A 57,115-nucleotide genomic window follows, 5' to 3' on the forward strand; every position below is an offset into this window, starting at 1 on the left:
AAACGGCGGTGCTGCATTTATCGCAGGTAAAGGTTTGAAAGCAGAAGGCCAACAAGCTGCAATTTTAGGCGCTATTTCAGGTGCTTATCATGTGCATCAAATGGCTGAGCACTATGGCGTGCCAGTTATTCTGCATACTGACCACTGTGCGAAAAAATTACTGCCATGGATTGATGGTCTGTTAGACGCAGGTGAAAAACACTACGCGAAAACGGGCAAACCACTGTTCTCTTCTCACATGATTGACCTGTCAGAAGAATCACTGGAAGAAAACATCGAAATCTGTGCTAAATATTTAGCGCGTATGGCTAAAATCGATATGACGCTGGAAATCGAATTAGGCTGTACTGGTGGTGAAGAAGACGGTGTTGATAACACAGGTATGGACAGCTCTGAGCTGTACACTCAACCAGAAGACGTTGCATACGCATACGAAAAACTGAATGCAGTGAGCCCACGTTTCACCATCGCTGCTTCTTTTGGTAACGTTCACGGTGTTTATAAACCAGGTAACGTTCAATTAACGCCAAAAATTCTGCGTAACTCACAAGACTACGTTTCAGAAAAATATAACCTGCCACACAACAGCTTAGACTTCGTATTCCACGGTGGTTCTGGCTCAAGTGCTGCTGAAATCAAAGAAGCCGTCGGCTACGGTGTTATCAAAATGAACATCGACACGGATACTCAGTGGGCAACTTGGGATGGTATTTTACAGTACTACAAAAAGAACGAAGGCTATCTGCAAGGTCAGTTAGGTAACCCGGAAGGTGCGGATAAACCTAACAAAAAATACTACGACCCACGTGTATGGCTGCGTAAAGCACAAGATTCAATGGTTGTTCGTTTAGAACAAGCTTTCAAAGAATTGAACTGTGTTGATGTTCTGTAATTAATACAGACTAAGTTTTACATTGTAATCCCTCTGTGAGGCAGCTTGCAGGGGGATTTTTTTATGGGGTTTCATTAGCCTGTGAAGGCAGTTTTAAAAATAGGGGAATTAGTAACTTCAACGAGAGCATGACGAGTGTTAATGTCTTTGTTAATTATCTGCTGGCGTTCCCTGATGAAACCTTAATTGCCAATGATTTGCTGAATTCTTTAACCAAATAGACGAGCGATTAGTCTGCCTTGTTTTTTCTCCTTGATGTAATTCAAAACTCATATATGTCATCAATACCGTACTCTCACTCAATAATGTGCAGTGATAGCCATCTGAATAAATCGTTTTGGGTGTTTCATCAATCAACGAGGCCAAGGTATCAGGTTTATCCGTTGTACCACCTGAACGGCCAAACTCAAAAAAATCAGGGTGTAGGATATCTTGAAGAAAATCGATATTTTGCCGATTAGCGGAAAAATGCAGCTTTTTTCTAACTCAATCAAGGTATTAAATAACGTTTCCACGATTAGCGTTGCTCCAGTTGTTGTGCCAGTTTTTTAGCGAGTTCCGTGAGGGTATCTGAGGCATTGCTATGAAAGTGCATGGCTATTTCCATTTCTTGTGCAGCAGGGAAACCGTCGTCTTCCGTCAAAATACGGTGCTGTGGCAATTTAGCACGCAATGGAAGCAAACTTATCCCTAGGCCATCGGTAATGGCGCTTTGAATGCCCGCAAGGCTTGAGCAAGTATAGGTGATGTGCCATGGGCGTTGATCGTTATCTAATAACTTAAACATATCATTGCGGTATAACCCATTCTCTGGGAAAACAATGAGCGGAACAGAATCGCTATTGTGTAATTGGCGCTGATTGCTGGTTAGCCAACACAGTGGCTCCGGCCAACAGTAGTCACTCTTAAACTCCCCTTTTTTCTGCTTCACGATAATTAAATCCAGTTCCCCATGTTGATAGCGTTGATGGAGCTGGCGGCTTAAACCGCTGGTGACTTCTAATCGTACATTTGGATTCGCCTGCATAAATGCGGCGAGGGTGGGGGTGACTTGCCCTGATGCTAAATCTTCGGGAAAACCAAGGCGTAGAGTGTGGATCACGGCACTGCCAGTGATCTTCATAAAAAAGGTATCGTTCAAGGCTAAGATGTTTTTTGCGTAACTTAGCAGGATTTCACCTGTTTCCGTTAAGGTTAAAATACGGTGACCTCGAACAAATAGTGGTTGCCCCACCAAGGTTTCTAACCGCTGAATTTGCTGGCTCAAAGTTGATTGCGTTGAATTTAAATGTTGCGAAGCCACTGTGAAATTCCCGGTTTCGGCAACGGCAACAAAGGTGTTCAATAGCACTAAATTGAGCAACGGATTCATTTATTTAATACCTACCATTTGGTTATTTAATTTCTAAATAGCATACTTTTTGAGTAGATTAAAGAGATGAGAAGGAGATAAATCATGAAAACAACAGTGTTAGGTGTTAAGTGGTTGGTTTATTTACTGGGTATTCTTTCAATTTCATTGATATTTATGGTGAAAGGCATGGCAAAATCACAATCTGATATGCTAGTTAGTGCGGCTGAGCAAGGGGATCTACGCCAAGTCCAAACGTTAATCGAGCAAGGGGCTAACATCGAACAACGGGATTTGCGGCAACGTACTCCATTAATGGCAGCCACCCATGAAAACCGTGTCGCTGTGGCACGCTATTTAATTGAGCACGGCGCAGATGTGAATGCGAAGGACAATATGCAAGACTCACCGTATCTCTATGCAGGGGCGCGTGGGCTACAAGATATTTTGCTGTTAACCCTGAAAAATGGGGCTGATTTAACAAGCACTAACCGTTATGGCGGTACTGCGCTGATCCCCGCGTCAGAACGTGGCCATATCGATACCGTCAAAACCTTGATTGGTGCGGGCGTAGATGTAAACCATATTAATCGCCTAGGGTGGACGGCATTGATTGAAGCGATTATTTTGGGGGATGGTAGCGACAAATACGCGCAGATTGTCACGCTGTTGATTGATGGCGGGGCTGATGTGAATTTAGCGGATGGCTCAGGAATTTCGCCTTTAACGTTAGCAAAAAGCAAAGGCTACCGTAACTTAATTGAAATCCTTGAAAAGGCGGGGGCGAAATAATGTCTGATAAACAATTTTTACAGCAAGCCGTTTCCCTCGCTGAAGAGAATGTTCAGACGGGAGGTCGCCCATTTGGTGCTGTTGTGGTTAGCCAAGGTAAAGTGGTGGCGACAGGGGTAAATCAAATGCTTGAGTTACACGACCCCACCGCACATGCGGAGTTAATGGCATTACGCCAAGCAGGGAAGGCGTTGAACCGCGTTAAACTGGAAGATTGCGTTGTCTATGCTAGCGGGCAACCTTGCCCAATGTGCTTAGCAGCAATGCGCATGGCGGGGATTACTCGAGTGGTATATGGCTATTCAAACCAAGATGCAGAGCCGTTTGGTCTATCGACAGCAGAGATTGCTAAAGCACTGCGTGTGGCACCTGAGCAGCAGTTGGGTTTTAAATTTGAGCAGTTAAGGCCAAATGATGCACCGCGCTCGGCGTTGTATCAAATGTGGTGGGAACAGCAAGGATAATGAGTAAAACAGCGTCGAACTCCCTCGCATTAGTGGTCACAATTGTATTAGTTGGGCTGAATTTACGGCCTTTTATGACGGGCCCCGGCCCTGTCATCGATAGTATTATTCACACTACAGGGATGAGCTACCAAAGCATTTCGCTCCTCACGTTATTGCCGATGTTATTGATGGGGATTGGTGCATTGGTTGTGCCCGCACTAAACCAACGAATAGGCGAGCGAAGCGGAATTGCTTTGGCGATGCTATTGCTATTTTTGGGTTCTTTTTCCCGTTATTTTGCCGATAATGGTCACATATTGCTGTTTACCGCATTTTTGTGTGGCGCGGGAGCCGCTTATATTCAAGCGGTTTTCCCCGGTTTTATTAAAGGGCATTTTCCACAAAAAATGGCCATGATGACGGGGCTTTATTCTGCGACGTTAATGGCGGGCGGTGCGATAGGCGCACAGCTAACGCCAATTTTAGACAGTGTAACAGGCCATTGGCAAAGTGCGTTGGCATGGCTTGCCTTACCTGCACTGATCGCGTTAATTGCTATCCTGCTAAATATTCGCACTATGAATAAAACGAGTGTTAGTCACGTTTCGGTATTGGCATTTTTTAAAAAACCACGGGCATGGCTATTGATAGCAGGGTTTGGGTTAATCAATGCGGGTTATGGAACAGTGGTAACATGGCTAGCACCTTTTTTCCAAGAACAGGGAATGAGTACTGCTCAAAGCGGCTCTTTTGTTGCCATGCTGACCGTGTTTCAAGCCTTGTCAGCTCTGATGATCCCTGTACTCGCCTCCCATAATATCGACCGTCGTTTCTGGCTTATTGCGACGTTAAGTTGCCAAGCTATTGGTTTTTTCGGGTTAATGTTGTTTGCTCGCGAAATGCCTTTTTTATGGGTAGCGTTATTAGGTGTTGGGTTAGGTGGCTGCTTTGCACTGAGTATTATTACGGCACTGGACCATATTCCCCACCCTGTTAGTGCGGGGGCATTAACCGCATTAATGCAAGCGGGCGGGTTTATTATCGCGGCATTTGGCCCATTGTTAGCGGCGTGGTTGCACCAATTAAGCCAAAGTTTTATCTGGGTGTGGGGGATGCACGTTATCTTTGTTGTAGTGACATTGCTGCTTTATTTGCGTTTAAACCCGAAAGGATATAGCCAAATCTTCGCAATAAAATAAAAAATCTCTTTTATTTTATTGCGAATGATAATTATTGTTATTTTGATGTTTTTTTGCCAAGATAGCTGCATATTTGTTCACTTCACAAGAGTTACTATGTCGCAGCATATCGAGAAAGCATTCACTCAAGCCCACTCAACACATGAAGAACACTGTGTTGGGGAGTTTATTCGTGTTCGCCGAGGGGAGTTTTTCATTAACCGCGACTTAGGGATTGAGGAAGAACAAAGTGCAGGACTAAAGATTGTGGCTATCCATCAAGGTATGATGGCATGCCACAGCAGTGCAGGGCAGCGGGTGGATGTGAACTCTCCATCGCTGATTTTATCCAGTAGTGCAAACAGCTACCAGCTGAATAACCAGTTTTATAGTCAGCAGCCTATGAAATACACCATGATTGATATTTCCCCTCAATGGTTAGAGCTGCAACAACTCAAATTGCCAACATCTTGTTATCACCCTCATAAACCCAAATTAGTGCGCTTGGCGATACCGCCCAATGTGTTAGCAATGACACACCAACTGTTTAGCCAGCCGATCCATGCGGCTGTCCGTCAGCTCTATTTAGGCGCAAAAGTCGCCGAAATTACAGCATTGTGCCTACATCATTCATTATCTCACCAAGAAAGTCACTCGTTGACCACATTGCGACAAAGAGATATTGATAATTTGCATATGGCAAAAGAAATACTGATTCAGGAAATGGAGTCTCCCCCTAGTTTAGATGAATTAGCCAAGCGATTGGGGCTGAATACCCGCAAATTGACGCAAGGGTTTCGCCAGTTATTTGGTAATAGTATCTACGGCTGGTTGCAGGAGTATCGGTTGGAAACCGCATTTCAATTACTGAGTTTAAATGACGCCAACATTTCAACCGTCGCCTATCAAGTGGGTTATACCCCCGCACATTTCTCGGTCGCATTTCGCAAGCGTTTTGGCATGTCTCCTAATCAACTTAAAAAATAGTAAATACCTCGCCGGAAAACCATAGACAAATTCCGGCGGTCGAAAGTATCCCCTGCCATTAATTGCTAAATTGATAACAATTATCATTTAACTTTTTAAGGGTAGGAAATGCTGTCCGTGTCTAACATCAAAATATTTGGGATCTCCCGTCTAACGCCTTGTGCGCTACTGTGTGCCACTGCAAGTTGGTCTTTGATGGCATATGCTGAGCCCGCAGTGCAACCTAAGCACGACGCTATTCAAGTGACGGCATCTTCGGCTTCAGATGATGACTATATCGAGCCTGGCGTTACGACCTTAGGCAAAATGGCACTGAAGCCAAGAGAAGTCGCGCAGTCGGTGAGTGTGATAGACCGAGAGCAAATCGAGAAACAGAATCTCCAAACCCTTGATGATGTTATGCAACGTGCAACAGGGGTGACCAGTGCACCTTATGTGAAACTGACCACCGCTTATTATGTGCGGGGTTTCCAAATCGATTCATTCGAAATTGATGGTGTGCCTGCCCTTTTAGGGAATATGGCAAGCTCACCTCAAGATATGGCGGTGTATGAGCGAGTTGAAATTTTGCGTGGCTCAAATGGTTTATTGCATGGCATGGGAAACCCTGCGGCAACGGTCAATATGGTGCGTAAACACGCTCCGAAAGAGAATATGGCAAAACTGAGCCTTAGCGCAGGCAGTTGGGATCGCTACCGTGGTGAAGTGGATGTGGGCGGCTTGCTCAATGACTCTGGTTCAGTGCGCGGGCGCTTTGTCATGGCGTGGGAAGATAAAGATTATTTCTATGATGTGTCTGACCAACAAACTCGCTTGATGTATGGCACGGTCGATATCGATATCACCCCAGACACATTATTACGTATGGGCGCTCAGTTCCAAACCATTGATTCAGTGACCAATATGGCGGGTGTACCGATGGGGAAAGATGGCAGTGATTTGCATCTTCCACGCAAAACCTATCTGGATGTGGATTGGGATCGCTTCAAATGGGACACCTCACGCAGCTTTGCGGGTATTGAGCACCAAATCAATGATGATTGGCAATATAAATTAAACGCTGAATATCAACATGTTAACGCACGTCTCTTGTACGCAGGGGCATGGGGTAACATTGACCCAGTCACTGGTGATGGTGCGATGTTGATGGGCGGGGCCTATAAATTCCGTAATGAGCAAACCAGTTTAGACACCAGCGTGAATGGCAAAGTGGATGGTTGGGGCTTAAAGCATGATGTTATTGTGGGCGCGAGCTATTCTCATGCCAGTGAAAAACAATACAGTGCCAATCTTGATCCCGCATTGAATGTGCCTGTGAACGTGTATCGTTGGGATCCGCACAGTGTGCCGAAACCGAAAATTGGTGCCTATAGCTCAGCGGGTGCCACCAAAACCACCCAAAAAGGTGTATACGGTATGAGCCGCATTAAAGTGGTGGAGCCTGTCACGGTGATTGTTGGTGCGCGTGATAGCTGGTGGGATGTTAAAACACCGACCTCGAATTTCACAGAAAATGGCCGCATTACCCCTTATGGTGGGGTGATTTGGGACTTTGCACCGCAATGGTCTTGGTACAACAGCTACTCCACCGTGTACCAACCTCAAACAGGGAAAACATGGAGCGGTAAAATGCTCAAGCCTGTTGAAGGTCAAACTTTAGAAACGGGGATTAAAGGTTCTTTATTAAATGGCAGCTTGAATTTATCGGGCGCTGTTTACCAAATCGATATCAAAAATAACCCACAAATCGACCCTGAGCACCCAACGGGGGGCTTTAATAACTATTTCATTAGTGGCGGGAAAGTACGTAGCCAAGGTTTTGAACTTGAAGGTATTGGGTATATCACGCCATTCTGGGACTTATCCGTGGGCTATACCTATACCGACACGAAATACCGTGATGATAGCCAGCGCAAAGGGGATTCTTACAACACCTTGACGCCTCGCCATATGTTGCGTGTCTGGTCGAACTATGACCTCCCTTGGGATGAACGTAAGTGGAGCTTAGGTGGCGGGATGCAGGCGCAAAGTGCGTATAGCACCAGTAATGGAAACGTAACATTACGCCAAGGTGGCTACGCGATTTTCAATACGCGTCTAGGCTATCAAATTGATGAAACATGGTCAGCCGCGGTGAACGTAAATAACTTATTTGACCGTCGTTACTATTCTGGGCTGTTCTCTCCACAATGGAATAACCGTTATGGCGACCCACGGAATGTGATGTTCACCTTAAAGGCTGATTTTTAATGAAATTAGCGAGTGCCTTGTCCGTTATTGGGACAATCATGGGCGGTGCCGTGCTATCGATGTTGATAGCACGCTTTTACCCATCATTAGACCCACTTAACCGACTATATGCTGCTGTTTTTATTAGCAGTTTTGTCACGATGGGGCTATTAGTGTACAACCTAACAGCGCCGTCTTGGCAGCGTGCGTTATTACGCAGCTATAGCTGGTGGCCGTTACCGCTGGTATTTATGTTAGGGGGCGTATTATGAGCCTTCGCCAAACTCTATCTTTAGCTCACCGTTTAGATGCGTTGCACCGCAGTGCAGGGGCATTTTTCGGCATTTTTTTATTTGTTATCTTATTTAGTGGTTGCTGGAGTTTGGGTAGTGATGCACTGCGCTTATGGTGGAATGGCGTACCATTATCAGGACAAATATTACCGATGGATAGGCTAGTTGCTTTGCAGCCTGATGCAAAAATGATCCAATTGCCCCAAGGGAATAACCCTGTTATTACCTTTTGCCAAGGCATGGGGCAGTGCGACTCCAGCTTTAGCGCCATTAACGGTGAGCCAATCGAACAAAATACCCCCGCGATGTGGTTGGTCACACTGCATAAAAACCTCTTTCTTGATTTTCCTGGGCGTATTTTTCTCAGTTTATTTGGTTTTGCGCTGGCTGTTTTGCTGATCACGGGGTGGTTCATTCAACGCAAGCGTATCGCTACGATGCTGCGTTTGCCGAGGCGAACAAGTTTACGGTTATTTTTTCATGATTTGCACAGCTGGCTGGGGCTTTGGTGCTACCCGTGGCTGATTCTCTTTGCGTTGACTGGGGCACTTTCTGGATTAGGTGCCTTGGGCACGGTTTCATTGGCACAAAGGGCGGCACCTGAATCCCCTCAAATGATAATGAAAAACCTGATGGGCGGGTTTGATGCAATAGAAATCCCGACGGCTGTAGCTGAAAGCACGGTGGCATCCGTTATTGCGACGTTAGGGGAAATCGCGCCGTCTTTTATTCCCCAAACGGTAGGGTTTCAAGGTGAAAAGTGGATTATTGGCGGGGTACGAGTAGGGCAGCTTTCCACTGCGAACTTTGAACAATACCAGTTTGATAGCACCACAAAACAGCTTGTCGGTATACGTGATTCTGCCCAGCAAAGTGGCTGGACAAGGGCCTTTATTGCCGTCCAGCCTATGCATTATGGGCAATACCAATGGTGGCCTCAAGGTGAAAGCCTTGCCAGCACATTGCATTTTATGGCGGGCATCGGTGCCTTGATATTAGTCTCGGTAGGGTTGGCAATGTGGTGTTGGCGGCGAATGGAGACGCTATCAGCACGCTTCATTGTGGGGAGTTGTGGCGGGTTGCTATTGGCAAGTAGCCTTTTACTTGCACTGGCTCCGTGGCCTTTGCTGTTGTCATCCTCTTCTTTTTTCCTGTGTTGGGCTGCCTGCTTGCTACTGTGTTTGCTATATAAAAATGTACGCGCCAGTTTAGCCATGATTTGCTTGTTATCGGTCAGCCTATTATTTGCCGCACTTATTACCTCTTGGGTTTCCCATTCAACCCCATTTTCACGTATTGACCTCACTGTGCTGTGTAGCGCAGTGGGGCTGCTTATCGGTTTTTTCGGTTGTCAGACATTGTCATGCACAGCAAAACGTGCACGGAGTTAATATGAAAGATCTTTTACAAAATAAACAGTTAGTGTTGACGCTTGGCCTGCTTTACCTTGCTCAAGGGATCCCAATGGGGATTGCAATGGACGCATTGCCGACCTTCTTGCGCCATGATGGCGGGGAATTGAAAGTATTGGCGTTTTTACCGCTGGTGGGCTTGCCATGGGTGGTGAAATTTTTGTGGGCATCATTCGTGGACAACCATTGGGGGAAAAAGCTTGGTCGCCGAAAAAGCTGGATCATTCCCATGCAAATTATTGTCACGCTGGCGATGTTTGCGCTGAGTACATTAGGTTTATCCGTTGAAAATGCACTCCCTTGTGTGGTGTTACTATTTGTTGCTTCACTGGCAAGTGCAACACAGGACATTGCAACAGACGGAATGGCTGCGGAACAAGTCAGTGGCACGATGTTGTCAAAAATTAATGCAGTGCAGATTGCGGGTGTGATGGCAGGTTTCTTTATTGGCGGAGCTGGTTTAATGATCATGAGCGAAAGCTTAGGTCAGCATATGGCATTGGGGATATTAGCCTGCGTGCCGTTACTCAGCTTATTGTTCATCTCATTATGTCCCTTAAAAAATACAGTGGTAACCACAAATTCGGACGAAAAAGCGAGCTTATTCAACACGTTTAAGCGCCGTGGGGCAACGCGTTTATTACTGTTGACCTTATTGTCTGCGGTGACGGCAGTGTCAGGGTTTGGTTTGGCAAAATTGTTTTTAAACGATGCTGGGTGGTCGTTGGCACAAATCGGCAAGATGGGGATGGCTGGAGGGATGGTCACTTTAGTGTTGGGCTGCGGCGGAGGGGCATGGTTAATTGGCAAAATTGGCGTTTGGCGTGCCTTTTCATTTGGCTTATTGTTTGCGCTGATTTCCTCTTTATTGTGGATGTTGCAATCGTTTAATGGGGTATCTATTAGCATGGTTGCACTGTGTATCACTTTTGGCTCGTTATCTGCGGGAGTCACATCGGTGGCGATAATGACCGCTGGGATGCAATTTGCATCGCAATATCACCAAGCAGGAACGGATATGACGGCAGTACAGAGTACACGGGATATTGGTGAGCTAGTCAGTTCAATGATGTTAGTGGGGCTGACGGCTGCGGTTGGCTATTCAGGTGGTTTTATTTTAGGGGCTTCAATCGCCTTAGTGGCACTTTTTGTGACCTTTTCACATTACCGTTATGTGCAACGTTTGGAAACAGAGCAAGCTTAAGCCTGTAAAATAATTGGGCAGAGCAAGAGAGTCTTGCTCTGTTTTTGTGCCTTATTTGCCCTTAGATTTTTTCTGTTTATTTTTGATTTCATTGTTAGCTTTATCTATGGCTTTATTAAAGTAGCTATCTAAATAATTTTGGTTGGTTAAGAAAAACAGTAAACAACTGCCAACAATCACTAGCCAGATTAGCTGGAATTTAATGGTTTCTTCAAGGCCAAACATTAACATTAATGGGATCATGACGATCATGCTGATAAAAACAGAACAAAACAAAGAACCTGCCACATAGCCTGACAGTTTTTTTAGTCCCAATACATTGAGAATAATTAAGCTGACAATAGACGCAAACAGAGTGCCAAATGTGGCAAACATGATAATAATTCCCGCCTCTTGATCTAATAACCAATCGGTAAAACCCAGCCAAGAAAAAGGGATGCTAATCATGATGTAGGCTCCTGTTGACCATACAGCAAAGGGATATCCTTAAAGCGAAATAACACAGCAAAAATCAGGTTTGGAAACACATGAATATCCGTATTGTAGAGCGTGACGGTTTGGTTAAAAAACTCACGGCGGTCAGCTATTTGGTCTTCAACGAGTTTCGCTTGTTTTTGCAATTCTAATAGTGCCGATTTACTGATGAGCTGCGGGTACTTTTCCGCGATAGCAATTAATGGTTTTATTTTAGGGGCAATGTGATTTGCTGTATCGACTTTGCTTTCTATTTTTTTACTGTCTAAATAGCGCTGTCGGCTCTGAATCAATTCACTAAATAGCTGTTTTTCGTGCGCCATGGCTTGGTCTGCAACTTGGGTCAGCACAGGCAATAATTCCACCTGTTTTTTTAATAACACATCAATATTGGCAAACGCTTTATAGCAGTTATTTCTTAAGAATATAATGTTGTTATAGATGTTCACCAAATAACGTAAAAAAATAAAACCGACGATTCCGATGATGAGAAAGAAAATAATTTTTTCCATATTAGTCATCACCTAGCCATGAAATTTGGTCGAAATGCATCCGTAATTGACCATTTTGGTAATCCATTGGCGTGATAATAATCGTTCCAATCAGTAAAAGTGCAGCAATAACGGTGAGCGCTAAATTACGGCGCAAAGGCCGTGCTTTGTTCCAACTGACCACAAAATCTGAGGGCGACACACCCAGCAATAAATGCGGAGCTTTGCGAATAATAATGGGTTTACCATTTTCATCCGAATCAGCGGTACCGATTAATAAATAATTAGTTTTGGGCTCTAAAATATATTCAGTATAACGGCGATTGCCACTTTCCATATCTGCATGAGGTGATAAACCTGGATAGACAAAATAATCAGGATCACATTCAACGTTGATTGAGCCAGTATCATCAGTCAACGTAAAGTGATGCATACGTTTTTTACTGTTTTGCAGCGTATAACTTTTTTTGCCATCTTTATCTTTGGAAACGGAATATTCAAAATAAAATGAGCCATAGCAGCTTTTATTGCCCAATTCACTTTTGATTTCTGTACCGGAGGTGATCTTCCCTTCAACTTCCACTAACCCCATGGCAACGGAACGTATTTTTGAGGTGGCTAAGTTCTTTTGGAATTTTAAAAAACGTTTGGTGGGGGTGTTTTCAATAAATTTAAAAACAAAGGTGAGGACAAACGCGAGGAAAAAGATGCGCATGTCGATAAAAAAGCCTGCCATTAAACAGGTGGCTAATAATGTTCCCACCACAACTTTAACGAACGCAGCAAATTTCGATGAGCCTTCATTTTGCATCCGTTGGTAGGCTTGAATACCCGATTCCGTGATCCTAACCAAATGGCGGGAAACAAAAAAAGTAATCACCATTACAACAACGTAATACAGGATGCTCGGGTAATCCCCCTGAGTCGGGGAGATTGAGACCCACATACCAAAGGCCATACTAAAAAAGGGAATGATGCCCCAAGTGATCTTTTTATTTATCGAAAATTGCTTATCAAGAAATAAAATTAACGCACCGACTGCGGCACCTAGTAAAAAATACATTTTTGTTCACCCAGTGAAGGCTATTTGAATTGAACGCCATGGTATTGTTTTTCATCCTCGGCAATTTCCAATAGGGGTAATTGCGTAAAACGAAATGCATTGGCAATAATGCTGTCAGGGAACATTTGGATTGCCGTATTGTATTCGGTTGTTGCGTCATTAAAGCCTTCTCGGCGTTGAGCTATTTTATTTTCCACATCACTTAAGGCGATTTGTAATTGGGTAAATTGTTCGCCTGAAATTAGCGTTGGGTAATTTTCTGCGATAGCGATAATACTGCGCAGAGCGCTGCTCATTTCATTCGATGCAGCAATTTTTTCATTTAACCCTTTGGCATTAAAGTAGCTTTGGCGCGCATCACTTAATGACGTAAATAATGTTTTTTCATGCTCCATCGCTTTTTCAGAGATGGTGACAAGTTGAGGGATCTGGTCTGCTCGCTGCTTTAAAATGACATCGATATTCGCAAATTGGTTGCTGACTTGGTTACGTGTACTGACTAGGCGGTTATAGATAGAAATTCCCCAGCCCACTAAAAGTAATAGCGCAATAAATACCACGATAAGGGTGATTGTCATATTCGAGCCTTTTAACCAGAAAATGGTGCGAGTTTAGGATTTGAGCTTAAACGTATAAGAGGGCGATAAATTATGCAATCAGAAAAGGGATAAATTACTAACGTTGAGAGGTGATATGCGGGCTAACACCTAAACTCGAGTGGTGCTAGCCCGCATATTTAAAAAACGTTAAAAGAACTTATCTACAGTGACGTCTATTTCGGTATAGCTTTGTTCAAGGAAATAGTTTAAATCGCATTGTAGAATATTGGCGAATATACAAAGTCGGCGGATCGTGAAGTTTTGTACGCCTCGCTCGTAACGGGATATTTGCTGTTGGCTTAACCCCGATTGTCTACCTAAATTGTCGCCAGTTAAGCCCATTTGCAAACGACGCTTGCGCATTTTCTGCCCAATATAAGAATTTGAGATGTCTGTATGATATTTTGTCATAATATAACTCTAATCAAGTAATAATGAATCAAATCCGCGAGAGATAGCAGGTGTGTATTTAATTAACTCTCATGGTTTGTTAATTCGATATCATTATTGGAATAAATATTATTATCTCCATTAAATAAAGCTATCCCTACAATAAATACACTAAGCCCAATAATTGATATCATAACGCTAAATAATTTTGATAAATTTTTGTTAATATAAAATAATGATTGTTCTTTTAATGAAAATGCTGAGTCTGAAAAAGATAAAAATAATATAATAGTTCCCCAGTGTAATACCGATAAAAGAAACGGATATTCAACATTGCTATGGATTACAATGGGTAATATGGCAATTATCATGGCTAATGAGTATCCATTACCATTTTTTTTATATTTAATAAAAGACTGGAAAATAATGTAAATACTCCCCGTGATCAGTAGTGCCATAAAAAGTAAATTAATATTGCTACCTTTCATAATCCAAAGAAAAATTTCATTATGTGAATGTGGAACAATATATTGTTCTGAACTTAAAAATGGGAGCGCTGTTCTGCCATAGCCATTTTTAGGGATTAACGAAGGATCCCATATATCATCAGGTTGCTCTAAAAAGAGGGTAACCGAAAACCGTAACATTTGTTTTAAATGAAACTGGTTAATCACTTCAGTACTGATAAACTGTGGGCAGAGTTTGATAAGATAAATACCAATAAACATTGCCACAGCCATTATAAAGTAACTTGCAATTACCCTTAATTGATTTTTTTTGTAGAAAAGGCAAACAAATATAAAAATTGCCACAATAAAACTTAACCATGTTGTTACGGATTGCAAGGTTACAAGTGTTAAAGTAAATAAAAATATTGCACAGCCTAACGCAATCGCCCTTATATTCTCATACTTGGAATTTACTAAGGTAAATTGCGATAAAATAAGTGTCATCATCGCAAGCAAGCATGATGCAGCTACGCTTACTGACAATATATTAATTTGTTGCGACAAACCATTTGACCGCATATCCGTTGCGAAATAAAAAATATCAGGCTGAGTGAAAAATTGGTAACCCGTCAAACAGGCTTGAATAGCTGAAAATACAATATTGCAATAAATACAAAACGACTGTACCCGCCACCTGTCTTTTATTTGTAGTCCAGTAATATAAAATAATACGCCAATGGTAATGCCAGACCAATACCAAAAAATCAATTCACTGTTTATATCGCTTGAATAAGCAAGTCCAATTGCTAAAAAAATTAACGCAATAAAAAAGCAAATTGCAGGTACGGTAATAACAATTTTATTTTTTCGATAAAATACCGTAAATGAAATAGTCGAAATCAACATGGCAATAGCAAGCCAACTAATGATATTTTGTGGAAGTGATTGGCGTAAACTTCCTAAGCTATCAATATAAATTAGGCTGGCTAAATGCCAAATAACAAATACGCCAATAAATAATGAGCGAGATATCATAATCATAGTGCATTACCGCTGCATTAAATAAAGGTAGCAATTAACCAAGCATTACCCTTGTAGTCCCCTGGTTCTGCATCTGAACCTGAAAGTTTGCTTTCAATACGAATGTTTTTGACTTTATCTATTGTTGTTTCAATGGTTTTACCACTTTGATTAGTTTGCTCATCAAACAACGTGACATCAGAGTAAATCGTATTATTGCCTGATTTTAGTGGAACGCGTTTTTCTGGGTCAGTGTCAGTGGCATAATCTAATTTTAATTTTACTTTAACGGGCTGAACACGTTCACAAGTGTAAGTAACAGTACGTGTTTCCTTACTATTAAATTCATAGGCATCCAGTGTTTTATGGTCAATATTGAGATTATCAATACTAGAACGGCAATTTGAGGGGTAATTAACCACCGATGTCGTGAGATCTAATTTTACACTGGCCTTATCCGCAGGGACGTTAAGAGTTGGTGTTCCTGTGTTTTGGAATAAACGGGTATAACCTGCAATCATTGCATTAGGAATAACAATTTTTCCATCAATAGGAATTTCTTTAACATAAACCCTCACTTCAAACGGAAATTGAACAGTAAAGAAAGAGGTATCTAATGGCCCCATTTCCTCATCTGAACATCCGCGCCCTGAAATATTTCGCCACCCATTAGTGATACCATTATCAGAATAAAGGGTGAAAAAAGTATTTGCGTTAATTTTATAGGCTTTTAATCCTTTCAATGAAAACCCGGCTTCTGGCATATAAGCAAATACACGGTGATAAGCATAATTCGAAGGGAGCCCTGCACTGTAATTTCCTTCGAGGAAGTTAACTGTGCATTTAACTTGCCCAAAAGGTTGTGAGCTGGTGTCATCGATAACAATTCCTGTTTTATTGGGTGGGGCAATTAGAAAATATTCATTATTATCTGTGCCAATTATTGGAGTACTTGCAACAACAGAATTGCTTGAAACTAAATTCATTTTATAACCACCGCCAGCGGCTGCGTAGCGGGTTGCCTGCGCATGTAGGCTGCTTAAACACAGCGGTAATAATAAAAGTAATTGCGAATAAATTCTTAACATTTTCATACGGTTTCCCACTATTACAGGTAATCAACCATCACAGATAAGGCCGCGCTAAATGGCCCTGCGTTCAGGTTTTCTAAGGCTTGGTTAGTCACAAGTTGCGACTGAATAACGATTTTCCCTGTATCTCCACTAATAGTGGGGGCGATCCTTTCCCATTTGTTCAAGTTCAGCGCCGTGCTTTTATTTTCTTCTGAGAAACGAATACCCAACCCATTAATTGAGGTCGCCAGTACCGTTTCATTATTGACGATCAGGGTATTGCCTTCTTTTGGTGAAAGATAAACTTGCAAATTTTTACGTAGCTCACATTGCTTAATTAAAATTCCAAATGATTGTTTTTCTTCGGATAATCTATCTAATGCGACTTCTCGAAAGTTAATAAATAACTCTTTTTCGCCATTTTCGGCGGTTAACACGCACGGTGGACGCACCAACTTGGCAGACAGCGACAGTAATATATCGGCTTGCGTACCAAAGGAAATTAATAGCCCCACGAAAGGAAATACAAAACGTGTCAGTTTCATTTTCATTCTCCTTATTGATAATCAAGGTTGAACGTCACGGTCGAGGCAAACCCACCGGTTTTTAAACGTGCATTAAAGGGTTTTTGTGCATACACGCCAAATGACAGGGTGTTAATTGACCCCTTTCCTGATTCAGTGACCTTACTGACATCTATTTTTGTATTCAGGTCGAGCTCTTTGCCATTGCTGTCGGTCAGCGCCAATAACACATTGGACTCACCCGTTGTTTTTAGGTAATTAATGCCATTGTGTACTTCGGTATTTTGGGTATTTAAGGTGATTTTGATGGTTTTATTTAACGCCATCGTTGAACAGTCCACGATATCAAGTTTAAAAGGCTGTATTTCAGAGCGCCCCAAGGTTTCTAGGGATGAAAAACGTAGCCCAGAAAGGTAAATTTTCTTCTGTGCGTCATCATCGCTGAGGCGACAACCCAAAGGCACTAATACCCCTTCAAAATACACCGTGAGGCTGTTGGCAGAACTGTTATTCGCTGTTAGGAATAAAAGGCTAAATAAAAAGATTGCGTATCTAGTCATAATTTATTTCCAAACGTTGAGCTGCCTTATTGGCCGGAAGCGATAACATAAAGGTGTTATTGCGCAGGGGTTGTGAGAGCGCATACTTTTGCGTGCCTAGCTTTAAGGTTAAAGGCGCCCAAGCGCGCTGTTGTGTCGCTTGGCGACAATGGGAAAAATTTATTTCCAATTGATAAGTTTGTGCAAGCAACGTCTTTTCATTCAATTTCAATGAAATAACAGGTAGACAAGGAGCAGTGACAATACGCGCATTGACATAGACGGTACCCGTAGTGACAGGCGCAGTGGATTTTGCAAACGAGGGAATTGCAAAGAGCCATAGCGCTAAGTAACCTAATCTCATTGTTCTGCTCCTCTTTATTTTTGACATATTATTCCGTGACACTGCACTGTGATGCTTGGCACTTGAATGCCAGTGTTGGTTTCCCACCATAATCATTAATATAGGTCAGGTAAGGGGTTGAAAATTTAGCTGATTTAATGACTTGGTTTGATTTTGGCGGCACCATAGTGGCTTCAAAATCACTCTCTTCCGATTGCTTTTGGCTGTTTCCGATACCAATCACCGTGATATAAAACGGTGTGGGGTTATTTAATGTGTAGCCCGTTGCCGAAGGTGTGAGAGTGATGTGTTTTGGCCAATCTGTTTTACTTTGTGCCACAATACTTTCTGGGCGATAAAACAGTTTGACGCGACTTTGTAATGCAATTTGCAACACACCAGCTTCAGATGATTTCGGTGGAATTTCACGCAGGTTGTAATAAAACAGGGACTCTCTGTCTTGGGGTAATTTCGCCACATCAGGTGCGGTACTTAAACGCACTAAACTGGTGGATTTGGGCTCCATACGTTGAATAGGCGGTGTGGCAATAATCGGGCCCGTTTCGAGTTTTTGCTCTGACGCATTTTCTAACCATGACTGTGCCAAATAAGGTAATTCTGGGTTGTCATTGCGGATGGTAATGTTGATAGAGGACTGATTACCATCAAAAATAATACGAGTACGATCAAGCGTGACGGCAGCTTGAGCTGTACTCAAGACGCTTACTGCGAGCGTAAATGCTGTAGTCAACTGTAAAAAAGGGCGATTCAATTTCATCTTAGTTCTCTTCTTAACGGCAAATGATTGTGGGGTAAACTTCCTGAGGGTTAATGACGTCAGGAACGTGTGCACTGCACTGAAGTTTATTTCCCCAATAGATATTTAATAATTCTTTGGCTCGAATGCCGACAATCCATGTAATACCTTGCTCGCCGACAATGCCGAGCTCAATATTGCTGCTATTACGCACGCTGGCACCAAACGGTGGGTAGCTGTTATCGGCGAGTTTTAAGCGCGCAAAGGTTTTTTCACCTTGAATAACATTCAGGCTGCGATAGCCAATGGCTCCGCGAGTTAATGTGGCATCCGCGACGGTCTCTAACGCTTCCACATCCTTTGGTAACTTACTGGTATTAATCGATGCGCTGGTTTTTCGGTAACTGCTCACATTAGGTAATACGGCAAGGCCAAAGTGGTTTGTTTGATACACGCCACCACTGAGTGGCACATTCGATGCCCCCGGCGTTTCGACGACGAGGCGCGTGCCCCCATAGGCCGCTTGGTGCATGGCAATGCCTTCTTTAATTAAAGTGAACCCGCCATTAATTGAGCCACCCACACTGTGGTATTCATTTGGCACATAGCTGGCATTCCCTGAAATCGAGGCATACGGCAGGTTTTGGCTTAAATAGCCGCTGAAGCTGGTTTGGTCATCTTGGTTGCTCCCTGTTTGGTAGCCCACATTCAAGTTATAGCTGCGCTGATCGCTATACCCGCTGTATCCCACATTGTGAGTTGAGCTATGGTTGCCATTTTGATCCCGTGTGTAACCTTCCGAAAAGCTAAAACTACTGCCTTGGGATAATGGAATAGTAAAATATAAGCTGACAGCATCATCTTGGTAGCCGGCTCTTTTTGAACGAGTTGCCGATGCGGTGAGGTTAATATTTTTCAGTCCTACAGCCGCCCAATTCAACAGGGTGCTCAGGTATAAGCTGTACTGTTCTTCGGTTTCGCTATTCCAATAAGTGTTGTATTGGTAGTTGCCCCCCAACGAGAAATCATCAAAGTATTTGTTGATATTCACTTGGTAGCTTTCTTTTTGTGCTTGGGCTTCATTGCCTGTGCGGCGCTCATCCAACGTTTGCTGCAAGGAGCGGTAGGTTTCATCCGAGAAACGATACCCTGCGAACGTAATGTCGGTTCTGGCTTCGTCAAACGATTTGGAATAACTGAGGCGGTAGCTTCGCCCAGTTAATGTTTTATCGATTAACTGCGCATGTGACTGGGTGGCATCAAAGGACAGACTACCGAAGGTAAATAAGTCACGGCCAAAACCTGCTGAAAAGGCTTGGTAGTTTTTCGATAAAACCGAACCGCCATAAATAGACCACAGGTTATTTAACCCATAGGATAACTCGCCTGACGCAGTTAAATCCCCTTCAAGCTCTCGACCGTTAAAACGTGGTTTCCCTGCTGCAAATTTATAGCGGATTTGTCCCGGTCGCGTTAAATAAGGTAACGCAGCCGTGGTAATACTAAACTGTTGCTCTTCACCGTTTTCTTCACGCACCGTGACATCTAGCGTCCCACGAATGGAGCTATCGAGTGTTTGGATACGAAACGGCCCCGCAGGCACGGTAGTTTCTAACACAACACGATTATGACTTTTGACTATCACCGTCGCATTGGTTTGAGCAATACCAATAATTTCAGGAGCATACCCCGTTAATTTTGGGGGCATCATATTTTCATCGGTTTCAAGGGAAATACCGGTGTACTGCCAAGAGTCAAAAATAGCGGAGTAAAAATAGTTTTCACCCAACGTTAAAATTGACGCGATGGATTTAATTGAGCGATACGCAAATACTCGACTAAAGGCGACATCGCTGTATTGGTTTTCAAAGCTCCCAGTGGATTTGCGGTAGTTAGCTTGGTAATCGCCCCGGAAGCGCCATGCACCGATATTCAGCCCCGTGGTTCCGTTGGCTGAAAGATACGACTCACGTGAGCCTGAATTTCTGCGCGTTAAAGAACCCGTTAGGTTGTAATCCAATAAAAAGCCATTAACCCCTTCTTCCCAACGGGAAGGGGGAACCCAACTTGGGTCGGTGTATTCTAAATAGCTTTGTGGAATTAAAATGGAAAGCGTTAAGGTGGATAAGTCCACATTTAAGGATGCACCTTCGAGCGCGGATAAATCCAAGCATTTTCCATCATCACGGTATTGGACTAATTTGATGGCGTCTGATGTTAGTCCTAAACGATCCAGAATATTGAAAGGAATACAAACCGTGCTGAATAAGTGACTTTCTTGGGATTGCGGTGCAATCACTGTAATATCTTGCGCACTGCCCACACTTTCATTATTTACTTTGACGGTTAAATGGTAAGTGCCAGGCATAATAAATCCGGCCTGAGAAAACTGGCTAAAATCAATATTCTGTGTATCTTCGGTATCTAACATATCCGTATTAAATTCGACCGCATAAGCGATTGACGAAATAGACGATAAAAAAGACGTCACAATAATGTAGGAATAAATATTAAGTTTAACCATGTTTTTTTCATCAAATTAATTATGAGTGTGTTTATTAATCGTAAGTAACGTTGAATTTAATAGTGGTAAAGTAATCCCCAGGTGTAATTTCATTATTACTTGTGCCTAGTTCTGTTTCATATTTCAAATAACTTTCTTTGCTTTTATGATCGAAATAAATATAGTTATCGGATATGGAATAGAGTTTGTTTGGCATTAATAAGTTGTCATTGCTATCGTAAATATATAAAACAACACCGGGTTTAGGGCCTGAAAGTTTTATGGCATTGCTATATATGTCTTGAGGTGCAAAGAAGCGAATTTTAATGCCTTTGTGGTTATTATTATCATACTCGCTGATACAGTTATTTAATTTTATATAAAAGGGTTTGCGTGCTATTTTTCTGTCTTCTATTTTATTAATACTAAAATTAGAAACGTAATCATAGTTGATATATTGATATTGGCTGTCTGTTTCAATAGAGCAAGGCGCTGCAACAATATAACCTTGCATGACTGCCTCACCTCGAAGTCCGTCTTGTACATGCCCCACGTTAGAATTTGTTGCATAGGAATTTAGAGGACTCAGTAATAATGTCGCCCATAAATAAATATATTTTTTCATAATGAACCTTTTTATAGGGAGGAATAACCCTCCCTTTAAAAATATTACTCGTATGTGATTTTAAAATCAGCAATCGAGCTAAATTCACCTTCAGTAACGGCTGTTGCACCATCAACGCGTTTTGCTAATGCGGTAAATTCTAAAACGTTTTCGCCTTGTTTATTACGAATTTGGTTCATGACAGATTTTGCTTCATCAAATTTAAAGTCTTTAATTTGAACACCAATATTTTTTGCAGAACCTGTTGTTCCTAAGAACTCTTTGTCAGTACCAACATAGTTTTTACCACCGAAAGTAATTTTGATGTCTTTAACTGCGACCCATTTACCTTCAGTATCTTTGCTGAACTCATCGAAATTACAGTCTTTGATTTTAATCGCGATATCTTTTTCAGCGGCATTACCTGCTTCTAAAGAGGCACGAGAAAGTTGACCAAAAGGAACTTCTTGTTTAGTACTTTCAGATTCGATATTACATGGTGCATTAACCACTTGGCCGCTGAAATGTAATTCACCCGAGTTACCACTTGCTAATACAGCGCTAGACAGTGTTGACGCAGCAAATAAAACAGCAACAGATAATTTATTTAATTTCATACTAAAATCCTTAAGAGAAAAATTAACAACTTCTATAATGAGGTCCCTAAATTAAGGGGCATTATAGGAATTCATTTACTTACCCATCATTGGGATATAACTATTTGTATATAAAAGAAAATTGGGCCTTTTATAAACTTGTTTCCATTCGTACTTTCATATCAGGTCATATCAGGAAATGATATTTGAAACGTAGTCTATTCGACGGAGTAAAGATTACCCCTAGTAGGTGTATATTGAAATAAAATTCTTATATTTTAAGTCAATATGAACATTAACTCTGCTCTTTAATGTTTTTTAATGTTCTTTAATATTTTTATGCTTTATTAATATTGAAGTAAATAATTAATTTTTGTGTCTTTAAGGTGTTTTAATGTGCCTTTTTTTAAATGCAAAAAAAAATGCATCAAATTTAGAATATTTGATGCATTTTTATGATTTTATTTGATGGTTACTTGTGGTGATTAAATCGTACAAATAAACATTGGCGAGTAGTTTTCTTCAAAAATATAATTTTTATCGTTTAAACGCTTTACTCTAGTGAAGTAAATTTGGTTAAGCTGTGGGAGGCCTCGGATATAAATATCATCGCCAGCTTGGTCATTAGGGTCAATGTAGATATTTTTTACACGAGAAAAAAAATGGCTGCCTTGTTGTTTATACTCAATAAGCAGCTTACGAGAGATAATGTATTTTTTATGATTAAAATTAATTTCACCCGTCATGATAAAAGAATGCTGATTATTATTCTCTGCATTTGGAATGACACTCAATAAATAATAGCCACTTAAACTAGAACGATCGTCTGAAATGTCAATTTTCAAGGTTGCGCGGCAGTCAGGCACAACATGGGTATTAATTTTAATGTAAGAATATAAACTAATAAAAACTAAAGCGATGGCAGTGAGAAGTAAAAAAACAAGGCGTATAGGTTTGTTATTTGACATAAAAATTCTCACAGCTTATCGTGGCGCCATCTTTTGCCGTTTTAGGGCAGTAAGATAAAAAGAGATAGTCATCGTTGAAATTTTTATTTTTAGTGATAATTCCCACATTGTAGTAAAAAACAGTGGCAGGTTTTTTACAGTTAATGCCTAAGTTTTCAAGCCTTTCTTTTAATACTGCGAAGCTCATAGTCCGAGTATCTGCTTTATGGTAACTATTTATATAACGAATTGAGCATTGATCAATTTGCCCAACCTCTGGGTACTCTGTACGGCTAGCAAAAAAGTAGCTTTTAAACAGATAAAGCAAACAAAAGATAATAACGACAACCAATGTTATTTCGAGGTAGCGATTATTTAAAATATAGGGCTTTTTGGCAGCGACTTCAGTTTTTATTTCATCTTTTTCAGCGCTTTCTAAAGGTGACTCAAAAGAAGTAGAAAGTGATGGCGCAGTTTCTAAAATTGTTTCTTCTAATTGTTCTTCTAATTGTTCTTCGGATTGCTCTTCAGGTTGTTCTTCGGGGGTGATAAACGTTAAATCAGCAGAAAACTTTATTCCTACCTTGGGAATAGTTGAAATAACTTCTTCATCGAAAAAAGAAGCTAAATGGCGGCGTAAAACAGAGACGCTGCTATTTAAATTATTATCAGAAACAACTTGGTTATGTTCTTCCCAAACTCGGCGCAATAAAGTTTCTCTATCTAAAACTTCCCCGTTATTTTGTGCTAATACTAAAAGTAAACGATTTAACGTTGTTGTCAGCTTAATTGCATCGTCAACGTCACTCGTATACAACAGCCCCTGATAACTGTCATAGGTAACATGCTGATTAATTAAATATTTCATTTTAGGATGGGTTTTTATTTATGGTGGAATACAACTGTATGGTGTCAGTTTATACCCGTAATTCGGGATATGTCAATTAAACTGAATTAGAGTAAATCATTATATTATTTAAAGTGGAAAATGCAGAATAAATAGCTAGGGAAAATAAATTAAATTTAATTGGGTTAATTGCAATTATTATGTTTAGTTAAATAAAAAAGCCCCGGTTAGGGGGCTCTGATGAATTAGATTATCTGTTAAGCCGTAGGCTCAAGAATTTGATGCACAACTGGGTGGAATTTACGTTTAAAGTAAACTAACCCATGACCAGTATCATTCACAATAATTTGTTTCATTTCAACCATGTAAACAGAGTGCGTACCAATATCTTGCACTTGGGTAATTTCGCCTTCGAGGTTAGCAAGGGCATTTTTCAGTAAAGGTTGCTGTAAAATACCGTTGTCCCACACGTTCCAGCTAAAACGCTCTTCCATTGTGGAGCCTTTCATTCCCGCAAAATGGCACGCTAATTCTTCTTGAGAGTGGCTCAGCACGTTCACACACAGGCGGCCATTCTTTTGAAACACCGCATTCATTGCACTGTTGCGGTTGACACATACCATCAAAGTCGGTGGCGTGTCTGTAACTGAACAGACTGCGGTTGCTGTAATTCCACAGCGACCTTCAGTGCCATCCGTGGTGACTATGTTCACTGCTGCACCGAGACTTGCCATCGCATCTCTGAAACGCAGGCGATGTTCATTTTCTAAAGACATATTGACCTCCTGCTACTGATTACTTCAGCAGCGAATCTAACTGATTAATATCATTGTTGTTATACAGGTGTGGACGTTTCCATCCATGTTGATCGTAATCTGATAAGCAGCGATCAACCATATCTGTCATGGCTTTCATGTTGCCAGAACCTTGTGCATGACGCAGACATTGCAGACGAATTTCATCTTGGCTACCTGCATAGTTAATTTCATACAGTTCATGGCGACCACCAAACTCACTTCCAATTGCATCCCACATGAGTTTGAGGATCTTAATCCGTTCGACGTGATCCATTCCGTTTGAACCGCGCACATATTTTGCTAAGTACTTATCAATTTCTGGGTTGTTCATATCACGAACGCTGGATGGTAAGTAAATCAGCCCACTCGTTACGTTACTTTCAATGATATTTTTAATTTTGGTGTAGGCCATTGGTGCCATTACACGGTAAGTCTGGATAGCTTGAGTATCAGGTAAGAATGCGCCGCCTTCCCATGCTTTTGCTTCTGAAGTCATTGCATCAGTCAATGACCAGAACAGATTACGCCACGCAACCACTTCACCCAGATCAGCCTGTACACCACGGAAATCAATAACACCTGTACATTCTAAACTTTTTTGTAACAATCCGGTAATGAAGTCTAATTTAACCGCTAAGCGGACACAAGCTTGTAATGGGAATAAACGTGCAAATCCACCTTGTACTGCCCAGTTACGTGCGCGGTCAAAGTCACGGTAAATCAGGACGTTTTCCCATGGAATTAACACATGATCCATCACCAAGATGGCATCATTTTCATCGAAACGGCTGGAAAGTGGGTAATCAAATGGTGCGCCAGTTGCGCCTGCCACTAATTCATAAGATGCGCGAGAAATTAATTTCACACCGTCGGCATCCATTGGTGCAACAAACATCAGGGCAAAGTCAGGGTTATCGCCCATCACTTGTGCAGAACCAAAACCGATAAAGTTATAGTGTGTTAGCGCTGAGTTGGTCGCAACTACTTTTGCGCCACTGACGATAATACCTGCATCAGTTTCTTTTTCGAGTTTGATATAAACGTCTTTCACTTCATCAGCAGGCTTATGGCGATCAATTGGTGGGTTAACAATCGCATGGTTAAAATACAAGCCGCTTTCTTGAATGCGTTTGTACCAATTGCGCGCGTTATCTGCGAACTGGCCATAATATTCAGGGTTGGCACCTAAACAGCTGGCGAATGCCGCCTTATAGTCTGGAGTGCGTCCCATCCATCCGTAGCTTTGGCGTGACCAATCTGCGATGGCATCACGTTGTTGGCGCAGTTCATCTGCACTTTTCGCGAAACGGAAGAATTTGTGCGTGTATCCACCGTTACCTGTGTCGGTGTTCCAGCAAAGCTGGTCATGAGTCGTTTTATCATGGAGCGCATCATATAACTGTCCTATGGAAGCCGCTGAATTACGAAAAGCAGGGTGAGTGGTGACATCTTTTACGCGTTCGCCATAAATGTAGATTTCACGGCCATCTTGTAGGCTTTTTAAGTATTCTTGGCTATTAAAAGGGCGTTTAGCGTCTGAACGAAAATCTTCTGGTTTCATGTCTACCTCGTTATCTCACAATGAGGGCTTGCATTGATAGGGGACAAAGGTGCAAGCGAAATATGTTAATTTTATGTTTGTTTTGTGTTTCTTAATTGAATCGTTTTCTGTGTTGATTTTAAAGAGACTTTCGAAAGGTTAGCTGGTACTTTTCGTTGGAATTGAATGTTTATAAAAGAAATGTGATCTTATCGATGTTTTAATATTAATGTAATTATTATTTTTAATTGAAATTACTTAAATAACATGATGTTAATGTTTATTTATATATTAATAAAAATAATGATAATTAAACATATGCGGTTGAAATTTGATCTATCATTTCACTTTTTGTCATTCTTGTTATGCGAAATTAAGAAAATTAAAACAAAATGAATAAGAGATAAAAATGTTTTTAATATGTAAAATTAAATGACATTGCCGCTGAGCGATTCAGCGGCAATAAAAATTTTTCGGAGGAAGGAAAAAGTTGAGTCGGTTAATGGATATTTTGTTCACGCCAAGTGCTTGGAGAGGAACCGACTAATCGGTTAAAAAAACGAGCAAAATAAGCAGGGTCTTTAAACCCAAGCTGGTAGGCAATTTCAGAAACAGGGCTGTCTGAGAAAATAAGTAACCGCTTCGCCTCACGTAAAATACGGTCAAAAATAAGCCGTTTAGGCGGGCGATTTGCAAATCGTCGGCACATATCTTTGAGGCGAGATTCTGTGATACCCAGTTTTTTTGCATAGTCAGGCACAGCGAGGTGCTCATGATAATGCAAGTCAATCAACTGGTTAAATCGCTGGAACAAGCGATGTTCGCCCCTAACGCCACTCGTCGGGTGTTCATCTAAGGGGATAGACCTTAACAGAAAGGTAAATAGCGCTTGGGCTAAAGAGGATAAAACCTGATCTTTCCCCACGAAGCTGTTCGCTGATTCACGTGCCATTAATGCCCAATAATGATTGAAAGCATCAATATCATCAGGTTTGTCAGCAACAGATAAGCAAATAGCAGGAATATCCACCAAGTCAGGATGAGCAGGGTAAAGGGATTCAAGCAGCGGCATGATGAGATCTTGACGCACAGTCAGCACATGACCATCCGTGTCTTCTTGGGTAAAAAATGCATGGGCGACAGACGGTGGCGTTAAAATAAACAGCGGTGCTTGGACAGAATAGCGTAACTCATCAAGCTGCAAGGTAATGTGGCCAGTGACCAAATAGTGCAACTGGAAGAAACCATCATGGCGATGTGCCTGCATGTCGCGACCAAAAAAGGCAGCCATGTTGCCGAAGGTTTGGTAGTGGACGTCGTCAGTGCCTTGGGTTTCGTCGTAGTCCTTTCCAATATCTATATTTGTAATCATGCCCTTCATATTTCGACCTGTAGCGTTGTTGGCTACACTCCGCTACTCGGGTCACATACTTATGTATGCTCCCCGAGATATCGTCGTTTGCCGCCTAGCTACAAGCCGAACTATTTTGGGCATCCCCATGTTTCGGCTTGTAGCAGTTTGGATACAAATATATTACTGACACCCTTTAATAATTATTATGCAGCATAAATTATTAAGACATTCAAAACATTCGAATCATTAAAATATTAAGGCGTTGCTCTTGGGCGTGAGTTTTTCATTGGAATAACCATGACTAACAACGCACCGACGACCAGTAAACCTGCGACGAAATATAAGCCAGAGTTGAAGCTACCGGTTTGGTCTTTCAGCCAGCCAATGAGTAATGGGCTGACGGCTGAACCTATATTACCTGTCGCATTGATAACCGCAATACCGATGGCACGAGCACGTAAACTGATTGATTGGTCTGGGGTTGTCCAGAATACCGCCATCGCGGTGAAGGAACCCGTCGATGCCATGATAATACCAATCAATTGAATGATTGGATGACTCGTCATTGCGGCGAGAACCCAACCTGCCGCGGCGAATAAATACGGTAAGGCAGTATGCATCTTCCGTTCTTGCAGCCTATCTGAACGGCGGCTCCAGTAGATCATCCCCAAAATCGTACAAAATTGCGGTATCGCGGTAAGCAGACCAATCATGGCATTACTACTGCCTTGGTTGAAGCTCTGCATGATCTGTGGCGTCCAAATATTGATCGCACTTAACGTATTGGTTAAACAGAAATATGCGACGGTATACATCAAGATAACAGGGGTGAAAATCTCTTTCCATAAACTGGTATTTTGCAGGGCACTGTGGCTTTTTGACCCTTGTGGCTGAACGAGCTCCAGTTGGTCTTTGTCCATCATTTCTTGCAGTGTGTCTTTGTCTTCTTGCGTCAACCATTTGGCTTTTTTCGGTGAATCATCCAGATAGAACCAGACCAAAACACCAAGAATGACGGATGGGAAGCCTTCAAGCAGGAACAACCACTGCCAGCCTTTTAGGTCTAAAATGCCATCCATTCCTAAAATATAGCCAGAAGCCAGTGAACCGAACGCCATGGTGACAGGCATCGCAATCATAAATAGGGCATTAGCACGGGCACGGAAATAGGCAGGGAACCAGTAAGTGAGGTAAACCAAAATCCCCGGAAGGAAGCCGGCTTCAGCGATACCCACTAACATCCGCAGGACATACAAGCTTGTCGGTCCCGTGGCAAACATGGTCGCCGTTGAAGCAATCCCCCAAAGTACCATGATGGTGGCTATCCAGCGACGTGCACCAACAATCCCCAACATAATATTGCTTGGGATACCAAAAATAACGTAAGTGGCATAGAACAAGGTGGCGGCTAAACCGAACATGGTTGAGGTTAGACCGATGTCTTTCCCCATGGTGAGACCTGCAAAGCCGATATTGATCCTATCTAAGAAAGAGAAGACAAACAGCACGAATAAAAAGACGATCAGCCGTTTGAATAATTTATTAATTACCCGCTGCTGAGGCTCGGTTAAATTTTTATGTTGATCAGCAGGGTTAGTGCTTGCAAGTTGTTGATTACTCATTGTAGGGCCCTCAATTCTTTCTTCTGAAAATTATTATAGGTACAAGGGACGATGAGGCAGTCATGGTGGTGTCTGCCCTTTATTGCGATTTTAATATTTCACTCGTTTAGATAAACCGTTTGTCTGTAGGGTAAAAAGTTATCTAAATGAGCAGGCTTAGTTAGTAAACACTCGGCGTACTGGATGTCACTTCCGAGAGCGTTTTGCCAAATTTTGCGGCAAGGGCTTCGGCAGTACGCGCTAACAGCGTGGTATCTACCCCGACAGCAACAAACAATGCGCCGAGTTTCAGATAATGTTCAGCGACCTCTGGGGCTGCCATTAAGATGCCAGGGGCAAGGCCAGCGGCACGAATTTGTACAATCGCTTTTTCGATTGCGGCTTTGACTTCGGGATGGTTAGGATTACCTGAAAAACCCATGTCAGCACTGAGATCCGCAGGGCCGATAAATACACCATCAACCCCTTCAACTTTTAAGATCTCAGGTAGATTATTCATTGCTTCACGGGTTTCAACCTGCACGATCACGCACATTTCATTGTTGGCACGAGTGAGGTAATCAGGGACGCGATTCCAGCGAGAAGCGCGCGCCAGTGCGCTGCCAACACCGCGGATCCCAGCTGGTGGGTAGCGTGTTGCGCGTACCGCTTGCTTCGCTTGTTCGGCGTTTTGCACCATTGGCAGCAACAGGGTTTGCGCACCAATATCCAACAGTTGTTTGATGATCACCGGATCATTCCACGGTGGACGAACAACGGGTTGTGATGGGTAAGGGGCGATCGCTTGCAATTGCGATAATGTGGTTTGCACATTATTCGGCGCATGTTCGCCATCGATCAACAACCAGTCAAAGCCTGCGCCTGCTAATAATTCGGCACTGTATGGGCTGCATAAACCCAGCCATAAACCAATTTGAGGTTGGCCGTTTTTTAACGCTTTTTTAAATTTATTTTCTAAGATGTCCATCGTGATTTCCTTATACAAAACGGCAGCTTATAGAGCCCATATTGCCGTAATCGACGTGGAATACATCGCCTTTACGTGCAGGGACAGGGCGGGTAAATGAACCCCCAAGAATGATCTGGCCGGGTTCAAGTTGAACATTATGTGGCGCCAATTTATTGGCTAACCATGCAACCCCATTGGCAGGGTGATTCAGCACTGCTGCTGCAACACCTGACTCTTCAATGACACCATTGCGATAAAGCAGGGCGCTGATCCAGCGCATATCTAAATCGCGTGGTTTAATTGGGCGTCCGCCTAAAATAACCGCGGCGTTTGCGGCGTTATCAGAGATAGTATCGAACACTTTACGTGGGCGATTAGTTTCAGGATCATTGTTATGGCAGCGGGCATCGATCAGCTCAAGCGCGGGGATCACATAGTCAGTGGCGTTATAAACATCAAAAATAGTGCAGTTTGGCCCACGCAGTGGTTTTGCTAAAACGAACGCGAGTTCAACTTCAATGCGCGGTACGATAAAGCGGTCAGTTGGGATGTCACAGCCGTCATCAAAAAACATATCATCAAGTAGCGCACCGTAATCTGGCTCATCAATTTGCGAGCTCGCCTGCATCGCTTTTGATGTCAGCCCAATTTTATGGCCTTTAAGCACACGCCCTTCAGCGATTTTTAACCCAACCCATTCTTTTTGAACGGCATAAGCATCGTCGATCGTCATTTCAGGGTGATCTAAAGAAATCTGGCGGATCTGCTCACCGCTTTTTTCCGCTTGATTTAGACGCTGCGCTATTTGCAAGATTATATCTTTCTGTAACATCTTATTTTCCTTTTGTACCTCAGCTCGTCATACTTCGAGTGAGAACTGTGTTAACTACCTTGTTCTCACTCGAATTATTTAGAGCTAACAATTTGGATTTAAAATCATCCGTTCAAGTTATACTTCGAGCTTAGGTTTTATCTGCAATTTTTTGAAAAATAGTCTGCTAATTAACTAGTTAGAAAGACCACCAAAGCAGAGGTATTTCACTTCCAGATAATCTTCAATGCCGTAGCGTGAACCTTCACGCCCCAGTCCAGACTGCTTAATGCCACCAAATGGGGCGACTTCATTCGAAATAATGCCTTCGTTGATACCCACCATGCCGCTTTCTAATGCTTCAGCAACGCGGTAGATACGGCCGATATCCCGTGAATAGAAATAAGATGCCAAGCCAAATTCAGTGTCATTGGCAAGGGCGATAGCCTCTTCTTCATCACGGAATTTAAATAAAGGTGCTAATGGGCCAAAGGTTTCTTCTTTGGCGACTTTCATGGATTTTGTCACGCCAGTGATAACCGTAGGTTCAAAGAACAAGCCACCTAAACTTGCTGTTTTACCGCCAGCAATCACTTTTGCCCCATGAGAAACAGCATCCGCAATGTGCTCGGAAACTTTGTCGATAGCCGCTTGGTTAATTAATGGACCTTGCTGGGAGTCGGCTTGAGTTGCAGGACCAATTTTTAATGCATTAACCGCTTTGGCTAAGCGAGCCGCAAACTCATCATAGACACCCTCTTGCACTAAAATGCGGTTTGCACATACGCAAGTTTGGCCGCTATTACGGAATTTTGCGGCTAAAGCGCCTTGAACTGCCGCATCTAAATCGGCGTCATCAAACACGATAAACGGGGCGTTACCGCCAAGTTCTAATGACATTTTTTTCACGGTGTTGGCACACTGTTCCATCAATAATTTACCAATACGGGTTGAGCCAGTGAATGTCAGCTTGCGCACGATTGGGCTTGAAGTCATCACGCCACCAATAGCTGGTGCGTCAGTGCCCGGAACAATATTAAATACCCCAGCAGGGATGCCTGCTTCTTCACCAAGAACCGCTAATGCAAGAGCAGACAGTGGCGTTTCAGCCGCAGGTTTCAACACCATCGTACAGCCTGCCGCAAGGGCTGGACCCACTTTGCGCGTGATCATCGCATTCGGGAAGTTCCATGGCGTGATTGCCGCGACAACGCCCACAGGTTGTTTGATGGTCACAAGGCGGCGACCCGGTAATGGTGACGGGATGCTTTCACCGTAAACACGCTTACCTTCTTCAGCAAACCACTCAATAAAGCTAGCACCGTAAGCAATTTCACCCATCGATTCTGTCATCGATTTGCCTTGTTCTGCGCTTAGCAGTTGCGCTAACTCTTTTTGGTTATCCATCATTAAACGGAACCATTTATTTAAGATTTGGCTACGCTCTTTGGCGGTTTTTGCTCGCCAAGCAGGTAAGGCTTTTTCGGCCGCTTCGATAGCGCGTTGGGTTTCTACTGCGCCCACATTGCTGACTTTGGCAATCACCGTGTTATCCGCAGGGTTAGTCACCTCAAACACGCTTTTGTCTTGGGCATCAACCCATTGACCGTTGATATAAGCCTGTTGGCGGAATAATGTAGAGTTGGTGTTTATGCTCATTTTTCGTTTTTCTCCGAAGACACGGATTGGATTTGCGGGCGGATATTTTTAGCCGATAAACGTTGGCTAGCAAAACTTAACCCAGCACAAATCGCCATCACAAGTGCCATAGCAAAAGGGGATTCATCCTGTAAGACAGAAACCGCAACACTCGCCAGTGCCGCCAACGCAAATTGAATTGAAATCGCAAGTGCGCTTGCACTGCCGGCAATTTTGCCGCGATGTTGCAGTAACAGTGACAAACTGTTGGTGCCGATAGCGTTGACCATCGATAGGAACAGCACCACAAGAATAACAATTATGGGGAGGCTTTGTTGGTAAAAAAGTAGCAAAAGCAGACCAAATGCTAATTGAAAGCCGCTTTGCATAGTGAGTATGCGCGTTAAACTGTAAATTTTTAGCAGTTTGACGTTCAGCAATAACATCACAATCATCCCCAAAATATTGCAGCCGAACAACAAGCCATAATGCTGTTCAGATACCCCAAAATAGTTGATGTACACAAACGGTGAACCACTGATAAAGGCAAACATCCCGGCAAAAGAGAATGCCATGGTGCCGATAATGCTCAGTGCTTCTCGGTCTGTGAGCACTTGTGTGTAGTTTTTAAATGCCACACAAAGTAAATTCTCTGATGTACGCTGGTGGACTAAGGTTTCGGGCAGCAGCAGGAAAATAGCGCTCACCGAAATCAAACCAACTAACGCCAACAGATAAAAAATCGCCTGCCACTGAAAATGAATTAATAAGAAGCCACCCAGTAAAGGCGCTAACAACGGCGCAATCATGGTGACTAACGTCATCAATGACAGCACTTTCGGTAATTCATTTGCAGGGTAAACATCCCGCGCGATTGCCCTTGCCATCACGATGGCAGCACCGCTACCAAACGCTTGTAACGCCCTGAAAATAATCAAGGTATTGGCATCCGTCGCTTGGGCACATAACAGGCTTGCCACCGTAAAAATAGCCAGCCCACTTAACAACATTTTTCGCCGACCCAGTAGGTCACTGAGGGGGCCGTAAAACAGCATGCCTACACAGAAACCCGCAAAAAAAGCCCCAAGGGTATACTGCATTTGCCCTTGTGTTGCATGAAGAGCAATGCCCATCTGGGGCAGGGCAGGAAGGTACATATCGATAGACAATGGCCCAAATGCCACCAATGATCCTAATAATGGGATCAACCAGTGTGGGATGCGTTTATCGAAACTTTTGACCATCGTGCCCTCGCTTTTTGCGCTCAACGATTACGCTTTGAATAAGGCGTGAACGTTGTTTTGTTTGTAGTTCAATACAGGATCAAGCTCTTCCATGGTAAATGACAGGGCTAATAGGCGCTTTGCCGTTAAATCTGCAAAATGCGCTTTGATCAGGTCGAAAAGCATTTCCCCCGTTTTTTGCCTATCTTCGAGGGAGCGACCTGCACCAATTTTTAGCGTCATATGCACAAAAGCATAATCATGTTTACCGTCCGCCATTTGCCATGTATCTAACCAAATTGCACGGCTACGAATGCCGCCTAATGGAAAAATACCGGTACCCGCAAGGGCTTCATTGACTTTGGCAAATAACTCGGGAAGCTTAGCTTCTTCACGGATATTTTCGGTACATTCTGCATAAAAATGTGGCATAACAACTCCTTACGCAGTTTCCGTTTGCTTATCAGTGATATAGCTTGGTAACGGGAACACCGCGTTAAGTTGCCCAGTACCGGAGCTGGCGAATAAATCGGTTAAGATTTCTACGTTCTCTGAATATTTGTCCCAACCTAACATACCAAGCAACATAACCGTGTCATGCATATGGCCTTCGCCGTAGCAGTAGTCCGCATATTCAGGCAGCATTTTGCAGAACTCTTGGAAACGGCCTTCACGCCATAATTTGACGACACGTTTGTCCATTTGCTCATCAAATTCACGGGTGTAGCTATTCATGCCATCTTCCGCTTTTTGGTCATCGATAAAGCGGTGTGATAACGAACCACTGGCTAATACCGCCACCGTACCATCGTATTTTTCAATGGCGGTGAGGACGGCTTCGCCTAACTTGCGGCTGTCTTCAAAGCTATGTGACGTACAAAATGCAGAGATTGAAATCACTTTAAAGTGGCGGTCGCTATTCATATAGCGCATTGGAACTAAGGTGGCATATTCGAGAGTTAAGCTTGGAATTTCATGTGCTTGAGCACGAACACCGAGCTTGCGAGCCTCTTCACCAATCATCTGACCTAATGCGGAGTTACCATCATATTCATATTCCATATCGCGAATGAAATGTGGAAGTTCATTACTGGTATAAATACCTTTGAAATGATCGGCACAGTTGATGTGATACGCGCTGTTCACTAACCAGTGGGTATCAAAAACAATAATGGTATCCACGCCTAATTCACGGCAGCGACGGCTGATTTCTTTATGCCCATCGATAGCGGCTTGGCGGCATCCATGGTTTTTACCTGGTAGTTCAGATAGGTACATGGATGGGACGTGTGTTATTTTTGCAGCCAGAGCTAGTTTACCCATTTCATCCTCTCTTACCTGTTATATTTTGAGCTGTAGCGGTGTTGGCTGCACAAAACCACCCTAATCACATACTTATGTATGCTCATAGGGATGATTTCGCTTGCCGCCTAGCTACAACTCAAACTATTTAGGGTAAGGAACGAGTTTACCCATAATCTGTTGTAGCTATTATTTGTTGTGAATCATTTACAGTTCAAATTTTTATAGGTATCTATTTGATAATAAAAATGACTTAATAAATTACACACCCCAACGTGGGATATTGTGATCTCCGTAGGAGATACACACGTTCTTCATTTCGGCGAACACTTCGAAGCTGTACTCGCCACCTTCACGGCCAACACCAGAGGCTTTTACGCCGCCGAATGGTTGGCGCAGGTCGCGGACATTTTGGGTGTTAACAAACACCATACCCGCTTCGATATTGCGCGATAAACGTAGAATTTTGCTGACATCTTGCGTCCAAATATACGAAGCAAGGCCATATTCGATGTCATTCGCCATGCGTAAACCGTCTTCTTCCGATTTGAACGGAATTAAACACGCTACAGGGCCGAAGATCTCTTCTTGTGCCACACGCATACGGTTATCGACATCAGCCAGAACGGTTGGGCGTAAGAAATTACCGCCTTTAAGGTGAGCTGGCAGGTCCGTTGGTTTATCTGGGCCACCGGCTAATAATGTTGCGCCTTCTTCCATACCGATGCGGATATAACCAGAGACTTTGTTCCAGTGCTGTTCGCTGATCAATGCACCCACTTGGGTTTTCGGATCGTTCGGGTCACCGACGATCAGGCGGTTTGCGCGCTCAGCAAAGCGTTTCACAAACTCTGGGTAGATGCTTTCTTGAATGAAAATACGTGAACCTGCGGTGCAACGCTCGCCATTGATAGAGAAAATGGTGAATAAAGCCGCATCCAGTGCGCGTTCGATATCGGCATCTTCAAATACCAGAACAGGGGATTTACCGCCTAGTTCCATTGAGTATTTTTTCAGACCCGCGTTTTGCATGATCATACGGCCTGTTGCCGTGCCGCCTGTAAAGGACACTGCGCGAACATCATGGTGCTTCACTAATGCATCGCCTGCTGTGCTGCCGTAGCCTTGAACCACGTTCAGAACACCCGCAGGGATCCCCGCTTCAAGGGCTAATTCACCAAGGCGGTTTGCAGATAATGGCGATAACTCAGACATTTTTAACACCGCGGTATTACCAAGAGCTAAACACGGTGCCGTTTTCCATGTCGCGGTCATAAATGGCACGTTCCACGGAGAGATTAACCCACACACACCCACTGGCTGAACGAGGGTGTAGTTCATCATTTTGTCGTCAACCGGATAAGTACGACCGTTCATCTGCTGGCAAATTTCAGCAAAAAATTCAAAGTTATGTGAAGCGCGTGGGATCAACACATTTTTGGTTTGGTGGATTGGCAAACCGGTGTCTTGGGTTTCCATTTCCGCGATTTGCGGGACGTTTTCGTCGATCAGTTCACCCAAACGGCGCATTAAGCGGGCGCGCTCTTTCATTGGCGTGTTAGCCCATTTTGGAAACGCTTCTTTTGCGGCGGCAACCGCTTGGTTGATTTCGTCTTGACCACCAGAAGCAACTTCAGCGAGCACTTCGCCAGTAGCAGGGTTCGTGGTTTGGAAATATTCTTTGCTGGCAACGTTTTTACCGTTGATCCAATGATTAATCTTAGTCATTACACTCGTTCCTCATAGTCTTTTTCGCTGATAATGGTATTGACCAGTCGGCCAACGCCTTCAACTTCAACAATGACTTCGTCACCTGGCACGACATCAGACAGCCCTTTTGGCGTGCCTGTCGCAATCATGTCGCCCGGTTGCAGTGTCATAAAGTCACTGAGGTAAGCAATTAAAAATGGAATATCGAAAATTAAATCTGCCGTGGTGCCTTTTTGGCGTAACTCCCCATTCACATAGGTATACAGCGCAAGGTTATGCGGGTCTTTCACATCGTCTTTATCCACTAACCACGGGCCAATCGGCGTTAAGGTATCGCGGCTTTTTACCCGTAAGTTCGGGCGATAGTAATTTTCTAAATAGTCGCGGATAGCGTAGTCATTACACACGGTGTAACCCGCAACATAGTCCATCGCGTCTTCTTTCGATACTTTGTGTGCGGTTTTGCCAATCACTACCACCAACTCAGACTCATAATGCATGTATTCAACATTATCTGGGCGAACAGATACTTGGCGGTGCCCTGTTAAGCTGCTTTCTGCTTTTAAGAAAATTAACGGCTCTTCAGGTGGCTTAAATTCTAATTCTGCGGCGTGGTCGGCGTAGTTCAAACCAAGGGCGAACAGGGTACCTTGTGCAGGGGGTAACCAAGTTACATCTGCGGAATCACCGGCGACAACGTCTCCGTTGGGTAATGTAATGGCTTCGTTATCGCCGACAGTGACGGCATATTCCGTCCCTTTAAAAAGGATTTTTGCGTGCTTCATTATTTTCCTCCTGCCGCGACTACGGTATTTTTCAGGCTAGGGAAGCCTTCTGCTTGAACCACGACCTCATCACCGGGCTTGATAGTCACGCGTTGTTGTGGGGTTCCCATCAAGATCACATCCCCTTGTTTTAAGGTGGCGAAATCACTGAGGGCTGCCACTAGATCACTGGCGTCGCGGATCAAATCTTTTGTTGACCAGCGATCAACTTCTTTGCCATTTACCTGAGTAATGATATCAACAGGGGCATTCAGGGACGTTTTCACCAGCTCGCCGATTGGGCAGAAGGTATCACGGCATTTTGCTTTGATAGCAGGGCGGTAGAAAGTGTCTTCTGGTAGGCTCACTTCATTTGCAAGCGCAAACCCAGCGATAAATTTCATGGCATCCGCTTTGCTCACTTTCCGTGCATCTTGGCCAATTACCAGTGCGAGGGTTGCACCACTTTGCACTTCTTCACCCGCAGGGTGCAGAATTTGTTCGCCAGAATTGATGCGCGTATTGCGCGGCTTAATAAACCACACAGGGGTCTTTGGTGGGGTTTTATAAGGGGCTTGCTGGAATGCCTCGAGCCAATGGCTAAGTTGGCTTTGATGATTGAGGGCAACGGCAAATACTGTGCCTTTCATTGACAACTCCTTAATGAAAAGAATTCAACTTTCGAGTAATTATTAACATATTAATAAAGTATAATTTCGAAATTAGCAATAACTTTACGTAAATGTTAATTTTAATTGTGATCGCATTAACAAAATCTAATGGTCAACATGTAAGTTATTGTTATTAATTATTTTATTATTTTTTCAAATTTTTTTTAATTACAAATATTTAACTTCATAAATGATTAAAAAATTATTTACTCATTAATATTTTGGGGTTTTTCTTTGAGATTGTTATTTGAGCATGCTACTCTTGAATAGAGGTGAGTGAGGTGTGTTGAAACTAGGGGGCTTTTCTTTGTAGAGAGCCTAAAAGCACAATCTCAAAGCACCTAAATTGGGATTACATAACATTAATTAAGTGGTGAGTTTTAAGCTTATGCATGAATCATTGACAATTGCATTATTGCAGGCGAGAGAAACCGCAATGGGTTTTTTCCGACCAATTTTAAAGTCGTATAATTTGACTGAACAGCAATGGCGTATCATTCGCGTTTTAGCTGATAACCGTTCAATTGATTTTCATGAGTTATCGGTTCAAACCTGTATTCTCCGTCCAAGCCTGACGGGGATCTTAACCCGTATGGAGCGCGAAGGTTTAATTTTCCGCTTAAAGCCACTGAATGACCAACGCAAACTCTACGTTTCGCTAACGCCAGCAGGGCAAGAGCTGTACGACAAAGCACGTCAAGAAGTCGAAGCTGGCTATCAAAAAATTGAGCTGGCATTCTCGCCAGAGAAAATGCAGCAATTGACGGCGTTGTTGGATGAGCTCATTGCTTTAGAGAGCCCGGATTATAGCAATATTGTTGCTGATAAGAGAAAGAGCGCCTAATTTTCGTCATATTTCGCACTCTAGCGGTGTTGGCTTCTTTCGGCTATTTGGGTCACATACTGATGTATGCTCCCCAAGCTATCCTCAATTACCGCCTTGCTAGAGTTCGAACTATTTAGAAAATTAATTTTCAGTCGTCATATTTCGAGCTTTAGCGGTGTTGGCTTCTTTCGGATATTTAGGTCACATACTGATGTATGCTCCCCAAACTATCCTCAATTGCCGCCTTGCTAGAGTTCGAACTGTTTAGAAAATTAGTTTGTACCTAGAAAATTAATTTTCTGTCGTCATATTTCGCACTGTGACGTTGTTGCTGGCACTTGATTGGTTAGATATTTCTTTGAAATATTTATAAAAATGAGTTATCGATGGGGCATTTCTTACTAATGGATTATCTTGGGGTATTCGGTTTTAGAGTGTGTGATGTGATATACACCGCTTCAATTTTTTAAGCTTAAATTCAAGCACTGTAAATCTCTTTAATTACAGGAAGTAACCCTAACGCAGTTAGTTGTATTTCGATTTCATTGGCTTTTTTGATATCGTCTTTATCTGAGCCATCAAATACATGGTCAGTACTGATAATCAATGTGCCATTATTTTTCTCATTTTCAATATGAATAAGCTCAGCAGCCATAGGCACTTGTTCTTGCGTGATATGTTTATTTAAATACAGCATCCAACCAACGGGGAGTCTGTCTGGGAAAACTTGTTTTTGATTGTATCTATATTTATTCGTATCAATTCGCATGCAAATTATTCTATATGTATCAATATAATAATTTAGTGCATTAACTATAGCTGTTTGGCTAAGTGCATTAATATTACGCAGTTTAAACTCTAGATTATATATCAGCCCACAACTGGTATATTTTATATCTAATGCTTTGTTTTCATTAGCCCATATAGATTCTGCCCAATCAAAAAAAGGAATATCCTTTAATAAATTCGTCGGTGTATATTGGTTAAAGGCTTTCTTCTGTAATGCTTCTTCCAGACTATCGCCAGTTAAATACCATGCGTCTTCCTTTTCATGCGTAATCGACTCACAGGTTAAAATCATATGACTAAAAATATCAATTAATAGGGGGATTGACATTTCTTCATGTAACTCAATATCTAAACTAATTGATAAATTCATCACATACCTTTTTACTATTCACTATAAATTTCAGAATAAAGCGGAAGCAGGCCTAATCCAGTTAACTGAATTTCGATTTCATTGGCTTTTTTGATATCGTCTTTATCTGAGCCATCAAATACATGGTCAGTACTGATAATCAATGTGCCATTATTTTTTTCATTTTCAATATGAATAAGCTCAGCAGCCATAGGTAATTGTTCTTGAGTGATTTTTTTATTGAGATAAAGCATCCAACCAACGGGAAGTCTGTCTGGGAAAACTTGTTTTTGATTGTATGCATAATTATTTGTATCTATTCTAATATCTATTAAATTAAATTTAATCGTACTTTCAGATATAAAATCAATCAACATGTCAAAATTAAAATTGACAACCCTCCTTAAGTTAAACTCAAGTTTATAAACAGAGCTAATTCCATTATTAACTATAACTAATGCGTTATCGTCCCCAGCCCAAATAGCTTCCATATTATTGAGATTATATTCATTCTTAAAAAAATCAGTTGGTACCCCATTTTCAAATGCTTTGTAATTTATCGCCTCTTCTTGTGAATCCCCACAAAAATACCAAACTTCAGGATCGGCATGTGCTATTTTCTTTGAAAACTCAAGCATAAATTGAAATATTTCAATAATAGTACTATTCGTTACATTGTCATTTAATTTAATATCTACTTCAATATTTAAATTCATCATTTAGCCCTATATTAAATTGTATGATGTGTTCTAATTTGAGATAGCTGCTGGAATATTTTAGTACAAAATCTATACATTTTTTGCTAGCCTCAATTGCAGCAACGCCAATCGATGAGCCTGCTACAGCGCCAGCCCCTTGTCCACCTTTTCCTTTATCATTGGGAGCCTCATCGCCAAGTTCGCCACCAATGGCGATACTTTCGTATTCACGTATTTTATCCCCGTAACTTGTGTTATCTCCTCATTCTTCATCACCAGTACTGAATGAGGAGGGAAGATCATTATCCAAAGCAGATAACTTGAATAACTAAAATATACTTAGCTATATATCTCACGTATCAACGGCAATAACCCTAATCCAGTTAACTGAATTTCGATTTCATTGGCTTTTTTGATATCGTCTTTATCTGAGCCATCAAACACGTGGTCAGTACTGATAATCAATGTGCCATTGTTTTTTTCATTTTCAATATGAATAAGTTCAGCAGCCATAGGGACTTGTTCTTGCGTGATATGTTTATTTAAATACAGCATCCAGCCAACGGGGAGCCTATCTGGGAAAACATTTTTATCATTATACCAATAACCATTAATGTCTATTTGAACACATGCTATTCTATAATTGCCAAAATAGTAATTTAATGCTTCAATTATTGCTATTTTATTGGGTAAACTAATATCACGAATTGTAAAATCAAGGCTGTATATCAGCCCTGAACTAGTATATTTAATGCTCAACGATTTATTTTCATTTGCCCATATTTTCTCCATACAATCAAAATACGGAATCGCTTTCAATAAATCAGTGGGTGTATATTGGTTAAAAGCTTTCTTTTGTAATGCTTCTTCTAAAGTATCGCCTGTTAAATACCATGCGTCTTCATTTTCATGAGTAATCGACTCACAGGTTAAAATCATATGACTAAAAATATCAATTAATAGGGGGATTGACATTTCTTCATGTAGCTCGATATCTAAACTAATTGATAAATCCATCTTTTTCCCTTTTACGCTTAGCTGTAAATTTCAGTATAAAGTGGAAGTAGCCCTAACGCAGTTAGTTGTATTTCGATTTCATTGGCTTTTTTGATATCCGCTTTATCTGAACCATCAAACACATGGTCGGTACTGATAATCAATGTGCCATTGTTTTTTTCATTTTCAATATGAATAAGTTCAGTGGCCATAGGCACTTGTTCTTGTGTTATTTTTTTATTGAGATAAAGCATCCAGCCAACGGGGAGTCTGTCTGGAAATACATTTTTTTCATTTAAGTGATATTGATTTGTATGAACAAACATAACAGCAATATTATCTTTATTGTTTAATATTTTTTGCAACAAATTTTTTATTTTTATTGTCAAGCCCATTTCATTTTCAATTTCTAAAGAATAGGTAATCAAAAAATTATCCGTACTTCTGCATAAATAATTTTGTATCCTGATACCACCACTACCATTCCAAATTGAGGTTACAAATATGGGGGGAGTCTTACATAATTTTTTTATAAGTAACTCGACTTCCTTGTGATCGATTACGCCTCTATCAATTATTTTATGCTTTAACGCCTCTTTTGGACTGTATCCAGATGAAAACCAGCTTTCAGTATGAGTTATTTCTTTTATATACTCTGAAAAGCATAAGATGTTATCAACAGCATCCTGCGCTGTGTAATTTTTTTTACTCAAGTAAATCTTTATAATCAATGAGATGGCCATTGTTGCTCCTTACGGTGTATGAAATACGTTGATATTCACAAACGCTATCGTCATAGCTCGCATTTCCCCGCTCTCATCATCACTACCTGAGGTGGGGGAAATCGATCAGCCAAGGTTGTCAATTAAATTAACTATATATCTCACGTATCAACGGCAATAACCCTAATCCAGTTAACTGAATTTCGATTTCATTGGCATTTTTGATATCGTCTTTATTTGAACCATCAAACACATGGTCGGTACTGATAATCAAAGTACCTTTATTTTTGTCATTATCAATATCAATAAGTTCAGCCGCCATAGGTACTTGTTGTTGGGTTATTTTTTTATTGAGATAAAGCATCCAGCCAACGGGGAGTCTGTCAGGGAAAACATTTTTTTTATTATATCTATACCCATTAGTATCAATCCGCATACAAACGATTTTATAGGCACTAAAATAATAATTTATGGCCTCTATTACAGAATTTTTTTTGATGTAGTTAATATCATCAATAGCAAATTCAAGATTATAGATTAATCCAGAACTGGTATACTTTATATTCAATGCCTTGTTTTCATTAGCCCATATTGATTCCATACAATCAAAGTAAGGAATATCCTTTAATAAATTGGTTGGTGTGTTTTGATTAAAAGCTTTCTTTTGTAATGCTTCTTCCAGACTATCGCCAGTTAAATACCATGAGTCTTCCTTTTCATGCGTAATCGACTCACAGGTTAAAATCATATGACTAAAAATATCAATTAATAGGGGGATTGACATTTCTTCATGTAACTCAATATCTAAACTAATTGATAAATTCATCTTTTCCCCTTTTACGCTTAGCTGTAAATTTCAGTATAAAGTGGAAGTAGCCCTAACGCAGTTAGTTGTATTTCGATTTCATTGGCTTTTTTGATATCATCTTTATTTGAGCCATCAAACACATGGTCTGTACTGATAATCAATGTGCCATTGTTTTTCTCATTTTCAATATGAATAAGCTCAGCAGCCATAGGGACTTGTTCTTGCGTGATATGTTTATTTAAATACAGCATCCAACCAACGGGGAGTCTATCAGGGAATACATTTTTTTCATTTAAGTGATATTGATTTGTGTGAATTAATATCTTCCCTACTTTAATATAATTTTCCATTAAGTTTAATATTGATTTTTTAATCGTATATTGTATGTTTTTCTTGTTTTCCAACTTCATGCTTAAGCTAACATCATAATTATCAAAGCTTCTGGCTAGATAATTACTTATTTGTATGCTATTTTTATCTCCATTCCAGATCGCGGAGCCATAAATAGGAGAAGATTTTGTTAGTTTATTAATAAATTTGTGTTCGATCTCCTTGTTTATATTATCATTTTCAATGAATTTCTTCTCAAGGGCTTCTTTCTTTGAGCTTCCAGTAAGGTACCAGCTAGACTGACCTGCAATTTCATTTGTAAACTTTGAAAAAAACAAATAATCATTTACCACATCAGGAATTGAATATTTTTCCTTATTTAAATAGATTTCTATAGTTAATGAGAGCTTCATAGCTAGTCCTTCAGGTATGTAAAATACGTTGATATTCACAAACGCTATCGTCATAGCTCGTATTTCCCCACTCTCATCGTCACTACCTGAGGTGGGGGAAACTGATTAGCCAAGGTTGTCCATTAAATTAACTGTATATCTCACGTATCAACGGTAATAACCCTAATCCAGTTAGCTGAATTTCGATTTCATTGGCTTTTTTGATATCGTCTTTATCTGAGCCATCAAACACATGGTCTGTACTGATAATCAATGTGCCATTATTTTTTTCATTTTCAATATGAATAAGCTCAGCAGCCATAGGTAATTGTTCTTGAGTGATTTTTTTATTGAGATAAAGCATCCAACCAACGGGAAGTCTGTCTGGGAAAACTTGTTTTTGATTGTATGCATAATTATTTGTATCTATTTTGAAACATATAACATCAAAAATAGATAAAATTTTATGTAGCGATTTTAATGTATTTGAAACACTTAAGCTTTTAACTTTTCTAATATTAAATCTTAATATGTATTGATTACTAATTGCAGCGTGTTGTATTGTTAAAGAGTTACCTTCTGCCCATATAGATTCTATAATTTCTATATTCTCTTTATTTTTTAAAATAGAAGATGGTCTACCATTCTCAAATGCTGGTTTTTTCATTGAATCTTCTAAGCTTTCCCCAGAAAAAAACCATTCATTATTATTAAGTAACGTAACATTCTCTACAAAATCTATCATGGAATGAAAAATATCGGAGAGTTTCTCACTTGTTAGTTCATCACCTAGTTTAATATCAACATCTAACTTTAGCTTCATTTTAAAATAACCTTTTTATGGAGTTAAATGGGTTCGTACTTGTTGATAAGAATCAAAAATCCTTGAACAAAACCTATACATGTTTTCTTGTGAAAAATGCCAGTCAATATACGATTTTCCTTTAAATGGATATTGACAGAGCCAATTTTGGTCAAAAGCTTGCTTAGTAATATTTCCACCGTTTTCCCAAAAAGGCTTAACTTCACCATCTTTTTCAAAAAAATTATCATAATTATCTTTAGTTTCAATAAAGTTACATTCACTGGGCACCCAACCATCAAAAATAACATTATTTTTTGTTCTTGTTGGTACAGGGATCGTGCATTCCCATTCATCAATATATTTAAACTGCCCTGCAGGAGTATCAACGGTTCTGATTTGTGTATTACATATCCTTGCTTGATATTCATAAGCTTTTGGTGAGCGTGTATTGGTTATATTACTTTCATGAGGAATAATATACGGAACCGCAGGGCAATCTTTACACCCTTTGCTAGCCTCAATTGCAGCAACGCCAATCGATGAGCCTGCTACAGCGCCAGTGGCAGCCCCTTGGCCACCTTTTCCTTTATCATTGGGAGCCTCATCGCCAAGTTCGCCACCAATGGCGATACTTTCGTACTCACGTATCTTATCACCGTAGCTTGTATTATCTCCCCACTCATCATCGCCACTGCCTGATGAAGAGGGAAAACCGATTTTTGAGGCTTCTTGGGTTACGGCGGCGAGCCCGCCCAGCGTCATTAACCCTGCGCCTGCAACTATTAATGGAATTGGCATGTTAAGTTCTCCATTCAATCAATTTCATGGCTATCCGTAAAAAATCTTGATACTGCTGCTCTGGCACGCGATTTTTTTCCTCAAGCATATCTCTAATTTCGGGCTTTAAATGAAAGCCGGGGCAGCAAGCCTCGTAAAATAAAAATGACCGAATTAACGGTTCTTGAGTGAACCCTAGGGAAAGCACATAGCGAAACGCAGACTCTAAGCGTGTGTTTAGCGTGTCGAGGTTCTTAATTTTATCCAAGTGATGTTGACAAAAATCCGCACTAACTTGCTTGACGTAATCGCTCTGCTCAATATTGGCAATTCTCTTTAATTGCTCTTCGCTAAACTGCATTTAAACCACCTCCTTGTAATGCATAAAATCGCCCTTCAAAACGGTAATACCATGCAATGAGTGGTGCGGTTATTTCATTGAATTGTTCATTCGTGAGCACTTGGGGCATATTGTGAGTGACGCGAGGGTCGTAAAAGCGAAATAAGGCGGTTTTCCCATCAGGTAAGCTGACATTAAGCCGTTCAGATAAATGAATAGCCAGTTTATCAATGGGGAACTCACTAATGAGCCATGTTAGTGCGGCGGATTCAGTTTCTAATTGCATTAAATCAGCCAGCAAACTCCCTTGCAGGGTGACGTCAATTAACCATGGGCCCGCCCAAGCGATTTCGCTATCGGAAGGTTGCCGAAATAACGGACTTGCTGCGCTGAGCGTATTTTGCAGTGCTTTATCAAAGTAACGTTCATACTGTAAACCACAAATCAAACAATAATGTTTGGCTGCGGGGTAACGTTCCAGATAGTTAAAAAGAGGATGTTGGTTATGCATGGGGTCATCCTTCTCTCACGACTAGCATTTGACCCGACTCCGCCGCTTTCATAAGGCAACTAATGCAAATTTTAGGCGGTATCGCGGGTGGGGCTGTTGAGGCTAGTTCGGTTGACCCACTTTCGTCGCTATAACAATCTTGAATTGATGGAATAAACCGTGCTCGGCAAGGACATGAGCTGATACTTTCTAGTGTTCCCGCGACTTTTCGGTCTTCATTCCAAACGCTGTTACACCCACCAATAATATAAAAACGCCCAGAATGCTTACCGCAACTGACGAGATCGCCTTCCCTTGCACCCGCTACACCGTACCAAGAAAATGTTTGGTCACCGGTGAGTATTTGTCCTCCGCAAGTTGTTCTATCACCCACTCGCAAAAAAAAGCCTATCGCCATAATCTATTCCTTTTATCATGAGATAGGGATTATTTTACACTTAAGTAAAATTATCAATAATAAATAAATGTTATTGTATTTTTGTTGAATGTAACTCGCAGATTAAAAAAAATTTCTGTTTTATTACGCTGTTCGCTAATGATTCTTTGTGAGTTTTATGGCAAGCATTAGTATATGGAGAGAGATGGGGTAATATTGAGCAAAAAATTGGCGACCCATTTTTGAGCCGCCAGTGCATTTTCATCTACATATTTCGAGATAATAGTTCGGTGATGAACTACTTACCCAACAAGTGTAAGAAGTGAATATGTTTTTCATATTGGTCGAGAATATCGTGGATGATCTGCTCTTTTGCCCAGCCCATCACATCGTAGTCTTGGCCGCCTTCTTTTAAGTGGATTTCAGCGCGGTAATAGCGTTGTTCTTCGCTCTTTTCGTCATCTGCTTCCGTGCCCATACCCGCTAAGGCAAAAGATGGCTGAACATAGTAACGGAGGCGAACTTCGTAGAAAAAGTTCATATCGTCGCCTAAATCTACCTCAAAACCGATTCTGTCGTCTCTGTCTGTGTGAATATGGCAAACCGTGCCTTGCTTCGCTAATTCCTCGGAAACCATCTCCATTGACGGCTTAACAGATTCTTCCATAAAACGCTTCACATGGGCGCGCTTAGGGAAATAGACAATATTGCGCAAGCGGCGTTGCCACGGGATTGGGTTACGGCTTGCTGTAGGCGCAATTGTTGCTAATTGCTGGCTATCGCGCTTATAGGCATCCACGCGCAGCGCTTTAAATAACCCATAAATAGAGGCAAGCAAGACCATGGCAAACGGTAAGGCGCTGGCAATGGTGAGGGTTTGCAGCGCTTGTAAGCCACCAGCCAGTAGCATCGTAATAGCCACGACGCCCATCAGCCCAGCCCAGAAAATACGTTGCCAAATTGGGGTATTAGAGTCACCGCCAGAGGCCAGTGTATCGACCACCATCGCCCCTGAGTCCGCCGAGGTGACAAAGAATACCACCACCATTAACATGGCGAAAAATGATAACGCAGAGGAAAATGGGAAATAATTCAAGAACTCAAACAAGGCAAGGGAGACATCCGATTGCACGGTTTCGGCGAGCTTTACCGCTCCTTGGTTCTTGATAAGGTCAATGGCAGTGTTACCGAAGAACGTCATCCACATCAATGTGAACCCAGCAGGCACGAATAACACGCCCATGACAAACTCACGGATAGTACGACCACGGGAAATTCGCGCGATAAACATCCCTACAAACGGTGACCATGATAACCACCAACCCCAATACAGTAACGTCCAGCCACCTAACCAATCGCTTGATTTAGGTTCATAGGCGTACAAATTAAAGGTTTTGGTCACAATCTCAGAAAGGTAACCGCCCGTATTTTCCACAAACGATTTTAATAACAGAACAGTCGGCCCCAGTATCACAATTAGCAACAGCAGCAAGAAAGCGAGACCCAAGTTAAGTTCGGATAAAATACGAATGCCTTTATCCAGCCCTGAGACCACAGAAAGCGTTGCCAGTGCGGTAAATGTGACGATTAGCCCCACTTGCACCATTTCATTCACCGGCCAGCCAAACAAGTGATTTAGACCCGCATTGACCTGCAATACACCGAAGCCTAATGATGTGGCAACACCAAACACCGTACCAACGACTGCAAAGATATCAACGGCATGGCCAATAGGGCCATAAATGCGATCGCCAATAATGGGATACAGTGCAGAGCGTAGTGTCAGGGGTAACCCGTGGCGATAACTAAAAAACGCCAAAATTAAGGCAACAATGGCGTAAATCGCCCAAGCGTGTAACCCCCAGTGGAAGAAGGTCAAACGCATGGCTTCTTTTGCCGCTTCAATAGTTTGTGGCTCACCGACAGGCGGATTGAGGTAATGCATCACGGGTTCGGCGACCCCAAAGAACATCAAGCCAATCCCCATACCGGCGGAAAACAGCATGGCAAACCACGACACGTAACTAAAATTTGGCTGCGCGTGGTCTGGCCCCAGTTTTATTTGCCCATAACGGGAGAGTCCCAGATAAGTCACACTCAGAAGGATGATGGCTACAGCAAGGATGTAGAACCAACTGGCGTTGTTAAACAAGTTTTGTTGAAGATGACTTAGATGAGATTCTGCGACTTTTGGCATCAGTGCGGCAAAGCCTACAATAACCAAAATAATAATGGCAGAGCTATAAAACACTGGGGGACTAATTTTAGAACGAACTTTTTTCGAATCAGTAGCAATTTGACTCATAACAACCTTCTTTTGTTTTATTTTATTTTTGGCATACCAAGAGTGAGAACGGTATGCAACGACCTGTCCTTCTTAATGAAACAATGGATAATTGCGAAAATATTCCCTAAGGGAACGTAATAGAAAGAACAATATAAACGCGTTATACGTGGTGTTGTTGGCAGTGAAAACCGCCGAAAAAATCATAAATGTCGAGTCTTTGCCACCTTGGGAAGTTAAAAAATAGGCGGTTATACTGCCATGATATGGATGAATGATCAACAATAGGGGGAAATAAGATTGATTAAAGGGATGGAATATCATGTTAATTATCAATTTATTAATCATTAAGAATGATAAATTTACATGTTTTACCAATAAGTTAAGGAAGATGGGTGAAAGTCACTATTAACCTGTTGTAAAGTGCGAGTTACTTGATAATAAAAGCGTATTATCTCAATTGACTATCCTTACTCCCACGCCGATTGTAACCACTAAAAGCGGCTTGTTTTTTGTCTAGTTCAGATTGGCACTTTAGACAGAGTTTCACGCCTAATACCGCCAAGCGGCGTGCTTCAGGAATAGGCTCGCCGCACTCTTCACAAAATTTGGCACTTTCACCTGAAGGCAATTGGCCACGTGCTTTCGCAATCGCGTCATCTAGCGTGGCATCAATTTGTTCCTGCACCGCATCTTCATTTGCCCAGCCATTCGCCATGGTACACCTCTAGTTGGTTAATAATTGACCTGGTGTTAATATAGAGGCGAGAGCAGTAATTTCAAGGGCAGGGTTAACGGTTTAAAGATAAGCTCATAAAAATATGATCCATGCCATCCTCATCGTACATTTCCCCTTCAGTTTTATAGCCTAGGCTTTGGTAGAAGGTAATGGCGGTGTGTTGGGCAGAAAGGCCGATTTTTTGATACTGATTTTCAGCGCCATATTGCTGGACAAACTTCATCATTTCGTGGCCTAAGCCTTTGCCGCGGTGCGTTTTTTGCACAGCAACACGTCCCACTTTGATCAATCCAGCATCCATAAATACACAGCGCAAAACCGCTGCAGGTTGCTGGTTTAAATATAAAACCACATGCAGCGCGGTATCATCATATTCATCCACATCAATGTCAGCGGGGAAGCCCTGCTCTTGAGTAAAAACTTGCTGGCGTAGGTCAAAAGCATCTGCGACCAGTGCAGGGTTTGCATGGCCAAGGCTGTGTTTGATTTTCATGGAGAGTCCTAGTTTTGACGTTATAAAATAAAAGAAGGTTTACTATATAACGAGATAGCCATTGGAACAGGTAGGTTTTGGTGCTTTTTAGGATGTAATAGATAAAACAGGCAAATGCAGGTAAAAAACCTGCATTTGGGGTAATGATTAAGTGCGATTGCAGCGCGCTTAGCGTACTTTTTTAAATATTACTTATTCTCTGTTTTTGCATCATTTTCAGCTTTGATGGATTCTGTTTTTTCTTTAACGTCAGTTGCCACTTCATCAGCTTTATTGATGGCATCTGTTTTAACTTCTTGACCAAGTGCAGAAGCATCTTGTTTCAGCTCCTCCGCTTTATTTTTTGTTGCTTCGGTAAGTTCATTGGCTTTTTGTTCACCATCAGCTTTGAGTTGTTGAGCTTTTTCTTCAGCTTGCTTAACAGTATCGCTAGGTTTAGATGAATCATCACAGCCTGTTATGACAGTAAGTAGACCGGCAAAAAATAATGAAGCGATGATTTTTTTGTTCATAAACATACCCTTAGAATTAAATGAGTTTAAAACCATTTATCAGCATTGATACTTATGCTCATATTTTAATATAGTTGAATTTAAGGTTTTAATAAAATGAATAGGCGAATTTTTGAAATATAAAAGTGACTTATTGTTGTCTGGCATTGCTAATTTCTATCTTATGCTGAATATTCATGGTTTTTAATGGTTAAGGGGGGTATTGCACCTAAAGCTCAGAAGACAGGCTAAACTGATGGCATAAGATGCAAAAAAACGTTTTAAATTAGGTAAATAAAAGGATAGCAATATGACGTACTATTATTCGTTTATCATTTTAAAGTTCATTATTGGTTTCGCTATCGTTATTACCCATATGAATTTATCTGGAAAAACACAGCTCTCCCAAATGACTCCGATTGATTTTATTGGTAATTTTGTTTTAGGGGGAATTATCGGAGGGGTGATTTATAGTGATACGATACCGCTGTATCAATATATAACGATTTTAATGATTGGTGTCTTATTTATTAGCTCTTTGAATTTATTAACAAAAAAAGTGAACTTTTTCCGTAATGTGGCGATTGGCAACCCAATACCGATTATTAAAAAGGGGCAATTCATTATGGAAAATATACTCAAGAAAAAAAATAAAATAGATATCATCAATATCTCATCGCGTATTCATGCCCAAGGTATTCATTCATTTCAAGAAATTTACTATGCACAAATTGAGCCTGACGGGCAACTGACCATCATTTGTGATGAAAAAAATATGCCTTCGGTTATTTTAATGAAAGATGGTGTGATAAGAATCAGTGAGTTGGAATCGATAGAAAGGGATGAAGCTTGGTTAAAGCAACAGATTGAATTTCAAGGTATTGAATCGCTCGATGATATTTTCTTAGCGGAGTTCTGGCGTGGTGAAGTTACTTTTATTTTGCAAGATGGGAAAATAAACCGCGAAGATACACATGAACTAAAAAGCATTGCTTAAGGTAGGCAAGTAGATGAAATGCAATGCACTCCATCTACTTGTAATGATATTACTTCTTCAAATCATCATAAAGCATGATTGAGGATTTATTATCAGGGTCGCCGATATAACGAGGCTGAGGTTTAAACTCTGTGCTAAACAGGCTCTTTTCTGGTTCATAACCTGTGTAGTTGAAGCCCGCTAAGTCAGACCACGCGTAGATAAAATCCATCGTACTAAATGGACGGGTTGTTTTATCATTTAAATCAAACTGATGGGTACTTAACCATTCAGGTGATTGCCAAACAAGAAACGGCACATTGTAGATAACCTTGCTTGGTCTGCCTTCACTACGGCCTAACATTTCATGTGGCGGCGTATCATAGACATCTTCCCCGTGGTCAGAGAAAAAGACTAAGAAGCCATTTTCTTTCGAAGAATCAAAGTCTTTAATTAAGGTCGACACCACATAATCATTGTAATGCTGTGCATTATCATAGGCGTTATAGTCTTTGACTTGGTCATCTTTCAGGTTAGCAGGTACCAAGCTGTCCCTTTGCGTAAACACCGCTTTATCTTCAGGGTAGCGGAATTCATAACGCATATGGGTCCCTAGCAGATGCACCACGATAAATTTCTTTTCTGCTGGGTCAGCAAGGGCTTCTTTGAAAGGGTCGAACACCACGTCATCGTAGATACGCGAGCTCTGAGCCATATCATTATTGAGGTAATACTGCTTATCGGTCTGGCGAGAAAAGGCCGTCAATAAAGTATTTCGCTCTGTCATGGTTTGCTGATTGGTGATCCAAAACGTTTTAAAGCCAGCTTGTTTCATCATATTCATGATAGAAGGGCGGGAGTTAAACAATTCAGGCTCAGTCTGGGTCGCAAACGTGAGAATTTGTTGGAGCGCTTCAATGGTATACGGACGCGGAGTCACGACATCATTAAATACCGATAAGTTAGCGGGGTAGTCTTTCGCCAACTCGGCTAACTCAGGGGTCGTTGGGCGCTGATAACCGTACAGGCTCATTCTGTCGCGGCTGGTGGACTCACCAATCACTAAGACGAAAGTACGTGGTGTATTACCATTGGTATCCACAAAGTTCGCAAGTGGTGGAATTTTGCTGTTATCGCGGATCAGTTCTTCCATATTGGCTAACTGATTTTTATAAAGGAAATAACCACTAACGAATTGCCACGGTGCGGCGTAAGCCAGTTTGCTATTCACATAGGAAGCCACATTTGCCAGTGGTCTATCTTGTTTGATGCCTTTGTTGTAATACGGTACACCAAACAAAATGACCAATATCAGCAAGGAAACAACCACATTGCCTTTTTTCGGTATATAAACCGGTTTTAGGCGTGACCACAAGAAAATAGCCACTAAGGTATAGGCAAGAATGACGCCAACCACTTTAAAACTAAAGTATTGTTTGAGGAATTCCCCTGCTTCATTGGTATTGGTTTCAAACATCACAAACATCACGCTTTGTGATATCTGGTGGCCATAAACCACAAAGTAAGCCAGGGCAACCACAGAAGATAGCCACAAGATAACCCCAATAACCCCTGCGACAAGCTTAATTTTCCGAGGGAAAAGAAGAGCGGGGATTAACCATAATGAGCTATACAGCAGGGAATCTCTTAACCCGATACTGTTACTTTGGCCTGTGACGACCACATAAAGCTGCAATAACGATGAGAAATACCAAAAGTAGATTAATAGCCAGAACAGTGATAACCAGCTAAATTTCTCTGTGCGTGTAGTGTTGAGCATAGTGTTTTTAAACTCTTATTTTCTTTAATCGCGAAGTAATATTGAAAAATAATCGAAAAATCGGTGTTTAGATTTACTGGCCAAACTTAAGTTCAATAATAGTTTGAGCATCAAAGGTAAATCTTTAAGTATTTCTTAATCTTGTGTTTTTTTAGCGAAATGGCGTTGCGTACAATCCATTTTAGCCGCTCACCTAGTGGGGTGACTTTCAATTATAGACGATGTTTTATCATTCATAATCTAAATAGTAAGATAACGAATTATCGTTTGTTATCGGGCTAACCGAATTGATATTATCTTTTGTTATATTTATGGTATATAAAAAGTTTTAATGGTTTGCTGAGAAAGGGTGAGAGTCCGTCATGTTAGATAACGCGTTTGTGGCTTTTTTGAGATCATCCTTAACGATTAGGATAGTGCTTTCTATCTTGGTCATCATTGATGGTTCGATGATTTTAAAACCTGTTTTAAGCGCTTATACGGATTACATTGATTGGCGTGAAAATGGTTTTACCGAATGGCTAAAATCATTAGGATTTATGAAATTATTGGATATTCCGCGCTTTTTACTTGGCATTTCACTTATTTTTCTTTCCCTCTTTATGTTAAACGGCGCACGTATCGCGTGGATTTTTTCGCTGTTTTTATTAGGGATAATTTCATTTGTTGACCTACGACTCGCGCAAGAAAATATTCACCAAGGTTATTTTTCTTTGGCCTTATTTATCGCATTAGGGCTATTTTGGAAGCTTTATCATCACCACAGTCTAACCAGTGCTGGTTTTGTGGCAATTACTTGTATTATCTCGTTATTGTTATATTCCATTTTTGGCACTCTCTATATCGGCAATGAATTCCTACCGGTTGTAAAAGATGGCACCACGGCCTTTTATTTCGCATTGGTGTGCATGACGACCGTTGGTTTTGGCGATATTGTGCCTGTGACACTCGATGCAAGGGTCTTTACTGTTACGGTGATTATTTTAGGGATCACTATTTTTACGACTTCAGTGGTGTATGTTGTTGGCATATTGGCAAAAGGCACAAAAGAAATTGTGCGCAAGAGGTTTTCGTATATGAAAAATCATTATGTGGTGATTGGTAGCACGCCAATGGCGGTCAATGTGTATCAAGGGTTAAAAAAACGCGAGCTACCTGTGGCGGTTATTTGCCAAGAAAATCACCGTAGCCATTACCCTGAAAAAGACAATATTGTCACCGGTGACCCAACCAGTTCGGAGCTACTTGCCGCGGCGAATGTCAAACATGCAAAGTGCGTGCTTATCATGACGGACAGTGACTCACTCAGCACATTTGCTTTATTAGGCGTTAGGGAATTAGCAGGCAGCGATAGCACAGTGAAAACGGTTGTCTTGATCAACCAAGAAAGCAATATGGATAAAATCCGTTTGCTTAAACCCGACATGTTATTTTCATTATCGACTTTAGGTTCTGAAGTTTTGATGCAAGTGCTTTGCGGTGAAGCAATATCGAGTGATTCTATCAGTGATATGCTGTTGAACAAAATTGCCAAACCTTAGAATAATAAACAGGAAATCAGCGGCATGCTAAGTGCACAACAAGTCAGTTGCCATCGTCAAAATCGCATTTTATTTCAACAGCTCGACTTTACTGTTCACCCCAGTGAAATTTTGCAGGTTGAAGGGCCTAATGGCGCAGGGAAAACTACGCTTTTACGGATGATGGCGGGGTTACTTAAGCCTGACGAAGGGGATGTGTGCTGGCAAAATCAACCGATTGATAAACTTAAAGAAGAATTTACTCGGCACTTGCTCTATTTAGGCCATAAACCCGCAGTTAAATCGTTACTTACACCATATGAAAACCTCAAGTTTTATCATCAAATGCATCACAAAGAGCCTGAGGGCGAGAGCATATGGCAGGCTTTAGAGGAAGTTTCACTGATTGGCTTTGAAGATATCCCTGTGAACCAGCTTTCGGCGGGGCAGCAGCGCCGGGTAAACCTCGCACGCTTGTGGCTAAGTGAAGCACCATTGTGGATTCTAGACGAACCTTTTACGGCAATTGATGTGGCGGGAGTTGAACGGTTAACGATGCGTTTTCATCAACATGCCAAGCAAGGGGGCATTATTTTGTTTACCTCTCACCAAGCGATGTCAGGGCAATTTGGCTCATTAAAGCTGACAGGGGGAGGTGAATAATGTTTTGGTTATTAATTAGACGAGAGCTGAAAATTGCCTTTCGCAGCTTTTCCGAGCTCGTTAACCCACTGTGGTTTTTCCTGATTGTCATTACGCTTTTTCCACTGAGCATTGGGCCTGAGCCTCAGTTATTATCGCGTATTTCGGTGGGTGTTTTTTGGGTTGCTGCAATTTTGTCTTCTTTGCTTTCTTTAGAGCGTTTATTTAAAGATGATTACCTTGATGGCTCCCTTGAGCAGCTGTTGTTGGCGCCTCATCCTCTATTTATCACTGTTTTCGCAAAAGTCATCGCGCACTGGTTAGTAACGGGATTACCGCTGATTTTATTATCACCGATAGCGGCGCTGATGTTGTCATTTAATGGCGATACACTAATGGTATTAGCTGGAACATTACTGCTGGGTACCCCCGTTTTAAGCTTTATTGGCGCGATAGGTGCAGCGTTGACGGTGTCATTAAAAAAAGGCGGCGTGTTAGTCAGTTTGCTGGTACTACCGTTATATATTCCTGTGCTGATTTACGCGACAGGCACCATGGAAGCCCACAGTTTCAAAATGCCATTAGATGGCTATTTTGCCATTCTCGCCGCATTATTTGCTGCAAGTATTACTTTCTCCCCTTTAGCGATTGCCGCAGCGTTGAAAATCAATATCAGCAATAGCTAAAAATCACGTCATTTATCTTTTAATAAGGGCAAATTATTGCCCTTATTGTTCTTTTTTAGTGATTTTCACTGACTAAGTATCAGCTCACAACAAAACCTAAATTAATAAGATAATCTTACTCATTTTTTGGGTGATTATTAGTTATGTTTTATTTTTTTAGTACAAAATTGGGGTGAAAATAATTTTTGTGCTGAATTTATCAGATTTAATAGTCAATTTAATGCCATTTAAATAAGGTGATTTTTCTATTGTTTTTTAATGAAAAACTTTTTTACAAATTAGTTTTATATTTAAATCAATTCATTAAGTGAAATGCTAAAGAGAGTAATAAAAATGCAGGAGCTAGTCCGATTGTAATTTAACTTAAATTATGTAAAGTTGCGTATATCGACCTAACTTAA

Annotated in this window: 61 protein-coding genes (1 of these 61 cut by a window edge); 14 read left to right on the forward strand and 47 right to left on the reverse strand. The window is 41.5% G+C overall.

Annotated features, from left to right (window positions below; translation table 11 throughout):
• Positions 1-892: the 3' portion of a class II fructose-bisphosphate aldolase gene (fbaA, locus tag AC4IFT_RS03990; protein WP_219245785.1), read on the forward strand. The gene continues 185 nt to the left of window position 1, outside the view; only the last 892 of its 1,077 coding nucleotides appear in the window; the start codon falls outside the window, past its left edge; the stop codon is at positions 890-892.
• A 150-nt stretch (positions 893-1,042) separates the two neighbouring features.
• Here fbaA and AC4IFT_RS03995 read toward each other — a convergent pair whose 3' ends face one another.
• On the reverse strand, positions 1,043-1,366 hold the full coding sequence (locus AC4IFT_RS03995) for a nuclear transport factor 2 family protein (protein ID WP_490750697.1): 324 nt from the start codon (positions 1,364-1,366) through the stop codon (positions 1,043-1,045).
• A gap of 43 nt (positions 1,367-1,409) precedes the next feature.
• On the reverse strand, positions 1,410-2,264 hold the full coding sequence (locus tag AC4IFT_RS04000; RefSeq protein ID WP_490750665.1) for a LysR substrate-binding domain-containing protein: 855 nt from the start codon (positions 2,262-2,264) through the stop codon (positions 1,410-1,412).
• Between the two features lie 84 nt (positions 2,265-2,348).
• Here AC4IFT_RS04000 and AC4IFT_RS04005 point away from each other — a divergent pair, with 84 nt between their 5' ends.
• From AC4IFT_RS04005 to AC4IFT_RS04040, 8 genes are all read left to right on the forward strand, one after another.
• Positions 2,349-3,035, forward strand: coding sequence for an ankyrin repeat domain-containing protein (locus AC4IFT_RS04005; RefSeq protein ID WP_490731814.1), 687 nt, complete (start codon positions 2,349-2,351; stop codon positions 3,033-3,035).
• Entirely contained in the window at positions 3,035-3,499 is a 465-nt protein-coding gene (locus AC4IFT_RS04010; protein ID WP_490731816.1) for a nucleoside deaminase, read from the forward strand. The genes AC4IFT_RS04005 and AC4IFT_RS04010 overlap by 1 nt, the downstream gene beginning before the upstream one ends.
• Complete coding sequence (locus AC4IFT_RS04015) at positions 3,499-4,680, forward strand: cyanate transporter (RefSeq protein WP_490731818.1); 1,182 nt, start codon at positions 3,499-3,501, stop codon at positions 4,678-4,680. Before AC4IFT_RS04010 ends, AC4IFT_RS04015 begins: the two co-directional genes overlap by 1 nt.
• Positions 4,681-4,776: 96 nt before the next feature.
• Positions 4,777-5,646: a helix-turn-helix transcriptional regulator gene (locus tag AC4IFT_RS04020; protein ID WP_490731820.1), complete on the forward strand. Its 870-nt coding sequence runs from the start codon at positions 4,777-4,779 to the stop codon at positions 5,644-5,646.
• Positions 5,647-5,754: 108 nt separating this feature from the next.
• The gene (locus AC4IFT_RS04025) at positions 5,755-7,896 is read left to right on the forward strand and encodes a TonB-dependent siderophore receptor (protein ID WP_490731822.1); all 2,142 of its coding nucleotides are present in this window, start codon (positions 5,755-5,757) and stop codon (positions 7,894-7,896) included.
• A complete protein-coding gene (locus AC4IFT_RS04030; protein ID WP_490750666.1) occupies positions 7,896-8,147 on the forward strand; it encodes a hypothetical protein in 252 nt (83 codons plus the stop codon). The genes AC4IFT_RS04025 and AC4IFT_RS04030 overlap by 1 nt, the downstream gene beginning before the upstream one ends.
• The gene (locus AC4IFT_RS04035; RefSeq protein ID WP_490750667.1) at positions 8,144-9,559 is read left to right on the forward strand and encodes a PepSY-associated TM helix domain-containing protein; all 1,416 of its coding nucleotides are present in this window, start codon (positions 8,144-8,146) and stop codon (positions 9,557-9,559) included. Before AC4IFT_RS04030 ends, AC4IFT_RS04035 begins: the two co-directional genes overlap by 4 nt.
• A 1-nt stretch (position 9,560) precedes the next feature.
• Positions 9,561-10,784, forward strand: a complete 1,224-nt coding sequence (locus AC4IFT_RS04040) for a RhtX/FptX family siderophore transporter (RefSeq protein ID WP_490750668.1) — start codon at positions 9,561-9,563, stop codon at positions 10,782-10,784.
• 51 nt (positions 10,785-10,835) lie between these two features.
• Here the strand turns inward: AC4IFT_RS04040 and AC4IFT_RS04045 are convergent, their stop codons facing one another.
• From AC4IFT_RS04045 to AC4IFT_RS04185, 29 genes are all read right to left on the reverse strand, one after another.
• Positions 10,836-11,231, reverse strand: coding sequence for a hypothetical protein (locus AC4IFT_RS04045; protein ID WP_490750669.1), 396 nt, complete (start codon positions 11,229-11,231; stop codon positions 10,836-10,838).
• Positions 11,228-11,770: a LemA family protein gene (locus AC4IFT_RS04050; protein ID WP_490750670.1), complete on the reverse strand. Its 543-nt coding sequence runs from the start codon at positions 11,768-11,770 to the stop codon at positions 11,228-11,230. The genes AC4IFT_RS04045 and AC4IFT_RS04050 overlap by 4 nt, the downstream gene beginning before the upstream one ends.
• A gap of 1 nt (position 11,771) precedes the next feature.
• Positions 11,772-12,812, reverse strand: a complete 1,041-nt coding sequence (locus AC4IFT_RS04055; protein WP_490750671.1) for a hypothetical protein — start codon at positions 12,810-12,812, stop codon at positions 11,772-11,774.
• A gap of 20 nt (positions 12,813-12,832) precedes the next feature.
• Positions 12,833-13,390, reverse strand: a complete 558-nt coding sequence (locus AC4IFT_RS04060; protein ID WP_490750672.1) for a LemA family protein — start codon at positions 13,388-13,390, stop codon at positions 12,833-12,835.
• Between the two features lie 168 nt (positions 13,391-13,558).
• Positions 13,559-13,822 (reverse strand): helix-turn-helix domain-containing protein, encoded by a 264-nt coding sequence (locus tag AC4IFT_RS04065; protein WP_490731838.1) that lies wholly within the window; start codon positions 13,820-13,822, stop codon positions 13,559-13,561.
• Positions 13,823-13,884: 62 nt separating this feature from the next.
• Positions 13,885-15,291, reverse strand: a complete 1,407-nt coding sequence (locus tag AC4IFT_RS04070) for an O-antigen ligase domain-containing protein (RefSeq protein ID WP_490750673.1) — start codon at positions 15,289-15,291, stop codon at positions 13,885-13,887.
• Positions 15,292-15,308: 17 nt separating this feature from the next.
• A complete protein-coding gene (locus AC4IFT_RS04075) occupies positions 15,309-16,364 on the reverse strand; it encodes an MrpH family fimbial adhesin (RefSeq protein ID WP_490750674.1) in 1,056 nt (351 codons plus the stop codon).
• A gap of 14 nt (positions 16,365-16,378) precedes the next feature.
• Positions 16,379-16,888 (reverse strand): fimbrial protein, encoded by a 510-nt coding sequence (locus AC4IFT_RS04080; protein WP_490731844.1) that lies wholly within the window; start codon positions 16,886-16,888, stop codon positions 16,379-16,381.
• Positions 16,889-16,899: 11 nt separating this feature from the next.
• On the reverse strand, positions 16,900-17,427 hold the full coding sequence (locus AC4IFT_RS04085; protein WP_219197806.1) for a fimbrial protein: 528 nt from the start codon (positions 17,425-17,427) through the stop codon (positions 16,900-16,902).
• Positions 17,420-17,770 (reverse strand): hypothetical protein, encoded by a 351-nt coding sequence (locus AC4IFT_RS04090; protein ID WP_490750675.1) that lies wholly within the window; start codon positions 17,768-17,770, stop codon positions 17,420-17,422. The genes AC4IFT_RS04085 and AC4IFT_RS04090 overlap by 8 nt, the downstream gene beginning before the upstream one ends.
• A 28-nt stretch (positions 17,771-17,798) precedes the next feature.
• Positions 17,799-18,527: a fimbrial biogenesis chaperone gene (locus AC4IFT_RS04095; RefSeq protein WP_219197808.1), complete on the reverse strand. Its 729-nt coding sequence runs from the start codon at positions 18,525-18,527 to the stop codon at positions 17,799-17,801.
• 13 nt (positions 18,528-18,540) lie between these two features.
• Positions 18,541-21,030, reverse strand: a complete 2,490-nt coding sequence (locus AC4IFT_RS04100; RefSeq protein ID WP_490750676.1) for a fimbria/pilus outer membrane usher protein — start codon at positions 21,028-21,030, stop codon at positions 18,541-18,543.
• Between the two features lie 34 nt (positions 21,031-21,064).
• Entirely contained in the window at positions 21,065-21,634 is a 570-nt protein-coding gene (locus AC4IFT_RS04105; RefSeq protein ID WP_490750677.1) for a fimbrial protein, read from the reverse strand.
• Positions 21,635-21,678: 44 nt separating this feature from the next.
• On the reverse strand, positions 21,679-22,230 hold the full coding sequence (locus AC4IFT_RS04110; RefSeq protein ID WP_490731853.1) for a fimbrial protein: 552 nt from the start codon (positions 22,228-22,230) through the stop codon (positions 21,679-21,681).
• A 464-nt stretch (positions 22,231-22,694) separates the two neighbouring features.
• Positions 22,695-23,177 (reverse strand): FidL-like protein, encoded by a 483-nt coding sequence (locus tag AC4IFT_RS04115; RefSeq protein ID WP_490731855.1) that lies wholly within the window; start codon positions 23,175-23,177, stop codon positions 22,695-22,697.
• Positions 23,167-24,024 carry a winged helix-turn-helix domain-containing protein gene (locus AC4IFT_RS04120; RefSeq protein ID WP_490750678.1) on the reverse strand — a complete coding sequence of 286 codons (858 nt, stop codon included), beginning with the start codon at positions 24,022-24,024 and terminating at the stop codon, positions 23,167-23,169. The genes AC4IFT_RS04115 and AC4IFT_RS04120 overlap by 11 nt, the downstream gene beginning before the upstream one ends.
• A 236-nt stretch (positions 24,025-24,260) precedes the next feature.
• Positions 24,261-24,779 (reverse strand): 4-hydroxyphenylacetate 3-monooxygenase, reductase component, encoded by a 519-nt coding sequence (hpaC, locus tag AC4IFT_RS04125; protein ID WP_353242860.1) that lies wholly within the window; start codon positions 24,777-24,779, stop codon positions 24,261-24,263.
• Positions 24,780-24,798: 19 nt separating this feature from the next.
• Complete coding sequence (gene hpaB / locus AC4IFT_RS04130) at positions 24,799-26,361, reverse strand: 4-hydroxyphenylacetate 3-monooxygenase, oxygenase component (protein ID WP_219245811.1); 1,563 nt, start codon at positions 26,359-26,361, stop codon at positions 24,799-24,801.
• Positions 26,362-26,839: 478 nt separating this feature from the next.
• On the reverse strand, positions 26,840-27,721 hold the full coding sequence (hpaA, locus tag AC4IFT_RS04135; protein ID WP_490731861.1) for a 4-hydroxyphenylacetate catabolism regulatory protein HpaA: 882 nt from the start codon (positions 27,719-27,721) through the stop codon (positions 26,840-26,842).
• A 227-nt stretch (positions 27,722-27,948) separates the two neighbouring features.
• Complete coding sequence (gene hpaX, locus AC4IFT_RS04140; protein WP_219245813.1) at positions 27,949-29,316, reverse strand: 4-hydroxyphenylacetate permease; 1,368 nt, start codon at positions 29,314-29,316, stop codon at positions 27,949-27,951.
• Between the two features lie 160 nt (positions 29,317-29,476).
• The gene (gene hpaI, locus AC4IFT_RS04145; protein ID WP_490750679.1) at positions 29,477-30,283 is read right to left on the reverse strand and encodes a 4-hydroxy-2-oxoheptanedioate aldolase; all 807 of its coding nucleotides are present in this window, start codon (positions 30,281-30,283) and stop codon (positions 29,477-29,479) included.
• A 10-nt stretch (positions 30,284-30,293) separates the two neighbouring features.
• Positions 30,294-31,097 (reverse strand): 2-oxo-hept-4-ene-1,7-dioate hydratase, encoded by an 804-nt coding sequence (hpaH, locus tag AC4IFT_RS04150; RefSeq protein WP_206084680.1) that lies wholly within the window; start codon positions 31,095-31,097, stop codon positions 30,294-30,296.
• Between the two features lie 174 nt (positions 31,098-31,271).
• Positions 31,272-32,735 carry an NAD-dependent succinate-semialdehyde dehydrogenase gene (locus tag AC4IFT_RS04155; protein WP_490750680.1) on the reverse strand — a complete coding sequence of 488 codons (1,464 nt, stop codon included), beginning with the start codon at positions 32,733-32,735 and terminating at the stop codon, positions 31,272-31,274.
• Complete coding sequence (locus AC4IFT_RS04160; protein WP_490731866.1) at positions 32,732-33,958, reverse strand: Bcr/CflA family multidrug efflux MFS transporter; 1,227 nt, start codon at positions 33,956-33,958, stop codon at positions 32,732-32,734. The genes AC4IFT_RS04155 and AC4IFT_RS04160 overlap by 4 nt, the downstream gene beginning before the upstream one ends.
• 27 nt (positions 33,959-33,985) lie before the next feature.
• On the reverse strand, positions 33,986-34,369 hold the full coding sequence (locus AC4IFT_RS04165) for a 5-carboxymethyl-2-hydroxymuconate Delta-isomerase (RefSeq protein ID WP_273803242.1): 384 nt from the start codon (positions 34,367-34,369) through the stop codon (positions 33,986-33,988).
• Positions 34,370-34,378: 9 nt separating this feature from the next.
• Positions 34,379-35,260, reverse strand: coding sequence for a 3,4-dihydroxyphenylacetate 2,3-dioxygenase (gene hpaD, locus AC4IFT_RS04170; protein WP_206084683.1), 882 nt, complete (start codon positions 35,258-35,260; stop codon positions 34,379-34,381).
• 240 nt (positions 35,261-35,500) lie between these two features.
• Entirely contained in the window at positions 35,501-36,967 is a 1,467-nt protein-coding gene (gene hpaE / locus AC4IFT_RS04175) for a 5-carboxymethyl-2-hydroxymuconate semialdehyde dehydrogenase (RefSeq protein ID WP_490731871.1), read from the reverse strand.
• Positions 36,967-37,734: a fumarylacetoacetate hydrolase family protein gene (locus AC4IFT_RS04180; RefSeq protein ID WP_219245821.1), complete on the reverse strand. Its 768-nt coding sequence runs from the start codon at positions 37,732-37,734 to the stop codon at positions 36,967-36,969. The genes hpaE and AC4IFT_RS04180 overlap by 1 nt, the downstream gene beginning before the upstream one ends.
• Entirely contained in the window at positions 37,734-38,363 is a 630-nt protein-coding gene (locus AC4IFT_RS04185; protein ID WP_490731873.1) for a fumarylacetoacetate hydrolase family protein, read from the reverse strand. The genes AC4IFT_RS04180 and AC4IFT_RS04185 overlap by 1 nt, the downstream gene beginning before the upstream one ends.
• A 409-nt stretch (positions 38,364-38,772) precedes the next feature.
• On the opposite strand from AC4IFT_RS04185, the gene hpaR reads away from it, so the two are divergent.
• A complete protein-coding gene (hpaR, locus tag AC4IFT_RS04190) occupies positions 38,773-39,228 on the forward strand; it encodes a homoprotocatechuate degradation operon regulator HpaR (protein ID WP_490731875.1) in 456 nt (151 codons plus the stop codon).
• 460 nt (positions 39,229-39,688) lie between these two features.
• Here hpaR and AC4IFT_RS04195 read toward each other — a convergent pair whose 3' ends face one another.
• The 15 genes from AC4IFT_RS04195 to AC4IFT_RS04265 form a co-directional block, all read right to left on the reverse strand.
• The gene (locus AC4IFT_RS04195) at positions 39,689-40,369 is read right to left on the reverse strand and encodes an Imm52 family immunity protein (RefSeq protein ID WP_490750681.1); all 681 of its coding nucleotides are present in this window, start codon (positions 40,367-40,369) and stop codon (positions 39,689-39,691) included.
• A 14-nt stretch (positions 40,370-40,383) separates the two neighbouring features.
• Positions 40,384-41,064: an Imm52 family immunity protein gene (locus tag AC4IFT_RS04200; protein WP_490750682.1), complete on the reverse strand. Its 681-nt coding sequence runs from the start codon at positions 41,062-41,064 to the stop codon at positions 40,384-40,386.
• 321 nt (positions 41,065-41,385) lie between these two features.
• Entirely contained in the window at positions 41,386-42,063 is a 678-nt protein-coding gene (locus tag AC4IFT_RS04205; protein WP_490750683.1) for an Imm52 family immunity protein, read from the reverse strand.
• 17 nt (positions 42,064-42,080) lie between these two features.
• Positions 42,081-42,785 carry an Imm52 family immunity protein gene (locus AC4IFT_RS04210; protein ID WP_490750684.1) on the reverse strand — a complete coding sequence of 235 codons (705 nt, stop codon included), beginning with the start codon at positions 42,783-42,785 and terminating at the stop codon, positions 42,081-42,083.
• A gap of 127 nt (positions 42,786-42,912) precedes the next feature.
• A complete protein-coding gene (locus AC4IFT_RS04215) occupies positions 42,913-43,590 on the reverse strand; it encodes an Imm52 family immunity protein (RefSeq protein WP_490750685.1) in 678 nt (225 codons plus the stop codon).
• Between the two features lie 17 nt (positions 43,591-43,607).
• Positions 43,608-44,315, reverse strand: coding sequence for an Imm52 family immunity protein (locus tag AC4IFT_RS04220; RefSeq protein ID WP_490750686.1), 708 nt, complete (start codon positions 44,313-44,315; stop codon positions 43,608-43,610).
• Between the two features lie 127 nt (positions 44,316-44,442).
• On the reverse strand, positions 44,443-45,117 hold the full coding sequence (locus AC4IFT_RS04225) for an Imm52 family immunity protein (protein WP_490750687.1): 675 nt from the start codon (positions 45,115-45,117) through the stop codon (positions 44,443-44,445).
• Between the two features lie 15 nt (positions 45,118-45,132).
• Positions 45,133-45,897 carry a Tox-REase-5 domain-containing protein gene (locus tag AC4IFT_RS04230; RefSeq protein WP_490750688.1) on the reverse strand — a complete coding sequence of 255 codons (765 nt, stop codon included), beginning with the start codon at positions 45,895-45,897 and terminating at the stop codon, positions 45,133-45,135.
• 1 nt (position 45,898) lies between these two features.
• Complete coding sequence (locus AC4IFT_RS04235) at positions 45,899-46,237, reverse strand: hypothetical protein (protein WP_490750689.1); 339 nt, start codon at positions 46,235-46,237, stop codon at positions 45,899-45,901.
• Entirely contained in the window at positions 46,227-46,727 is a 501-nt protein-coding gene (locus AC4IFT_RS04240; RefSeq protein ID WP_490731895.1) for a DUF4123 domain-containing protein, read from the reverse strand. Before AC4IFT_RS04240 ends, AC4IFT_RS04235 begins: the two co-directional genes overlap by 11 nt.
• Before the next feature lie 4 nt (positions 46,728-46,731).
• The gene (locus tag AC4IFT_RS04245) at positions 46,732-47,124 is read right to left on the reverse strand and encodes a PAAR domain-containing protein (RefSeq protein WP_490750690.1); all 393 of its coding nucleotides are present in this window, start codon (positions 47,122-47,124) and stop codon (positions 46,732-46,734) included.
• 277 nt (positions 47,125-47,401) lie between these two features.
• Positions 47,402-49,408 (reverse strand): BCCT family transporter, encoded by a 2,007-nt coding sequence (locus AC4IFT_RS04250; protein ID WP_490750691.1) that lies wholly within the window; start codon positions 49,406-49,408, stop codon positions 47,402-47,404.
• A 430-nt stretch (positions 49,409-49,838) separates the two neighbouring features.
• On the reverse strand, positions 49,839-50,105 hold the full coding sequence (locus AC4IFT_RS04255; protein ID WP_273803248.1) for a DksA/TraR family C4-type zinc finger protein: 267 nt from the start codon (positions 50,103-50,105) through the stop codon (positions 49,839-49,841).
• Positions 50,106-50,178: 73 nt separating this feature from the next.
• A complete protein-coding gene (locus AC4IFT_RS04260) occupies positions 50,179-50,619 on the reverse strand; it encodes a GNAT family N-acetyltransferase (protein WP_490750692.1) in 441 nt (146 codons plus the stop codon).
• Between the two features lie 188 nt (positions 50,620-50,807).
• Complete coding sequence (locus AC4IFT_RS04265; protein ID WP_490731904.1) at positions 50,808-51,131, reverse strand: hypothetical protein; 324 nt, start codon at positions 51,129-51,131, stop codon at positions 50,808-50,810.
• A 289-nt stretch (positions 51,132-51,420) separates the two neighbouring features.
• Here AC4IFT_RS04265 and AC4IFT_RS04270 point away from each other — a divergent pair, with 289 nt between their 5' ends.
• Positions 51,421-52,107 (forward strand): DUF421 domain-containing protein, encoded by a 687-nt coding sequence (locus AC4IFT_RS04270; RefSeq protein ID WP_490750693.1) that lies wholly within the window; start codon positions 51,421-51,423, stop codon positions 52,105-52,107.
• 49 nt (positions 52,108-52,156) lie between these two features.
• Here the strand turns inward: AC4IFT_RS04270 and cptA are convergent, their stop codons facing one another.
• Positions 52,157-53,866: a phosphoethanolamine transferase CptA gene (gene cptA, locus AC4IFT_RS04275; RefSeq protein WP_490750694.1), complete on the reverse strand. Its 1,710-nt coding sequence runs from the start codon at positions 53,864-53,866 to the stop codon at positions 52,157-52,159.
• A gap of 362 nt (positions 53,867-54,228) precedes the next feature.
• Between cptA and AC4IFT_RS04280 the strand changes: the two genes are divergently transcribed.
• From AC4IFT_RS04280 to ccmB, 3 genes are read left to right on the forward strand one after another with little or no spacing between them, the layout of a single operon-like run.
• Positions 54,229-55,407: an NAD-binding protein gene (locus AC4IFT_RS04280; RefSeq protein ID WP_490731907.1), complete on the forward strand. Its 1,179-nt coding sequence runs from the start codon at positions 54,229-54,231 to the stop codon at positions 55,405-55,407.
• A gap of 24 nt (positions 55,408-55,431) precedes the next feature.
• Positions 55,432-56,049 carry a cytochrome c biogenesis heme-transporting ATPase CcmA gene (gene ccmA / locus AC4IFT_RS04285; RefSeq protein WP_490731909.1) on the forward strand — a complete coding sequence of 206 codons (618 nt, stop codon included), beginning with the start codon at positions 55,432-55,434 and terminating at the stop codon, positions 56,047-56,049.
• On the forward strand, positions 56,049-56,714 hold the full coding sequence (ccmB, locus tag AC4IFT_RS04290; RefSeq protein ID WP_490731911.1) for a heme exporter protein CcmB: 666 nt from the start codon (positions 56,049-56,051) through the stop codon (positions 56,712-56,714). Before ccmA ends, ccmB begins: the two co-directional genes overlap by 1 nt.
• Positions 56,715-57,115 lie beyond the last annotated feature (401 nt).

It is taken from the genome of Providencia sp. UF-183 (assembly GCF_058246155.1).

Excerpts from the sequence above, each read along its gene's own strand:
- AC4IFT_RS04265 (WP_490731904.1), bottom strand. The coding sequence starts at position 51,131 with ATGAACAAAAAAATCATCGCTTCATTATTTTTTGCCGGTCTACTTACT.
- cptA (WP_490750694.1), bottom strand. The coding sequence starts at position 53,866 with ATGCTCAACACTACACGCACAGAGAAATTTAGCTGGTTATCACTGTTC.
- AC4IFT_RS04075 (WP_490750674.1), bottom strand. The coding sequence starts at position 16,364 with ATGAAAATGTTAAGAATTTATTCGCAATTACTTTTATTATTACCGCTG.
- AC4IFT_RS04245 (WP_490750690.1), bottom strand. The coding sequence starts at position 47,124 with ATGGCGATAGGCTTTTTTTTGCGAGTGGGTGATAGAACAACTTGCGGA.
- hpaI (WP_490750679.1), bottom strand. The coding sequence starts at position 30,283 with ATGGACATCTTAGAAAATAAATTTAAAAAAGCGTTAAAAAACGGCCAA.
- hpaD (WP_206084683.1), bottom strand. The coding sequence starts at position 35,260 with ATGGGTAAACTAGCTCTGGCTGCAAAAATAACACACGTCCCATCCATG.
- AC4IFT_RS04280 (WP_490731907.1), top strand. The coding sequence starts at position 54,229 with ATGTTAGATAACGCGTTTGTGGCTTTTTTGAGATCATCCTTAACGATT.
- AC4IFT_RS04085 (WP_219197806.1), bottom strand. The coding sequence starts at position 17,427 with ATGACTAGATACGCAATCTTTTTATTTAGCCTTTTATTCCTAACAGCG.
- AC4IFT_RS04270 (WP_490750693.1), top strand. The coding sequence starts at position 51,421 with ATGACGTACTATTATTCGTTTATCATTTTAAAGTTCATTATTGGTTTC.
- hpaR (WP_490731875.1), top strand. The coding sequence starts at position 38,773 with ATGCATGAATCATTGACAATTGCATTATTGCAGGCGAGAGAAACCGCA.
- AC4IFT_RS04235 (WP_490750689.1), bottom strand. The coding sequence starts at position 46,237 with ATGCAGTTTAGCGAAGAGCAATTAAAGAGAATTGCCAATATTGAGCAG.
- AC4IFT_RS04095 (WP_219197808.1), bottom strand. The coding sequence starts at position 18,527 with ATGAAATTGAATCGCCCTTTTTTACAGTTGACTACAGCATTTACGCTC.
- AC4IFT_RS04070 (WP_490750673.1), bottom strand. The coding sequence starts at position 15,291 with ATGATTATGATATCTCGCTCATTATTTATTGGCGTATTTGTTATTTGG.
- AC4IFT_RS04050 (WP_490750670.1), bottom strand. The coding sequence starts at position 11,770 with ATGGAAAAAATTATTTTCTTTCTCATCATCGGAATCGTCGGTTTTATT.
- AC4IFT_RS04210 (WP_490750684.1), bottom strand. The coding sequence starts at position 42,785 with ATGGCCATCTCATTGATTATAAAGATTTACTTGAGTAAAAAAAATTAC.
- AC4IFT_RS04240 (WP_490731895.1), bottom strand. The coding sequence starts at position 46,727 with ATGCATAACCAACATCCTCTTTTTAACTATCTGGAACGTTACCCCGCA.
- AC4IFT_RS04010 (WP_490731816.1), top strand. The coding sequence starts at position 3,035 with ATGTCTGATAAACAATTTTTACAGCAAGCCGTTTCCCTCGCTGAAGAG.
- AC4IFT_RS04065 (WP_490731838.1), bottom strand. The coding sequence starts at position 13,822 with ATGACAAAATATCATACAGACATCTCAAATTCTTATATTGGGCAGAAA.
- ccmA (WP_490731909.1), top strand. The coding sequence starts at position 55,432 with ATGCTAAGTGCACAACAAGTCAGTTGCCATCGTCAAAATCGCATTTTA.
- AC4IFT_RS04230 (WP_490750688.1), bottom strand. The coding sequence starts at position 45,897 with ATGCCAATTCCATTAATAGTTGCAGGCGCAGGGTTAATGACGCTGGGC.
- hpaX (WP_219245813.1), bottom strand. The coding sequence starts at position 29,316 with ATGAGTAATCAACAACTTGCAAGCACTAACCCTGCTGATCAACATAAA.
- AC4IFT_RS04225 (WP_490750687.1), bottom strand. The coding sequence starts at position 45,117 with ATGAAGCTAAAGTTAGATGTTGATATTAAACTAGGTGATGAACTAACA.
- AC4IFT_RS04110 (WP_490731853.1), bottom strand. The coding sequence starts at position 22,230 with ATGAAATTAAATAAATTATCTGTTGCTGTTTTATTTGCTGCGTCAACA.
- hpaH (WP_206084680.1), bottom strand. The coding sequence starts at position 31,097 with ATGTTACAGAAAGATATAATCTTGCAAATAGCGCAGCGTCTAAATCAA.
- AC4IFT_RS04220 (WP_490750686.1), bottom strand. The coding sequence starts at position 44,315 with ATGAAGCTCTCATTAACTATAGAAATCTATTTAAATAAGGAAAAATAT.
- AC4IFT_RS04025 (WP_490731822.1), top strand. The coding sequence starts at position 5,755 with ATGCTGTCCGTGTCTAACATCAAAATATTTGGGATCTCCCGTCTAACG.
- AC4IFT_RS04000 (WP_490750665.1), bottom strand. The coding sequence starts at position 2,264 with ATGAATCCGTTGCTCAATTTAGTGCTATTGAACACCTTTGTTGCCGTT.
- AC4IFT_RS04180 (WP_219245821.1), bottom strand. The coding sequence starts at position 37,734 with ATGAAGCACGCAAAAATCCTTTTTAAAGGGACGGAATATGCCGTCACT.
- AC4IFT_RS04185 (WP_490731873.1), bottom strand. The coding sequence starts at position 38,363 with ATGAAAGGCACAGTATTTGCCGTTGCCCTCAATCATCAAAGCCAACTT.
- AC4IFT_RS04045 (WP_490750669.1), bottom strand. The coding sequence starts at position 11,231 with ATGATTAGCATCCCTTTTTCTTGGCTGGGTTTTACCGATTGGTTATTA.
- AC4IFT_RS04100 (WP_490750676.1), bottom strand. The coding sequence starts at position 21,030 with ATGGTTAAACTTAATATTTATTCCTACATTATTGTGACGTCTTTTTTA.
- AC4IFT_RS04005 (WP_490731814.1), top strand. The coding sequence starts at position 2,349 with ATGAAAACAACAGTGTTAGGTGTTAAGTGGTTGGTTTATTTACTGGGT.
- AC4IFT_RS04015 (WP_490731818.1), top strand. The coding sequence starts at position 3,499 with ATGAGTAAAACAGCGTCGAACTCCCTCGCATTAGTGGTCACAATTGTA.
- ccmB (WP_490731911.1), top strand. The coding sequence starts at position 56,049 with ATGTTTTGGTTATTAATTAGACGAGAGCTGAAAATTGCCTTTCGCAGC.
- AC4IFT_RS04090 (WP_490750675.1), bottom strand. The coding sequence starts at position 17,770 with ATGAGATTAGGTTACTTAGCGCTATGGCTCTTTGCAATTCCCTCGTTT.
- AC4IFT_RS04155 (WP_490750680.1), bottom strand. The coding sequence starts at position 32,735 with ATGAGCATAAACACCAACTCTACATTATTCCGCCAACAGGCTTATATC.
- AC4IFT_RS04165 (WP_273803242.1), bottom strand. The coding sequence starts at position 34,369 with ATGCCACATTTTTATGCAGAATGTACCGAAAATATCCGTGAAGAAGCT.
- hpaA (WP_490731861.1), bottom strand. The coding sequence starts at position 27,721 with ATGAAGGGCATGATTACAAATATAGATATTGGAAAGGACTACGACGAA.
- AC4IFT_RS04105 (WP_490750677.1), bottom strand. The coding sequence starts at position 21,634 with ATGAAAAAATATATTTATTTATGGGCGACATTATTACTGAGTCCTCTA.
- AC4IFT_RS04195 (WP_490750681.1), bottom strand. The coding sequence starts at position 40,369 with ATGAATTTATCAATTAGTTTAGATATTGAGTTACATGAAGAAATGTCA.
- hpaB (WP_219245811.1), bottom strand. The coding sequence starts at position 26,361 with ATGAAACCAGAAGATTTTCGTTCAGACGCTAAACGCCCTTTTAATAGC.
- AC4IFT_RS04255 (WP_273803248.1), bottom strand. The coding sequence starts at position 50,105 with ATGGCGAATGGCTGGGCAAATGAAGATGCGGTGCAGGAACAAATTGAT.
- AC4IFT_RS04120 (WP_490750678.1), bottom strand. The coding sequence starts at position 24,024 with ATGAAATATTTAATTAATCAGCATGTTACCTATGACAGTTATCAGGGG.
- hpaE (WP_490731871.1), bottom strand. The coding sequence starts at position 36,967 with ATGACTAAGATTAATCATTGGATCAACGGTAAAAACGTTGCCAGCAAA.
- AC4IFT_RS04080 (WP_490731844.1), bottom strand. The coding sequence starts at position 16,888 with ATGAAACTGACACGTTTTGTATTTCCTTTCGTGGGGCTATTAATTTCC.
- AC4IFT_RS04060 (WP_490750672.1), bottom strand. The coding sequence starts at position 13,390 with ATGACAATCACCCTTATCGTGGTATTTATTGCGCTATTACTTTTAGTG.
- AC4IFT_RS04035 (WP_490750667.1), top strand. The coding sequence starts at position 8,144 with ATGAGCCTTCGCCAAACTCTATCTTTAGCTCACCGTTTAGATGCGTTG.
- hpaC (WP_353242860.1), bottom strand. The coding sequence starts at position 24,779 with ATGTCTTTAGAAAATGAACATCGCCTGCGTTTCAGAGATGCGATGGCA.
- AC4IFT_RS04055 (WP_490750671.1), bottom strand. The coding sequence starts at position 12,812 with ATGTATTTTTTACTAGGTGCCGCAGTCGGTGCGTTAATTTTATTTCTT.
- AC4IFT_RS04260 (WP_490750692.1), bottom strand. The coding sequence starts at position 50,619 with ATGAAAATCAAACACAGCCTTGGCCATGCAAACCCTGCACTGGTCGCA.
- AC4IFT_RS04215 (WP_490750685.1), bottom strand. The coding sequence starts at position 43,590 with ATGAATTTATCAATTAGTTTAGATATTGAGTTACATGAAGAAATGTCA.
- AC4IFT_RS04030 (WP_490750666.1), top strand. The coding sequence starts at position 7,896 with ATGAAATTAGCGAGTGCCTTGTCCGTTATTGGGACAATCATGGGCGGT.
- AC4IFT_RS04205 (WP_490750683.1), bottom strand. The coding sequence starts at position 42,063 with ATGGATTTATCAATTAGTTTAGATATCGAGCTACATGAAGAAATGTCA.
- AC4IFT_RS04250 (WP_490750691.1), bottom strand. The coding sequence starts at position 49,408 with ATGAGTCAAATTGCTACTGATTCGAAAAAAGTTCGTTCTAAAATTAGT.
- AC4IFT_RS04200 (WP_490750682.1), bottom strand. The coding sequence starts at position 41,064 with ATGAATTTAAATATTGAAGTAGATATTAAATTAAATGACAATGTAACG.
- AC4IFT_RS04020 (WP_490731820.1), top strand. The coding sequence starts at position 4,777 with ATGTCGCAGCATATCGAGAAAGCATTCACTCAAGCCCACTCAACACAT.
- AC4IFT_RS04115 (WP_490731855.1), bottom strand. The coding sequence starts at position 23,177 with ATGTCAAATAACAAACCTATACGCCTTGTTTTTTTACTTCTCACTGCC.
- AC4IFT_RS04160 (WP_490731866.1), bottom strand. The coding sequence starts at position 33,958 with ATGGTCAAAAGTTTCGATAAACGCATCCCACACTGGTTGATCCCATTA.
- AC4IFT_RS04040 (WP_490750668.1), top strand. The coding sequence starts at position 9,561 with ATGAAAGATCTTTTACAAAATAAACAGTTAGTGTTGACGCTTGGCCTG.